Raw genomic sequence first — 55,061 nt, 5'->3', positions numbered from 1 at the left:
CCGTCGATGACGAGGATCTGGTCGGCGGCGCGCACCGTGGAGAAGCGGTGGGAGATCAGCACCGTCATCTTGTCCCGGGCATGGTCGCGGAAGTCGGCGTAGACCGCCGCCTCGGCGGCGGCGTCCATGGCCGCGGTGGGCTCGTCGAGCACCAGGATATCGGCGTCCTCGCGCATGTAGGCCCGGGCCAGGGCGATCTTCTGCCACTGCCCGCCGGACAGTTCCTGCCCGCCCTTGAACCAGCGGCCCAGCTGGGTGTGGTAGCCCGCCGGCATGGTGGCGATGAAGTCCTCCGCCAGGCCTCGCCGGGCCGCCTCCTGCCAGCGCGCCTCGTCGTCGAAGGCCGTCACGTCGCCGGCGCCCAGGTTCTCGCCCACCTTGAGCTGGTAGCGCACGAAGTCCTGGAAGATCACCCCGATGCGCCGGCGCAGGGTGGCCAGGTCCCAGTCGCGCAGGTCGCTGCCGTCGAGCAGGATCCGTCCCTCGTCGGGATCGTAGAGCCGGGTCAGCAGCTTGATCAGGGTGGTCTTGCCCGAGCCGTTGACGCCGACCAGGGCCAGGCTGTGGCCCGGCGTCAGGTGCAGGTCGATGTCGGCGAGCGCCGGCGCATCGGCGCCGGGGTAGGTGAAGCTCACCCCCTCGAAGCGGATGCCGTCGCCCGGCCGGGCGCCCCGGGTACGCCGGCCGGTCTCGCGGGCCACCGGCTGCTCCAGGTATTCGTAGAGGTTCGACAGGTAGAGGTTGTCCTCGTACATGCCGCTGATCGCGGTGAGGCTTGCCGAGAGGGCCGCCTGGCCCTGCTTGAAGACCATCAGGTACATGGTCATCTCCCCCAGCGTCAGCCGGCCGGCCACGGTGTCCACCACCACCCAGGCGTAGGCGCCGTAGAACGCCAGGGTGCCGAGCAGGCCGAGCAGGAAGCCCCAGGTCTCGCGGCGGATCGTCAGGCGACGATCCTCGGCGTAGAGGGTGTCGAAGATGCGTCGGTAGCGGTCGAGCAGCAGCGGCTCCAGGCCGAACAGCTTGACCTCCTTGATGCTGTCCTCCCGGGCGAGCACCGTCTCGAGGTACATCTGCATGCGGGTCTGGGGCGAGCGCCAGCGGAACAGCCGGAAGGCGTCGCCGGAGAAGCGGGCCTCGGAGACGAACACCGGCAGGGCGCCGATCACCAGCACCGCCAGGGCCCAGGGCGAGAACTGCACCAGCAGCACCCCGAAGCTGGCCAGCGAGATGCCGTTCTGGGCCAGGCCGAAGGTCTTGTTGACAAGGCCCAGGGGCCGGGTCGAGGCCTCCCGTCGGGCCCGCGTCAACTTGTCGTAGAACTCCGAGTCCTCGAACTGGGACAGCGACAGCGTGCCGGCCTTCTCGAGGATCATCACGTTGACCTTCTGGCCGAGCAGGGCGCGCAGCAGCGATTGCTGGGCCGAGAGGCCGCGCTGGGCCAGGGCGATCAGCGCCACCATCCCGGCTTCCATCGCCACGTAGCGCAGCACCGGCTCGAGCAGGTCGACGAGTGGGGCCGAGCCCTCGCGGTGCAGGGCCATGGCGGCGACCACCGCATCGACGATCAGCTGGCCGATCCAGGCGGCCACCGCGGGCAGCACGCCGGCTACCAGGGTGCACAGGGCCAGCCCCAGGGTCAGGCCCCGCGAGGTCTGCCAGACCAGGCCCAGCGCCCGGTGGCTGTAGCGAAAGACGCCGAGGAAGGCGGCCAGGCGTCCCTCCCCGGGCGGGGCGGTCTCGGCGTGGGCATCACGGCTGGTCAAGCGTGGGCTCCGGCTGGGGATCTCATCGCCAGTGTACCGGGCCGCAGGCCGCTGCACAGGCGCGAGGGGCCACGGAGGGGCGGAAGGGCAGGGGCGGCTATGCTGAACTCAGGAGGCGGGCCCGTGCGGTGGCGGGGCTCGCAGGCCGACTGGGAGGTGCCGAGATGAAGATGACCCCCTACCCGATGTTCGAGGGTCGTTGCGAGTCGGCTGGCTGACCGGCGGGGGCTCGGACGACGACGCCCCGCACGGGCGGGGCGTCGTCATGAGGGCCGGAGCGGGCTCAGCTCTCGTCGTCGGACTCGCTGATCTCGGCTTCCGTGCTGGCCACCGTGGTGCCGGTTTCGCCGCTCTGCAGTGCCGCCAGCACCGGCTCGGCCTGGCGCTGGAAGGCCACCAGGGCATCGCCGCTGAGGCTCTGGCTCTCCGGCAGTTCGACCTTCATGGCGTCCACCTGGCGGTTGTTGACCAGCACCTCGTAATGCAGGTGGGGGCCGGTGCTGCGGCCGGTGTTGCCGGACAGGGCGATGCGCTCGCCGCGGGTCACCCGGTCGCCGCGACTGACCAGCGGCCGCGACAGGTGCAGGTAGCGGGTCTTGTAGCCGTTGTCATGCCGGACGACGATGTAACGGCCGGCCGCCGGATGATTGCCGACCTTCTCCACGCGGCCGTCGGCGGGCGCATTGACCGGCGTGCCACTCGGCATGGCGAAGTCGGTGCCCTTGTGGGGGCTGATGCGCCCGGTCACCGGGTGGTGGCGACGCGGGTTGAATGGCGAGCTCAGGCGGTAGTGGCCAGCGAAGGGCCGCCGGTCGAAGGCCGGGTCGAGACTGGCGCCATCCGGGGTGTAGAAGCGGTTGTCCTCGCGGTTGCGCACCAGGGTCAGATCCATGCGCGCGCCGTCGTAGTTGACCGCCAGCACCCGCGGGTCGAGGCTCTCGCCGTCGATGATGTCGGATTCCACCAGCACCTGAAAACGATCGCCGCGACGGGTGTCGCGGCGGAAGTCCAGTTTCTTTTCGAGTACCCGGGCGAGCTCGACCACCTCGGCGCTGGTCAGGCCCGTGGCCTGTGCCGAGCGGGCGAAGCTGCCGCTGACCGTCCCGGCATAGAGCCGCTGGGTGGCCTCGCCGGCGCGCTCGATGGTCGCCACGTCGACGCCTTGCTCGCCACGCTCGACCAGGTAGCCGTCCCGGGCGTTCTCCATCAGGCGCAGGGCGAGCAGCTCGCCCTCGGCGTCGAGCTGGTACTCGAAGTGGCTGCCGACCCGCCAGTGGGTCAGCAGGCGCGGCTCGGGCATCGCCTCCAGCAGGGTCATGACCTCGCTGTAGCCCATGCCCAGGTGCTCCTGGGCCATGATCGCGAAGGTATCGCCTTGCTGGACAGTGTAGGTTTGCCATTCGGGGACATAGGGCTCGTTGGCGGCGATCTCTTCCTCGAAGAGGATCGGGCCCTCGTCGAACAGCTCGAGCTCGTCCTCGGAGACCTCCTCGTAGGAGGTGGCGTCGGCCACCAGGCGCTCGTTGGATGCAAGCATGCCGCTGGCCACGGTGCCGAGCACGATGGCCATGTGGCGGGCGCCCTCGTCCAGGCCCGAGGAGGCGGTGTCCGTGGCCTCGCGCTGCGCGTCGTCGCCCGCGGCAAGCGCCGGCCTGGCCCGGGCCGTCTCGATGAAGTCGAGGTCGACGATCTCGGAGGCGGTCAACTGCGACAGGGGCACGGGTTCGCGGGTGGCATCCATGGCCCGGGAAGCCACCTGGATGGCCTTGGCGACCGGTTCGCGATCGAGAGACAGCGAGGGCACGCCCGGGGAGGCATTGGCGTCGAGGGGAACCAGGACGGTGTCTAGGGGGTGCCGGTCATGCCGGGCATCCTCGACCGAGGTGAGAATCTTGTGGGCGCCCAGCACAGTGACCATGGTGGCAACGGGTAACAACAGTAACTTGTGCGTGCGGGGCAGCGAATGGAGGATTCGCATCATGTGATTGGCCGTAATAAAAAAGGTGTATAGAACATAGAAAAAGGCAATAGAACGATAACCTATGATGGTTAGAGTGCCTAGTCTGTACACCCATACAGTAATCCGCCGAGCCCCTTGCCTCAGGCAGTGAGGGGCCGGCGGTTCGATAGCGAACACTGTTTACTAAGACCGACGATGACACGACTCGCGCCGGCTTGGCAACCCCCGGGGTACGACGTCAGGAGGCGGTGAAGGTGCCATCGCGATAGTCGTGCATGGCCTGTTCGAGCTCATGGCGATGGTTCATCACGAAGGGGCCGTAGTGGGCGATCGGCTCCCCATGGGGCTCACCGGCGAGCAGCAGGGCCTCGGCTCCGCTATCGCTGGCGAGGGACAGCCGCTCGCCGGGGCCGAGGCGCACCAGCTCGCCGCGCGAGACGGCCTCGTCGGCCACCGCCAGGCGGCCGTCGAAGACGAACACCAGCAGGGTGGTCGCGGCGTTCTCCAGCTCGAGGCCGCCGCCGGCCGCGAGGCGCAGGTGAGCCACCGCCCCCCGGCCCGCCAGGGCCTCGAGGGGGCCGCGTGTCGTCTCGCCGTCGGCGAGCCGCCAGTCGCCGCCCAGGGCGATGAGCTCGGCGCCGGGCCTGGCGAGATGCGCCATCTCGGCGGCGCGGACATCGCGATAGGTGGGCGTGGACAGCTTGTCCCGGGCCGCCAGGTTGAGCCACAACTGGAAGGCATGCAGGCCCCGCTCGTCGGTGAAGGGCGTCTCGCCGTGGATGATACCGCGTCCGGTGTGCATCCACTGGGCATCGCCGGCGCCGATGCTGCTGTGGTGTCCCAGGTGGTCCTCGTGGCGCAGGCCGCCTCGCAGGGCGTAGGTGAGGGTCTGGATGCCGCGATGCGGGTGCGGGGGAAACCCGCCGATGTCGTCGTCATCGGCGGCGGCTTCCAGCTCGTCGAGCATCAGGAAGGGATCCAGCCCGCCGCCGAAGTCGTGGAGGCGGCGGATCGCGACGCCGTCGCCGTCCTGGCTGGGTTGGCTGCTTAGCCGCCGCGCGATGCGGCGGGTCGTGGCGCTGGCCGGCATGGCTTGTCTCCTGTCAGGGGATCGATGACTGGCATTCTAGGCCGATTTTTTCGAAGATTAAGCGCATCATTTCGCGCAATCTGTTCGAGGAATTCGAAAATGTCCCGCGTCACCCTTGCCCAGTGGCAGATGCTCGCCGCGGTGGTGGACCATGGCGGCTTCGCCCGCGCCGCCGAGGCCATCCACAAGAGCCCCTCGACCCTCAACCATGCGGTGCACAAGCTCGAGGAGCAGCTCGGCGTGGCGGTGCTGGAGCCGGTGGGGCGCCAGGTGCGGCTGACCGAGGCCGGCGAGATGCTGCTGCGCCGGGCGCGCCAGCTGATCGAGAACGCCGACTCCCTGGAGGATGTGGCCACGCGGCTGGCCGAAGGGCTGGAGGCGGAGATCGTGCTGGCCATCGACCAGATCTTTCCCCCGGACGCCCTGGCCCGGGCCCTCGAGTCGTTCTCCGCGACCTATCCCCATGTGCGCGTACAGCTCCACGAGACGGTGCTCAACGGCGGCGTCGAGATGCTCCAGGACGGCCAGGCCGACCTGCTGGTCTCGGGCCTGGCCGCCCGCGGCTTCCTGGGTGAGCCACTGGTGACGGTCGGCTTCATCGCCGTCGCCCACCCCGACCATCCGCTGCATCGCCTGGGGCGGGTGCTGGACCTGCGTGACCTGGAGCAGTACCGCCAGTTGGTGGTGCGCGATTCCGCCCAGCGCCAGTCGCTGGATGCCGGCTGGCTGAAGGCCGAGCAGCGCTGGACAGTGAGCCATCTCGACACCTCCATCGACATGCTCGAGCGCAACCTCGGCTTCGCCTGGGTGCCCGAGACCCGCATCCTCGACGCCCTGCAGGCCGGGCGCCTGAAGCCGCTGCCGCTGGCGGCCGGCGGCGTGCGCGAGGTGCCGATCCAGCTGATCCATCGCGACCAGGACCGTGCCGGGCCGGCCACCCGAGCCATGGCCGGGCATCTGCAGGAAGCCGTCACGGCCTGCGCGCCTCCGAGTCGGTTCGAAAAGATCGAATGATTGTCGGCAAATTGTGCGCTTGAGCTTCGATTTTATTGGCTTACGCTGGAGGTAACCCTTACCAGTAGCGAGGAGGCCGAGATGGGGCTCTTGATCGACGGACAATGGCATGACCAGTGGTACGACACCAAGCAGCACGGCGGGGAGTTCGTTCGCGAATCCGCGAAGCTGCGCGATTGGGTCACCGCCGACGGGGCACCGGGACCGGATGGCCAGCCGGGTCGGCCCGCCGAGGCGGGGCGCTACCACCTCTACGTGTCCCTGGCCTGCCCCTGGGCCCACCGCACGCTGATCATGCGGCGCCTCAAGGGGCTCGCGGGGCTGATCGGCGTGTCGCACACCAGCCCGCTGATGCTCGACCAGGGGTGGACCTACCACCAGGACGAGGGCTCCAGCGGCGATCCGCTCAATGGCGTCGACTACCATCGCGAGCTCTATACCCTCACCGATCCCCATTACACTGGCCGCGTCACGGTGCCGGCCCTGTGGGACAGGCGGGACGGCCGGATCGTCAACAACGAGTCGGCGGATCTGGTGCGCATGCTCAACGGGGCCTTCGATGAGCTCACCGGCAACCGGCTCGACTTCTATCCGGCGGATCTGCGCGAGACCATCGATGCCGTCAATGCCGATGTCTACGACCACGTCAACAACGGGGTCTACAAGGCCGGCTTCGCCACCGAGCAGGACGTCTACGAGAAGCACGTCGCGGCGTTGTTCGCGGCCCTGGACCGGCTGGAGACCCGGCTGGCCGAGTGGCGCTACCTGGCCGGCGAGTGGCTCACCGAGGCGGATATCCGCCTGTTCACCACCCTGGTGCGCTTCGATGCCGTCTATCACGGCCACTTCAAGTGCAACCTGCGGCGCATCGAGGACTACCCGAACCTGTCGAACTACCTGCGCGAGCTCTACCAGTGGCCGGGCATCCGGGAGACGGTGGATTTCGAGCATATCAAGCGCCACTACTACTACAGCCACGACACCATCAATCCGACCCGCATCGTGCCCGCCGGCCCGCAGCTCGACCTCGACCGCCCCCATGACCGCGAACGCCTGCCGGGTCGGGGGATTCGCGAGAAGGGGTGATGAGGGGCGAGGCGTGAGGAGTAAGGGGTTAACCCCTTACTCCATACGCCATACGCCATACGCCATACGCCATACTCCTTACTCCTTACTTCTCTCCCTTACCTCTGCTTCGCCAGCCAGCGATCCAGGGCATTGGCGAACTCACGGCGGTCCACGTCGGAGTAGCCCTTGGGCCCGCCGGTGTGCTCGCCGCTGGCACGCAGGGTCTCCATGAAGTCCCGCATCTGCACCCGGGCGCGGATATTGCTCTCGTTCAGCGCCTCGCCGCGGCTGGTCATCACGCTGGCGCCGCGCTCGATGGCGGCCATGGCCAGCGGCAGGTCCGAGGTGACGACCAGGTCGCCTGGCTGGAGGCGCTCGACGATCTCGTCGTCGGCGGCGTCGAAACCGTGGCTCACCGCCAGCCCCTTGACCCACTTCGAGGGCGGCAGGGGGACCTGGTGGTTGGCCACGAAGGTGGTCGGGGTGGCGGTACGCTCGGCGGCGCGCACGATGATGTCGCGGGCGATGCGCGGGCAGGCATCGGCGTCGACCCAGAGGTTCGGCATGTGGGCTCCTCGAAGATGTGATTGGATTGAGAGGGGCTCGGGGCTGATCCGTCGACAGGTCTACGAGGGGGCGCTGTGAACCCCTCCGTGGGCGCTACCGACGCCCTGCGGCGCTCTCGCGTCCCGCTCCGCTTGCAGGTCCGGTGCTGGCCATCCCTGGCCAGCCCGTTCGGAGGAATCCTCCTCACCCATGGCGTAGGACCCCCTCTGCGACCTGTCCGCGGCGCCCCTCGTCACGCCCCATGGCGATAGCGGGGAAAATGGAAAAGGCTGGCCAGCTCGGCGCGACGATGGTAACATGCGCGCTCCTCGCATGTGCTGACCCCACCATCATGACGATGCGACGCGCTCACGCCAGGTGAGCGCGATGATCGCAAAACGCCGGGCCCCGTGCCCCGCGCGTTCGAACTGTGAAGATGGAGCGCCAACGAGAATTCGCCACCCGGGCGAGTTCGGCGCAGACGGTCGCCACGACGGTTCGCCTGCCGAGCAGGTGTCAACCGGATGCCAGGTGCGACCGGCGTCCCCGACTCCGATGTAGTTGCCTTGCCGCGTGCAGGGGCCTGACCGTGTTGACCGCGTCAGGGGCGCCAATGATGTTTTTCGCCGGCCATGCCGGCCTACCAAGGTGTGATTCATGACCTCGACTTCTGTCGCCTCGCCGAGCTTCGGCGATCTGGCCCTGCTGCCTGACGTTCTCTCCGCCATCGAGACCCTCGGCTACGAGACCCCGTCGCCGATCCAGGCACAGACCATTCCGGCCCTGCTGGAAGGCCGCGACATGCTGGGCCAGGCCCAGACCGGCACCGGCAAGACCGCTGCCTTCGCCCTGCCGCTGCTCTCGCGGCTCGACCTCACGCGCCGCGTGCCCCAGGTGCTGGTGCTGGCCCCGACCCGCGAGCTGGCCCAGCAGGTGGCCGTGTCGTTCTCCAAGTACGGCCAGAACCTCAAGGGGCTGGAAGTGGCGACCCTGTGCGGTGGCCAGGAATACCGCGAGCAGCTCAGCGCCCTGCGGCGTGGCGCCCAGGTCGTGGTCGGGACCCCCGGCCGGGTCATCGACCACCTGGACCGCGGCAGCCTGAAGCTCGACGGCCTGTCCGCGCTGGTGCTCGACGAGGCCGACGAGATGCTGCGCATGGGCTTCATCGACGACGTCAAGCGCGTGGTGGCCGACACCCCGACCGACGCCCAGCGGGTGTTCTTCTCCGCCACCCTGCCCACCGAGATCGAGCGGATCGTCAACCGCTACCTGGTGGAGCCGGTCAAGGTGGCCATCGAGTCGCGTACCACCACCGGCGAGAACATCGAGCAGCGCCGGGTGCGCATCGACGGGGGCGCCAAGCTGGAAGCCCTGGCGCGCATCCTCGAGGTGGAGCCGGTGGACGGCGCCATCGTCTTCGTACGGACCCGCGCGGCCTGCACCACCCTGATGGAGCAGCTCTCCGCCCGCGGCGTGAACGTGGCCAGCCTGTCCGGCGACCTGGACCAGAGCCTGCGCGAGCGCACCATCACCCGCCTCAAGCGCGGCAAGGTCGACGTGCTGATCGCCACCGACGTGGCCGCCCGTGGCCTGGACGTGCCGCGCATCACCCACGTCATCAACTATGATCTGCCGCAGGATTCCGAGGCCTATACCCACCGCATCGGTCGTACCGGCCGAGCCGGCCGCGACGGCGTGGCGATCACCTTCGCCGGCAACCGCGAGAGCCGCAAGGTCGGCTGGCTGGAGCAGGCCACCGGCCAGAAGATGAGCGAGATGCCGCTGCCCGACGAGGCCGCCATCCGCGCCCATCGCGACCAGGTCTTCCACCACCGGGTGGTCGCCTCCCTGACCAAGGGCGCCGACGAGCAGCGGGCCCTGGTGGAGCGCCTGGTCGAGGAAGGCCATGACCCCGTCGAGCTGGCCTGCGCCTTCGCCGCCCTGGCCCGGGCCGACGAGGCGCCCATCGGCCGCCTCCAGGCGCCGCGCAAGGAGCGCAACGAGCGCAACGAGCGCAGCCCGCGTGACGGCAAGGCGCCGCGTCGCGAGGGCGGTCCCCGCGACCGTGCCCCCAGCGAGGGCATGACCCGCTACCGCGTCTCCGTGGGCCACAAGGACGGCGTCAAGCCCGGCCAGCTGGTCGGCGCGCTGGCCAACGAGGGCGGCATCGAGGGTAACCGCATCGGCCGGATCGACATCCGCAATGCATTCTCCGTCGTCGAGTTGCCGAACAGCCTGCCGTCCAGCATCCTGGCCAAGATGGCGCGTGCCCGGGTGGCCGGTCGTCCTCTGGAGATCAGCGAGGACCGTGCCCCCGATCGCGCTCCCCGTCGTCGCCGCGACGACGACCCGGTGCCCCGCCGCGAGCGGGCCTGAGCCGCGTCGCCGGGGTCTTTCCCCGGCGATGCCCGTAACGACAGCAGGCCGGGGGCTTCCCCCGGCCTGCTGTCGTTGAGATCGCCGATACCCTTCATTGCCCATGGGGAGGGAGCACGCATGTGGAAGCGCTTGCCGTTCCGGTTGCGCGGTTACCTGATCACCATGACCGGGGTGCTCCTGCTGTCGCCGGATGCCCTGCTGGTCAAGGACACCCAGGTGGACGTCGCCACCTTCATGTTCTGGCGGGGCCTGTTGCTGGGCGGGGTGCTGCTCGCCATTGCCGCGCTGCGCTACGGGCGCGCCCTGCCCGCGGCCCTGCGCGCCTGCGGGCCCGCCATCTGGTGGTGTCCGCTGGCCTTTGCCGGCAGTGCCTGGGCCTTCGTCATCGGCAACCGGCTGACTTCCGCCGGCAACGTGCTGGTGATGATGAACCTGGCGCCGCTGGTCGCCGGGCTGATCGGCCTGCTGTGCTTCGGCCAGCGGCTACGTCGCCAGACCTGGGTGGTGATCGGCATCTGCGTGACCGGGGCGAGCCTGATGGCGGCGGGGGAGGTCGGGCAGGGGAGCCTGCTGGGCCTGGCGGTGGCGCTGTTCGTGCCGGCCGCCATCGCCATCAACACCACCGTGGCCAGCGTCCAGAAGGGCGACCGCCAGCGCGGGGTCGACACCACGGTGGTGCTGCCGCTGGGCTGCCTGGCGATGCTCTTGCCCGCCATCCCGCTGGGCGGGGTGCAGCTGCCGTCGGCCGACGACATGCAGCGCATCGCCCTGATGGGCCTGCTGCTGCCCGCCGCCTACTTCCTGATCCAGACCGGGCCACGCTACCTGCCCGGGGCCGAGGTCAGCCTGGTGATGCTGCTCGAGACCCTGGTCGGGACCCTGCTGGTCTGGGCCTGGCTCGGTGAGGTGCCGACGCTGCTGGCCTTCGTGGGCGGGGGGCTGATCGTCGCCGCCATGCTGCTCAGCGGCCTGCGCGACCTGTATCGCCAGCGGCGCAAGGCCGCCGCCGGGGCCCCGGACGCCCAGCGTCTCCAGCAGAAGCTCGCCGAGCAGGAGAGTGCCGCCGAGGCCGGTGAGGCGACAGGCCACGGGGAGCCGGGCAGCGAGCGCCACTGAGACGAAGTGCCGTCGATGCGGCGACGAGACGCCCCTGTCGATGACGGTGGGGGCGTCGTCGTCTGGCTCAGAGCTCGCCGGTGATCAGCCGCTCGGCGAAGCGCCGCAGCACCGAGGAGGCCGCGGGCGCGGGTGTCACGGCCTCGATCAGGCTGTCGGCATCCTGTCCCTGCTCGGCCAGGACCTCGTGCTGGTGGCTCAGGTAGGCGCGCATCACCGGGGCGGTGAATTCCGGATGGAACTGCACGCTCCACTGCCGGGGCCCATAGCGCAAAGCCTGGTAGGCGTCATGGGCATTGTGGGCCAATACCTCGGCCCGTGGCGGAGCCTCGAGCACCGATTGGGCATGGGTCAGCTGGGCGGTGAAGGTGGTGGGCAGTTCGCCCAGCAGGCGATCGCCGCGGCCGGCCTCGGTCAGGGTGATCGCCTGGGTGCCGGTTTCCCGGCCGGCCGGATGGAAGCCGACCGTGCCGCCGCAGGCCGCGGCCATCAACTGGTGGCCATAGCAGACGCCGAGCATGGCGATATCCCGGTCGATGGCCTCGCGCAACCAGGGCAGCAGCGCCTCGCTCCAGGGCTCGGCGTCGCTGACCATGGCATGGGAGCCGGTGATCACCAGGCCGTCGAGGGTGTCCAGCGCGGGCGGGGCGCCGTCGCGGCGGGCATCGAAGACCGACAGGGACAGGGCGGGATGGCGCCTGGCCAGCGGCCGCAGCACGGCCAGGAAGAGCTCCTCGAAGTTGCCGTGGACCCGCGCCACGTCCTCGAAGGTATCACCGGTCTTGACGATCAGCAGTCGCGGCATCTCAGCGGGCCTCCGCCAGCTGCCGCCCCAGGGCCTGCATGAAGGCCACCCCGGCCTCGAGCTGCTCGATCTCGAGGTATTCGTCCGGCTGGTGGGCCTGACTGATGCTGCCCGGGCCGCAGATCACCGTGGACAGGCCGGCGCGCTGGAACTGGCCGGCCTCGGTGGCATAGGCCACCGCCCCGGAGGGTACCTCGCCGACCAGCGCCCGGCACAGGGCGAGCACCTCGGCGTTGTCGTCATCGGCCAGCGCGGGCACGGTGTTGGTGAGGCGCTCGGTGCGGATCCCCGTTTCCGGCGCCCGGGCATGCATCTCGGCCTGCAACTCGTCGGCGTAGGCCTCGACCCGAGCCAGCAGGTCCTCGAAGCGATCCCCCGGCAGGTGGCGCACCTCCCAGTCGAAGCTGCACTCCCGGGCCATGATGTTGATGGCGGTGCCGCCGGCGATCTTGCCCACGTGCAGGCTCGAGTGGGCGACGTTGAAGGCCTCGTCGACCCGGCCCTCGGCACGCAGCTCGGCCATCACGTCCTCGATGCGGGTCACCAGGCGGGCGGCGACGTGGATCGCCGAGACGCCCTGGTTGACTTGGCTGGAGTGGGCGGCGCGGCCGGTCACGGTGGTGCGCAGGTTGGTGCTGCCCTTGTGGGCCACCACGGGCTGCATCAGGGTCGGCTCGCCGACGAACACCGCCGCCGGCCGGGGATGGTCGGCCAGCAGCCGCTCGATCAGCCGCGGCGCGCCCAGGCAGCCGACCTCCTCGTCGTAGGAGAAGGCCAGGTAGAGGGGGCGCTCGAGGTCCAGGGTCACCCAGCGCGGCACCTCGGCCAGGGCGCAGGCGATGAAGGCCTTCATGTCGCAGGTGCCGCGGCCGTAGAGGCGGCCATCGCCGCCGTCGCGCAGCACGAAGGGGTCGCTGGACCAGGGCTGGCCGTCCACCGGCACCACGTCGGTGTGGCCGGACAGCACCACGCCACCCTCCACGGCCGGCCCGATCCGGGCCAGCAGGTTGGCCTTGGTGCCGTCGTCGTTGTCGACGCGCCAGTGCTCGACGCCGTGGCGGTCGAGATAGTCCTCGACGAAGGCGATCAGGTCCAGGTTCGAGTCACGCGAGACGGTGGCAAAGCCCACCAGGGTCTCGAGGAGCTGAGCGGCGTCGGTCATGGTCGGGCTCCGAATGGGGAAACGACTGCCAGCCTACCATGCCTCTCCCGGATAGGGAGATGGCCCGCGGCGCCACTCAGGCTCTCAGCAGGCGCGCCAGGCGGGGCAGGGGTGCGACCTCGCCGCGCAGCCAGGGCCCCAGCAGCCGGGTCGAGAGGGGAATGAACAGGAACACCATCACCGGGGTGAGCATCAGGGTGCTGGCCAGCACCCGCGGCACCAGGGGCAGGTCCGCCAGGGCCTCGCCGAACAGCAGCTGGAAGCCGAGCGAGACGGGAAAGAAGGCGAGCCAGATGGCGATGGCCTGCTTCCAGCGCGGCGGTGCGGCGCCGCCGGCCGGCTGGAACCAGTGATCCAGGCCAGTGGCGCGGTGCTCCTGGGGCGCTTCGAACAGGCCCTGGCCGCGGGCCAGCCAGGCCCGGCGCGAGGCGGAGTGCTCCCAAGTGGCGAGGGTCTCGGCGTCGCGGAAGCGGAAGATGATCTGGTACTCGTCATCGTCGGGGGGCGGGGCCAGCACGCCGGAGCCCAGGTAGCCGCCGAAGTCCGCGGCCAGTGCGCGGCCCTCGTCGAGCCAGGCGAGGAAATCCCGGTAGCGGCCGCGGGCCACGCGACGCGCCACCATCAGGGTGACGGGGTCAGAGGACATGGTGGTTCTCCTGATCGGTCAGGCGGCCCGGGTAGGGCCGCCGACGCTACAGCCGAGGGGTGTCTCCGCTGTCGAGGCGGGAGAATAATCTAGAAGACAATCTTTATCCACTCTGTTGGTCTGAAAGGTTGGCTTTCCATGGAATGGTCGTCTGGAAGTGGGGCATGTCCTCAGCGGGTCGTTGTGCGACCCGCCCGCCGCCGGACCGTTGCGACCAAGGTCTAGTCGGCCGGCAGGCAGGGGAGCTTGAAAGAAATGTCAGACATTTATATAGTAAGGTCGGATATTTCGGAGATCACCCTTGACGACGCTATCCCAGCTTCCGCTGCCGCCCGACGCCGGCGGGGCCCAGGCCCTGGCCACCACGCTGGCGCATGCCATCCTGTCGGGCCAATGGGCGAGCGGTGAGACCTTCCCCCGCGAGCGGGACCTGTGCGAGCACTTCTCGGCCAGTCGCAATCGCGTGCGCAACGCCCTCGCCGAGCTGAGCGGCAGCGGCCTGATCGAGCGCACCGCGGGGCGCGGCACGATGGTGCGCGATATCGAGGACTGGCATCTCCTCGACCCGCAGATGAGCGAGTGGATGGCCGGCCTCGAGGCGCCGCATCCGCAGCTGGTCCGGGAGGTCTTCGCCTTTCGCCTGTCCGCCGAGCCGTTCGTCAGCGAGCTCGCCGCCCTGGCGGCCACGGGCCAGGACCTGGCGCGGATCGAATCGGCGCTGGTCGGGATGTGCGACACTGCCGCCGACCCGGCGCGTCGAGAGGAACATGCCGACCATGACGTCGCCTTTCACGATGCCATCTACCGCGCCAGCCACAACCTGGTCTGGCGCCAGATGGGACTGCTGCTGCGGCCCTCCATCATCGCCCTGATCCAGCACTCCCATCACCAGGCCGGCTCCCTGGACGACAGCCTGGAGCGTCATCGCCAGGTCTTCGACGCCATCCGCCTGCGGGATCCCGAGGCGGCTCGCGACGCCACGGAGCGTGTCCTGGCGCGCACCGCCGCCGACCTCGGCGTCGAGCCCGGCACGCGCCCGCTGACGCGTCCGGCCTCGCTGAACGACTGACCCGCGGCCGCGCCACGGCGCGCCACGGCGCGGCCATCGCCACTTGCCCCACCCGAGGACCCACCCCATGAAGATCACCCGACTCAAGACCTGGCAGGTGCCGCCCCGCTGGCTGTTCCTCAAGATCGAGACCGACGAGGGCTGCTATGGCTGGGGCGAGCCGGTCATCGAGGGCCGCGCCGCCACGGTGGAGGCGGCCGTGCACGAGCTTTCCGACTACCTGGTCGGACAGGACCCGCGCCATATCGAGCACCTCTGGAACGTGATGTATCGCGCCGGCTTCTATCGTGGCGGCCCGATCCTGATGTCGGCCATCGCCGGCATCGACCAGGCGCTCTGGGACCTCAAGGGCCGCGACCTGGGCGTGCCCGTGCACCAGCTGCTGGGCGGCCCGGTGCGCGACCGGATGCGCATGTATGCCTGGACCGGCGGCGACCGGCCCGGCGACGTGGGCGCCGGCGCCCGTGCCCTGGTCGACCAGGGCTTCACCGCCTTCAAGATGAACGGCACGCCGGAGATGCAGATCGTCGACTCCCACCGCAAGGTCGATGAGGCCGTGGCCCGGGTCGCCGAGGCCCGGGACGCCGTGGGACCGGACGTCGGCATCGGCATCGACTTCCATGGCCGCGTGCATCGCCCGATGGCCAAGGCCCTGCTGCGCGAGCTGGAGCCCTTCCACCCGATGTTCGTCGAGGAGCCGGTGGCCCCCGAGCACCTGCCGTGCCTCAAGCAGATCGCCGGCGGCCTGGGCTACCCGCTGGCCACCGGCGAGCGCCTGCACACCCGCTTCGAATTCCGCGACCTGCTGGCCGACGGCATGATCGACATCGTCCAGCCGGATCTCTCGCACTGCGGGGGCATCAGCGAGGGCCTCAAGATCGCCGCCCTGGCCTCCGCCCATGACGTGGCCCTGGCGCCGCATTGCCCGCTGGGGCCCTTGACCCTGGCCACCTCGCTGCACGTGGATGCGGTCTGCCACAACGCCTTCATCCAGGAGCAGAGCATGGGCATCCACTACAACAAGGACAATGACGTGCTCGACTACCTGGTCGACAAGTCGGCGCTGGCCATCGAGGATGGCTTCTGCGCCATTCCCCAGGGGCCGGGGCTGGGCGTCGAGATCGACGAGGCCTTCGTCGAGGAGCGCGCCAAGGTGGGCCACCGCTGGCGCAACCCGGTATGGACCCACGAGGACGGCTCGGTGGCCGAGTGGTAAGACGCGAGGTGTCAGGAGTGAAGAGTGAGGGGAGAGATATGAGTGTCAGCTTCAACGACCCGACCTTCGGCGACCCGAAGGGCCAGCCCCTGGTGGTCGATGGAGGACGAGCATGAGCGTCTCGGCCGACGCGAGCGTCTCCCCGGCCTGGATCGCCGTGGACTGGGGCTCCAGCAACCTGCGGGCCTGGGCGCTGGATGCCGACGACCGGGTCATCGCCGAGGGCAGCGCGCCGCGCGGCATGCTGGGCCTGGCCGCTGACGAGTTCGAGGGGGCGCTGCTGGCGGTGATCGGTGACTGGTTGCCGCCGGCGGCGGGGCACCGGCCGACCGAGGTGCTGGTGTGCGGCATGGCCGGGGCCCGCCAGGGCTGGGTCGAGGCCGCCTACCTGCCGCTGGATGCCGGGGCGACCGATACCCTCGGGCGTCTCGGCGGCCAGCTGACCCCGGTGACCACCCGCGATGCCCGCCTGCGCGTGCGGATCGTGCCGGGGCTCTGTCGGCACGCCGCGCCGGACGGCGGCGAGGCCTTCGACGTGATGCGCGGCGAGGAGACCCAGTTGTCCGGCCTGGTCGCCGGCCATCCCGACTTCAGCGGCGCCGTCTGCCTGCCGGGTACCCACGCCAAGTGGGTGCGCCTCGAGGCGGGCCGCATCACGGGCTTCACCACCTTCATGAGCGGCGAGCTCTACCAGCTGCTCAGCCGGGATTCGGTGCTGAAGCATTCGCTTCACGCCGATGACCTCGACGACGCGGCGCAGCGCGCGGCCTACCTGGACGGCATCGACACCGCCATGGCCTCGCCCGAGCGCCTGAGTGCCGAGCTGTTCGGCATCCGGGCCCGGGACCTGCTCGATGCCTCGCTGCCCCGCGATGCCCGGCGTGGCGAAAGGCTGGCGGCGCGCCTGTCCGGCCTGGTGCTGGGCCTCGAGCTGGCCGGTGCCACCGCAACGCTGGCCCCCGGCAGCCCCGTCGTGCTGATCGGTGCCGAGGCGCTGTGCCGGCGCTACCGGATCGCCCTCGAGCACCGGGGCTTCGTGGTCGACGAGCACGCCAATGCCGACATGATCCTGGCCGGCCTGGGGCGCATCCACCACGCCACGCCGCCCGCAACCCCCTGAGGCGCGGCCGCCCGGCCGCCCCGAGACTGCAAGGAGCTTGTATGAGCCTGCCACTGGTCGCCATCCTGCGCGGCGTCACGCCGGACGAGGTCATCGCCATCGCCGAAGCCGTCATCGACGCCGGCATCACCCGCATCGAGGTGCCGCTCAACTCGCCCGAGCCCCTGGAGAGCCTCCGCCGCCTGGCGGCGCACGCTGCCGAGCGCGGCGGCGAGGAGATCCTGGTGGGGGCCGGCACCGTGCTGACGGCCGAGCAGGTGCGCGAGGTACACGCCGCCGGCGGTCGCCTGATCGTCTCGCCGAACATGAACGAGGCGGTGATCGGCGAGAGCCGGCGTCTCGGGATGGTCTCCCTGCCCGGTATCGTCACCCCCACCGAGGCCTTCGCGGCCCTGGCGGCGGGGGCCTCCGGCCTCAAGCTGTTCCCCGCCTCCCAGGTCGGTATCGCCAACATGAAGGCGATGATGGCCGTGCTGCCCGCGGGCACCGAGCTCTATGCGGTGGGCGGCATCGGCAGCGACAACTTCGCCGACTGGCGCGCCGCCGGCGTGCACGGGGCGGGCCTGGGGACCGCCCTCTATACGCCGGGACTGACGGCCGCCGAGGTGAGCGAGCGGACCCGCGCGCTGGTCACGGCCTGGCAGCAGGCACTCTGACACGCCCCGAGAGGAGAACCCCGAGCATGAGCGAGTCCCCGTCCAACGAGACCTTGCCGCCCGGCCCGTGCCTCGGCCAGGCGCAACTGCTGATCGACAGTCGCTGCGCGCTGGGCGAGGGCCCCGGCTGGGACGCTGGGCGCAGCGAGCTACGCTGGCTGGATATCCTGGCCGGCGAGCTGCACCGTGCCCGCGGCGATGGCCGTGAGCATCGCGTCACCCGGCTGGATCGCCGGACCTCCTACGCGGCGCTGACCCGCGACGGCGACTACCTGCTGGTGGCGGAGAACCGGCTGTCGCGCTTCGACCCGCAGACCGGCGAGACCCGCGCCTTCCTGCCCTTCGAGACCGACAACCCCGTCACCCGCAGCAACGATGCCCGCGTCGACACCCATGGCAGCCTGTGGCTCTCCACCATGGGGCTCGGCGCCGAGGCGGGCGCCGGCAGCCTCTATCGCCTGCATCGCGGCGAGCTCACCTGCCTGCGCCGGGGGCTGACCATCCCCAACGCCCTGTGCTTCTCGCCCGACGGCCGCCACGCCTATTTCAGCGACACCGCGACCGGCTGGGTGATGCGCTGGACGCTGGACGACCAGGGCTTCCCCGCGCGCGTCCAGGATGGCGCCTTCGCGGAGCCCGAGCCCTGGGCCGACCTGCGCGATTCGGGGGGCGGCCCCGACGGAGCCGTGATGGATAGCGAGGACTGCCTGTGGCTCGCCCTGTGGGGCGCCGGGCGCGTGGCCCGGCTGAGCCCCGAGGGCGACGAGATCGCCCACGTGAGGGTGCCCGCGCGCCAGCCCTCCTGCCCGGTGTTCGGCGGCGCGAACCTCACCACCCTCTATGTCACCACGGCCCGGGAGGGCATGGCGGCCCCGGCGGAGGCGGATGGCGGCGTCTTCGCCATCGAGCTGGCCGAGCGCCTGCCCGGCTGCCATGGGGCCGTGGAGCCTGCGCTGCGTCTCGCCTGAGCCCCACGCGACGGACCGCGTGAGCTACACCGGCCCGACCTCCGCGCCCCAGGGCCGTCCCCTGGGGTGACTCCCGCCCCCGGGAGACGGCTGGCCGTAGCCTGACCCGCGAGGCGGTGCTCGCGGCTCCGAATGACGCCCTCTGAAGACGAGCCGATGGGCCTCTTCCGCTGCCTGCCGCGCGCTGGCGACCGGTCATGTCCACCCCATCGACATGTCATCACGACATGGTTAAAAATCGCCGTTTTTTCGACACGTCGGCGGGACATGTCGATGGTATCGACATGTCGGGACACCTGGTCGCGCCCCCCTCGGGCCGCCGGAACCTGAAACAGCGTGGCGGCTTATTTTAGGCTCGGGCCAAAACTAAAATAAGGCGCCGACATGGCCGGCGCGGGTCCGCTCTGGCAGCCGGCACCGATTGGCGCCCCGGGGCGCTGCGGCGTAGCATGACGGCTCTATGAATCCACGGGCAGTTGCCCACTTGCATAACAAGAGGGCATAAGCCTCAGGTTTCGGCAGACGGCAGGGACAGGGACGACGATGAGCACCCATAGCCAGGCATCTCTGGTCATCCACCAGCATGGTGAGCACTCCGTGGAGGTGCGGCTGGATGCCGATCAGGAGACGGTCTGGCTGAGCCAGCGGCAGATGGCAGAGGTCTTCGATACCTCACACCGATAACATTAGCCTGCACTTGAAAAACATCTATGCCGATGCGGAGCTGGATGAAACGGCAACTACCGAGGAATCCTCGGTAGTTCGTCAGGAAGGGCGAGGGCGGGTGAGGCGGCGCGTCAGGCATTACAACCTTGATGCCATCATCTCGGTCGGGTACCGGGTCAACTCCCGGCGCGCCGTGCAGTTCCGCCAGTGGGCCACACGAGTGCTGCCTGAGCACCTCATCTACAGCGCCTCGTAGACTTCCAGCGAGAGCATCGCCACTGACGGGGCCTTGGCGCGGGTGATGATCAACGGCGCATGATAATCACAGGCCCGTCGCATGGTTTGGGTTCGGTGAGTGCGAACGGAATGTATAGCTGAAGATCTGCAAGGCTTGGGTGATGGTGCCATCAGGCTGAGGGCCCCCGTTGCATCAACCGCATCGAGGCCAGCGTGCTGCTGGGGCTGGTGGTCCACAACGGCTGGTTGGGCAACGCCGTGCTGACGGCCTGACCGAACCCGTCACACACCAGGGTTGGCTTGTGCATCAGGAACTTTGGAAAGTGGGCGCTGTATCAAGGGCGCTGACAAGTTCCATGCAACCGAAAAACAGGAGCCAATCGAGATGCACAAGCCCCATTCGCTCTCCTGGGTGATGAGCCTGGTGCTATTGCTGATGGTGGCAACGCCAGCCTTTGCCGAGCCAAGACTGCCAGACTTCACGGAACTGGTCGACAAGGCGGCGCCGGCCGTGGTTAACATCTCCACCTCTCGCAAGGTCGAGAGGTCCATGACCTCCTCCCGGCAGTTCGGGGGACAGGAGGTGCCGGAAATTTTCCGCCACTTCTTCGGTGACCGCTTCCCGATGCCCCCGGGCGGTGGTCCCAATCGCGGTGACGAGCAGCGTCAGTCACTGGGCTCGGGCTTCATCTTCGATGAGGACGGCTACATCATGACCAACGCCCATGTGGTCAAGGATGCCGACGAGATCCTGGTACGCCTCAACGACCGCCGTGAACTCGAGGCAGAACTGGTCGGTGCCGACGAGAAGACCGACGTGGCGGTCCTCAAGGTCGAGGCGAACAACCTGCCCACTCTGGAGCTGGGCAAGTCCACCAACCTCAAGGTCGGGCAATGGGTCGCCGCCATCGGCTCTCCTTTCGGCTTCGATCACTCTGTGACGTCTGGGATCATCAGTGCCATCAACCGCACCCTGCCTCAGGACGTCTACGTCCCCTTCATCCAGACCGACGTGGCGATCAACCCGGGCAACTCGGGCGGACCGCTGTTCAACCTCGACGGCGAAGTCGTGGGTATCAATTCCCAGATCCTGACCCGTAGCGGCGGCTACATGGGCCTCTCCTTTGCCATCCCTATCGATGTGGCCATGGATGTCGCCAACCAGCTGCGTGAACAAGGCTACGTGAGTCGTGGCTGGCTGGGCGTCAGCATCCAGCCGGTGTCCGAGGACTTGGCGGAATCCTTCGGCATGGAGCAGGCCAAGGGCGCCTTGATCGCCGAGCTTGACTCCAGTGGCCCCGCGGCCGAGGGTGGCCTTGAGGCCGGTGACGTCATCCTCGAAGTGAACGGCCAGAAGGTAGACCACTCCACCACTTTGCCACGCTTGGTCGGTGACACGGCCCCTGGCGAAGAGGTTGAGCTCTCCGTATTGCGCAATGGCCAGCGAGAGACCATCACGGTAGAGGTTGGCGAGTGGCCGAATGCTGGCCCCGGTCAAGCCGACGGTGACCCGGTTCGACTCGGCATCGCGGTTCAGCCATTGAACGAGATGGAGAAGCGCCGGCTCGGTATCGAGCACGGGGTACGCGTCGTCAAGGTCGATCCGACCGGCCACGCCGCCGCTGCTGGTATCCTTCCCGGGGATGTCCTGGTCCGCCTGGGCAACCAACCCGTGGAGGGTCCCGAGCAGCTCAAAGAGATGCTGGCTAACCTGCCGGACGATCAACCGGTCCCAGTGCTCCTCAATCGCGACGGCCAGGCCTACTTCGTGGCCTTTCGGCTGGGCAACGACGGCTGATACTGGCTGAGGTGGAACCTGTAGGGTACCGGCCACGTTATCAACCGGTACCCTACTGATATTTTTTCAACTTTCTATTTTCTCGGCGATTTCCAAGGCGTCACTATGCCGGTATGGCACGTTTTAATGCGGTTCTTGCTGGGCATCGCCCTTTTCGTCGTTGTGATCGGCACAGCCGCGGCGTTGGTGCTCTCGGAAGTCCCTGCGTGGCGCATAGGCGGCGTGATTCTCTTGGCGGCCTTCCTGTTCATCTCCTACGCGGCGGATTGGTTCGAGGCTTGGAGTAATGAGAGGCATGTGGAACAGCGACCGGACCTGCTCAGGAATGAGGTAATCGGAGAGCGAGTCAAGGCTCGGGGCCGCTTCGAGCTTCGGGATGGCATGGCGACGGGGTTGGTAATGCTTAACGGGGTGCAATGGAAAGCGTATTGTTCCGATCATGTGCCGGAGGATGGTGAGCTTTTGACGGTGCAACGTCGGGATGGGCTCACGCTATATGTCAGGTCTCGAGGCGGTGACGCCTGAAATTCCATGTAATATCAACTCGCGCGGTGCCTCCGCATCTGGCCGGAAACGGCCTGCACCTGAGTAAGCGTTGTACCACTCCTGGAGAGTGACCTGATGGGTCCATCAGTCGTGGTACCGCCGCTGCGTGATCGACAGCGCCCCGTAGACTTCCCGCGAGAGCAGCGCCACTGGCGGGGCCTTGCCGCGGGTGATGATCAACGGCGCCTGATAATCACAGGTCCGTCGCATGGTCTTGGCCGGGTGAGCGCGAATGGCGGTATAGCTGGTGACCTGCATGGCTTGGGTGGCGGTGCCGTCAGGCTGAGGGCTCCCGTTGCTATGCTGCGTGCATTGGGGGAGGGGAGGGAGCCATGTCGTACGGGCCGCTGTTTGCTGCGCTGATCCTGTCGGCACCCTTGGCCCAGGCCGAGCAGGTGGGCGTGGTCTTCGCCATGGGCGGAGAGCGCTTCGTGTTGACCCCGGCCTGTGCCCAGCGGGTCGAGCATGCCACGGGCGATGCTGGGCTCGTGCAGCATCCGGGAGCAGCCGTGGCGGCTGCCGAGTTCCTGCGCGGCGTACCGCACGCCGAGGCGCCCTGATGGGAAGCGCCGTACGTTTTCGTCGCCTCGTCGTGGGGCTGGTCGCGACCCTGGCCGGGTTGGTGTTGCTGGTGTGGTTGGCGCTGTGGTGGCTGTCGCCGGCGCCGGTAGAGGGCCAGCTGGTCGAGTACCACGGCGATGCGCCGGTGGCCGGCGCCACCATCACCGTGCGTCGCCAGGGCTGGGGGCGCAGCGAGCATGATGGGCAGCTGATCTGGGACAAGGGCTATGTGGCCACCGCGATCACCGACGCCGAGGGACGCTTCCGCGTGCCCATGCCCGGCCCGGTATGGCTGGTGGGCAGCGGTGGCGGCCGGCTCACGGCGGAGGCCGAGGGCTTTCACGGCCTGGCGGTAGGCCATGTGCCGCCGGCGGCGGACCTGCGCCTGCAGACGGTGGCCGACCACGCCGAGCGGCTGCCCGGCGGCACCGCCTATCTGGGCTGGGATGAGGCGGGCGAGCCCTTCGGCTGGTCGTTCCTCGATCACGCCCCGGCTCGCGACCTGGCGCGGGTCGATCTCTATCCCCTCGCGCTGAGTCGCGAGCCCCTCGAGGCCATCCTGGCGGTGCCCGAGGGGGGAGGACTCCACTTCGTGCCGGCCGCTGCCCAGGGCATCTCCACGCCCTCTTGGGGTCATCTGCTGCGCTATCTGGATGCCTCGCCCGAGCCGCCCACGGCGTCACGCCTGGTGCTGGACGACACGCCGGGCACCCTCTTCCTGCGCACCCCGCAGGGGCGGCACGCCAAGCTGGCCTGGGAGCCCGGCGCGGTGACCGCCATGTCGGGTACGGTGCCGGGGCTCGATACCTCCAGCGAGCGGCTGCTCTCGCTGCGCTTCGTCTATCGCCCCGGCCCCGGGGACGAGCTGCCGTACCAGCCCCCGCTCAGGCCGCTCGAGCCCGTGCGCGCCGCGCTGCTGGCGGCGCATCCCGAGGAGGGAACGTCGGCCATGGGGCCGCGCACCTATCGGCTGGTGGTGAGCGATGCGCAGGGCGGGGAACTGGAGCGGCAGCGCATCGAACTCACGCCGGGTGTTCCCGTGGACCTGGCGAGCTGTGCCGAGGATGCTCCGCTGGCCTGGCGATTCGAGTCGCTGCGCCTGGAGTACGACGAGGATGGCCTGCCACGCCTGCAACTGACGCTGGACGGCGAGCGCTTCGGGCACCACTCGGCGCCGCGACTGGTCAGCACGCGCCACGCGACCGTGTTCGAGGTTCAGGCCTTCGATACTGACTACCGGCGCCATGACCTGCGGGTCAGGATTCGCGAATTGCCCGGCGATACCGGCCCCGCCGGTTGCGTGGCGCCGCCTTGAGCTCGGACACGGACATCAGGGACGGGTCCTTGAAAGTCACCGACGGCTTCGCCGGCGTGTTGCGATGTTTGGCGCCCCGCGGCGGCGCAGCGTAGCATTGGCTGCCTGATTGTCAGTCAGTCCGGCACTGGAAGGGTTTCAAGAATGGCAGCAACGCTGGATGAAGCGGCACTCCTGACCGATCGGCAGCTGGTCATGCTCGCCGGAGAGGCCGCCTTTGGCCGCGGCGTGGAGTATTACCGCGAGGGCATGGTGGTCGGCTGGAACCGGCAAGGCGCTACCATCACCGCCGATGTGGAGGGCAGCGAGCGCTATCGCGTGGTGCTGGAGCTCAGCAAGCGGGGCCTGGATGGCGGCTGCGATTGTCCGGCCTCAGAGGGCATCGACTTCTGCAAGCATTGCGTGGCGACCGCCCTGGCGTACCGCGCGGATCAGGCCGAGCAGACGCGGCTGACGGGAGGTGATGCGACGGATCGGATTCACGCCTACCTGCAGCAGATGGACAAGCCCTCGCTGGTCGAGGCGCTCCAGTCCCTGATCGAGAAGGACCCGGTGCTGCGCCAGCAGTGGTCGCTGCGGGCCGATGCGGTGCTCGGTGTGCTGGATCACAAGGCGCTGAAGAAGCGCATCACGGCGACATTCCCCATCAACCGCGACCTGTACCGCTACGGCCAGGTGAGTGCCTACTTCGCCAGGGCGGAGGCCGTCGTCGACCAGCTCGCCGAGCAGGCGCCGCAACTGCCCGCCGAGAAGTGCCTGACGCTGGTGGACTATGCGCTGTCGCGCATGGCCCGGGCGCTGGAGACCGTCGACGACTCCGGCGGCTTTCGCTTCCATTGCGAGGCGACCCTGCAGACGCTGCATATCCAGACCGTGACGCGGCTCGACTGGTCGCCCGACAAGCTGGCGGCGTACCTTTACGACAAGGCGTTCGGTGAGCACACGGACCTGTACCCCGAGATTCCCGATGCCTATGAGGAGGCGCTGGGCGAGGCGGGCATGGCGGCCTATCACGCCTGCCTGCAGCGGGCCTGGGACGCCTTGCCGGAGCTGCCGGAACAGGCGGGGTGGTCGGAGCTGTATCGCTATATTCGCCTGCGCGATCCCTTGTTCCGGCGTGCCGAGGCCGCCGGTGACCTGCCGGCCATGCTCGCGCTGTACCGGAAGACCGCCAGCAACGAGCGGGACTGCCTGGATGCCGCCGAGTTGTGCATCGCCCATGAGGCCTGGGATCTGGTGGAGCCGTGGCTGACGCGAGCGAGGAAGGCGGCGTCCGGCCAGCTTCCCCATCAGCAACATGAACGGCAGCGCCTCGAGGTGCGCCTGCACCTGCAGCGTGGCGAGGCGGAAGCGGCAGCGGCGCTGCTATGGGACATCTACCGGCACACGCGGCACCTGGAGGACTATCGCCAACTGGTGGCCTTGGCATCCGAGCATGACCTGGCCGTCGATTATCGCCAGCGGGCCCGCGACTGGCTGGCGGAGCGACTCGATCAGTCCTCCCAGCCATCCTTCGGCTGGGCTCCGCGGACGGCAGACAGCCTGCTGGAAATCCATCTGTTCGAGGGCCGCCTGGCCGAGGCCCAGGCGCTGTGCGCCGAGCGGCCGGTGGCCCCCGGGTTGCTGCACCAATTGGCACAGGCGCTGAAGGATCCCGACGAGAGCCTGCCGTTGTACCTGCGCTTGGTACGCCATATGGTTCGCCAGACCAACAACCAGGGCTATCGCGACGGCATCGCCTTGCTGGAGGAACTGCGGGACACGCTGGATACCTCGGCGCAGCGCCAGGCATTCGAGCAGGCGCTGACGCAGCTGCGCACCGAGTTCAAGCAAAAACGCAACTTCATCAAGTGGCTGAACGAGGCCTTCCCGGCCTGAGGGGTGGCAGGGCGGCGTTGAGACGATCGCCGATCGATCCGGTGCGCGTCGTGCTGGTGGCGTTTCTCGACCGGTCGGTCGATGCTTCTGGGTGGGGATGGCATCGAGCCCTTGCCCGAGGGGAGAGCCGGGCTCGAGGGAGGCTGAGATGTTCAAACCGATTACCCTGTCATGGCTGATGCTGGCCGCCTTGTGCGTGGGCGCCATGGCGCCGTCGGCAGACGGTAACGAGGGCGTCCGGCTCGAGATCACGGAATGGGACCTGCCCTTCGACGGCGGGCGGGCCCGGGATCCCTGGGTGGATGCCGAGGGCCAAGTCTGGTTCGTCGGCCAGCAGACCCACTATGTCGGGCGGTTCACGCCCGAGAGCGGCGAGTTCGAGCGCTTCCCCCTGGCGGACGGCACCGGGCCGCACACGGTGATCACCGATGAGCAGGGCGTCTGGTACGCCGGCAACCGGGCGGCGCACATCGGCTTGCTGGATCCGGCCAGCGGCGCGATCGAGACGTTCGCGCCGCCCGGCGATGGTCGCCGGGATGTGCACAGCATGGCCTTCGACGGGGACGGCAACATCTGGTTCACCGAACAGGGTGGCAACCGCATCGGCCACTTCGATCCCCGACGCCAGGCGTTCACCATGCATGAGATCTCCCGGGCGTGGGCGCGCCCCTATGGCATCGTGGTGCACGACGACCAGCCCTGGATCGCCCTGTTCGGCACCCACCGGCTGGCGACGGTGAAGGGCGGCGAGGTGCGGGAGATCGCCCTGCCGCGTGCGGAGGCCCGGCCCCGGCGGCTGGACGTCGCGTCCGACGGCCGGGTCTGGTACGGCGATTACGCGACCGGCCATATCGGCCGCTATGACCCGGACGGCGGGGAAGTGAAGGAGTGGCCGGCGCCCTCGGGTGCGCGGTCGCTGCCGTACGCGGTGGTCATGGACGGTGAGGACCGCTTCTGGATAGTGGAAACCGGTGTCCGGCCCAACCGCTTCGTCGCCTTCGATACCCGGGAGGAAACCTGGAGCGAGGCCTTCGAGATCCCCAGCGGGGGCGGCTCCGTGCGCCACATGGTGTACGACCCGGCGCGTGACGCCATCTGGTTCGGCACCGACGAGAACACCCTCGGCCGGGCCGAGCTGCAATGATATGCGCCGTCGCGTGACGCCGCCGTCGCGGGTGGCGGGCCCGGTGGTGGCCGCCGAGCGGGACCATGGCATCCGGCGAGACCCGGGCCGGGATCGTGGTGGAGGCCCTCACTCCCGCTCGTCCCGGGTCGAGCGCAGCAGCACCCGGTCCATGCCCTGGGTGCTGAGCACCCGCTTGAGCGCCGCGAACAGGTGGGTGGGCAACGTCACGGCGTAGCGGGGCCGCGGGCGGGGGCTCTCCAGGGCGTGGATCAGCTTTTCCACCACGGCGTCGGGCCCCAGCGTGAAGGGGGCCTTGCCCTCCGTGCTGGCCAGGCGGGCCTCCACCTTCCGGTAGGTGGCGGCATGGGCGCTGTGGGCGGTGTCGATATTCGCCCTGAAGGCGCGGTAGGCGTTCTCGCGGAAGCGGCTGGTGATGGGGCCGGGCTGGATCAGGCTGACGTGGATGCCGGTGCCCGCAAGCTCCTGGCGCAGGGTGTCGGTGAGGCCCTCGAGGGCGAACTTGGAGCAGACGTAGGCGCCGCGATAGGGCAGGGCGGCGAAGCCCAGCACCGAGCTGTTCTGCACGATGCGGCCGTGGCCCTGGGCGCGCATCATCGGCAGCACCCGGGTGGTGAGCTCGTGGGTGCCCAGCAGGTTGGTCTCCAACTGCTCCCGCAGCACCGCCCGCGACAGGTCCTCCACCGCGCCGGGCTGGCCGTAGGCGCCGTTGTTGAACAGCGCCGTCAGCCGTCCCGCGGTGCGTTCCCGCACTTCCTCCACCGCGGCCTCGATCGAGGCGCTGTCGGCGAGGTCCAGCGGCAGGGCCTCCAGGCCTTCCTCGCGCAGTCGGGCGACGTCCGCCTCGGCCCGCACCGTGGCGAAGACCCGCCAGCCGCGCGCCGCCAGGGCGTGGGCCGCGGCATGGCCGATGCCGCTCGAGCAGCCGGTGATCAGCAGGCTTCGCGTCGCCTCTCGGCTATCTGACATCCTCGTCTCCTGTTTCGCCATCTCCGGCACCCCAGGCCGGTACGGTGTTCGATGAGAGTACCGCCTGCGGTGACGGGCTTGTCTTATGCAGTCACGAGCCGTGCCCGGCTGGTGCCGTTGCCCAGCGGTTCGACCCGGATCTGCACCGGGATGCGCTCGTGCATCTCCTGGACGTGGGAGATCACCCCGACCCGGCGGCCCAGCGCCTGCAGGCCGTCCAGCGCCTCCATGGCCAGCGCCAGGGATTGCGGGTCGAGGCTGCCGAAGCCCTCGTCGATGAACAGCGACTCGATGGTGAGCTCGCCCGAGGCCATGGAGGCGAGCCCCAGCGCCAGGGCCAGCGAGACCAGGAAGGTCTCGCCGCCGGACAGCGAATGCACCGAGCGGCGCTCGTCGCCCATGTCGTGATCCACCACCAGCAGGCCCAGCTCGCTGCCGCCGCGCACCAGCCGGTAGCGGCGGCTGAGCCCGGCCAGGTGGGCATTGGCGTGCTCCAGCAGCTGTTCCAGGTTGTAGGCCTGGGCGATGCGCCGGAACGCCTTGCCGTCGGCGGAGCCGATCAGCTCGCTGATCCGCCCCCAGCGGCGATACTCGGCCCGGGCCGCCTCCCGTTCGGCCCGGCCCTCGCGCTGGCGCTCGCGCCGGCGGTTGTCGTCGCGCAGGGCATGGACGGCCTCGTCGCGTCGTTGCTGGGCGGCCTCCAGCCGCGGGGCGAGGGCCTCGCGCTCGCCGACCAGGGCCTCCCGGCGGCGGGCGATCTCGGCCGCCATGGCGTCGCCGAGCCATGCCTCGTCGTGGGCGTCGTCCTGCTCGCCTGGCTCGCCGCTAGCGTCCGTGGCCACCCCCTGGTCGCGACGGTGGGCGATCAGCGCCCGGCGGCGCTCCTCCAGGCTGGCGGCGGCCTGCTGGCGGGCCTGCTCGGCCTCCTCCAGCTGCCGCTCCTGGCGCTCGGCCTCGTCGTCCGGCTGGGCCAGCAGCCGGGCGAGCCGGGCGTCCGTCAGCTCGGGATGGGCCGCGCGCCACTCGGCCAGCTCGCTCTCCAGGGTGTCGCGCTCCCGGCGCAGCGCCTCGCGCCGCTCGCTCTCGTGGGTCGCCTGCTGGGCGAGCCGTTGCCGGTGCTGCTGGGCCTCATGGAAGCGGGCCAGGGCCCCGTCGCGGGCCTGGCGGGCGGCGTCCTGGCGGGCGTCGAGGTGCTGTTGCCAGGCATCCGGCGAGGCATGCTCGCCGAGCAGGGTCCGGAGTTCGGTGGCCACGGTGTCGCGCTCGCGGCGCAGGGGCGGGATCCGCTCGGCCAGCGTGGCCAGTTCCCGGTCGAGATCGGCGCGCTGGGTGTCGAGTCTGGCGAGTGCCAGGGCGTCCTGATGCAGGGCCTCTTCCAGGGGCGCCAGTTCGGCCTCGGCGCGGGCGATCTCGTCGAGGACCCGTTGGTGTTGTGTCCGCTGTGCCTCGACGGATTGACGCTGGTGGGCCAGCCAGGCCTCGCGCTCGGTGGCGTCGATGGCGGAAAGCTCGGCGTGCAGCGGATGCTCGCCGAGGGCCTCGTTCGCCTCGGCCCGGTGCCGTTCGGCGGTGGCGAGGTCCGCGCGCTGCTGGGTCACCGACGCCTTCAGGGCGCGGTATTCCCCCTCGAGCTCGTCGCGCTCCCGCTGGGCCTGGTCGCGTTGCTGCAGGGCGTCCGCCAACTGGCGCTCCTCCTCCGCCTGCTGGGCAGCGAGCTGGACGGCCTCGGGGGTGGCCGGCGGCCGATGGCGCCAGGGGTGTTCGAGGCCGCCGCACACCGGGCAGGGCTCGCCGTCCACGAGGCCCTCGCGCAGCCTGACGACGCTCTCGCTGCGCACGGCGCGGCTGCGTTCGACGACGGCCTGCACGCTCTGGTGGTGGCGCTCGCGGTCGTCGAGGCGTCGCCGGGCGACCCGGCCCTGTCCGACCAGCGCCTCGAGGCGTTGGTCGGCCTCTGCCAGGCGTGCCGTCAGCGCCTGGTGTGCCTGGTCGGCACGGCACGCCTCCTGCCAGCGGCTGTGCAGCTCGCCGAGCCGCAGCTGGCGGCCAGCGGCCCGGTCATGGGCCTGTCGGGCCGCCTGGCGGGCGCTCTCCAGGCCGCCGTGATCGCCGATCAGCCGCTTCAGGGTGGCGTGCCACCGGTCGCGCTGTTCGCGTCGCTGGCGGTGTTCGGTGTCCGTCCGCCGGCGCTGTGCGGCGAGCTCGTCGGCGCGTCGGCGGCGTTGATCCTGCGTGGCCTCGAGTTCCGCCAGCTGCCTGTCGTGGGTGGCGAGCGTCTGGGCCCGCTCGCGGGCCTCGCGCAGGGGCGGCTCGGCCTGGCGGCGCGCCTCGACGGCCTCGTTGAGTGTCCGCTCGGTGGCCCCATGGGCCTGCTGGGCCTGCTCGCGCGCGCCGTCGGCGTCGGTGAGCGCGCGCTGCGTCTCGGCGTGGCTCGCCGCCAGGGCATCGAGCTCGCCGGGTAGGTCGGCCTGGCGCGTGAGCCGATGGCGCTGCGGCAGGATCACCCGGCGCCATGCCAGGTCTTCCCGGGCGGGGGCCAGCGCCTGCCAGCGGGCCTCGGAGTCCTGCCGGCGCTGGCGTCCCTCGGCGTGGGCTTTCCGCAGCTGTTCATCGGTCGTGTGCCACCGCTCGCGGGTCTCGAGGCGCTTGGCGTCGCGCTGCACGGCGTCGAGTTCGCCCTGGGTGGTCTCGGCCCGGCGCTCGAGCTCGCTGCGGGCCTCGGGCTCGGCGGGCAGGTCGTCGGCGAGCCGGGCCTCGACCTTCTCGACGGCCTTTCGGGCCTCGCTGGCGCGGCGGTAGGCGGCCATCGAGATGGCGGAGTATTCGGTGGTGCCGGTCAGCCGCTCCAGCAGGTCGCTGCGCTCGTTGTCGTCGGCCTTGAGGAAGGCGGCGAACTCGCTCTGGGCCAGCAGCACGGCGCGGGTGAACTGCTCGAAGGTCAGCCCCAGGCGCTCGGGCAGCAGGCGGTCGAACTCGCGCTTCTGGGTGGTCAGCAGGCGGTCGTCGTCCAGATCACGCAGCGACTGCTCGGTAGCCTGCAGGCGCCCGGCGGCCTTCTCGCGGGCGCGGCGCACCGCCCAGCGGGCGCGGTAGCGGCGGCCGTCGCGGCCCAGGAAGTCGACCTCGGCGTAGCCGCTCGCCGTGCCGCGGCGCAGCAGGGTGCGCGGGTCGGCGGTGTTGAGCGTCTCGTCGCCCACGTCGGGCAGCGGCGCCTCGCGGCCGGGGGCCTGGCGCAGCCGCGGCGTGCCGCCGTAGAGCGCCAGGCACAGGGCGTCGAGCAGGGTGCTCTTGCCGGCGCCGGTGGGGCCGGTGATGGCGAACAGCCCGGCATCATTGAGCGGCGCGGCGGTGAAGTCGAGCGCCAGCGGGCCGGGCAGGGAGGCCAGGTTGGCCAGGCGCAGGGCGAGGATCTTCATGCGTGCGCCTCCCCGTCGTCATCCAGCACGTCCTGGCGCAGCCGGTCGAAGTCGGTGAGTACGTCCTCGCTCGGCGGTTCGCCCCAGCGTGCCTGCCAGGTGCGCTCGAACAGTCGTCGGGGGCCGAGGGTCTCCAGGTCGATGCGTTCGGGGGCGTCCTCGGCCGCGACCCGGGGCAGGCGACGCTCGAGGCGCAGCAGGCGCAGCGCCTTGCCCTCGAGGGCGGCGTCCACCCGGGCGCGCAGGTCGGGCAGGGGGGCATCGAGCTCGACCCGGACTTCCAGCCAGGGCCAACGCTCCCTGGTTAGCGCCGGGTCATCCTCCAGGGCCTCGAGCTCGGCCAGCACCGCGTCGAGCGGCGCCGGGCCGAGGCGATGCATGGCCACCGGGCGGGGCACGGGCAGCGCCTCGACGCCGGCCAGCGCCTCGCCCTCCAGAGTCACCTCGAGCACCTGGTGGGGATAGGCCACCTCGCTGAAGTCCAGGGGCAGGGGGCTGCCGCTGTAGCGGATGCGCGCCTCGCCGACCTGTTGGGCGCGGTGCAGGTGACCGAGCGCCACATAGGCGATGTCGTCGGGAAACAGCGCCGCGGGGATCGATTCCTCGCCGCCGATGACGATGGGGCGTTCGCTGGCCTCGGAGACGGCGCCGCCGCGCAGGTGGGCATGGCTCATGGCCACCAGGGCCTGGCCGGGGGCGCGGCGCGCCCGGGCGGCCGCGATCAGCTGCTCGTGGACGCGGCCGATGCCAGCCACATAGGCGTTGCCGGGCTCGTCGGCCTCGTCGCCTCCCCGACCGGTGACCTCGGCCGGCCGCAGGAAGGGCAGCGCCAGGCACCAGGCGCGAGTCTCGCCGGACGCGTCGGTCAGCGGCACCAGCAGGCGCTCGGCGTCGAGCTCGCCGGCCTCGGTCCAGGCGACCCGGCCCAGGGCGTGGGTGCGCAGGCGCCGCATCAGCGGGGCCGGCAGCTCGATGCGGTTGCCGCTGTCGTGGTTGCCGGCGATCAGTACCAGGTCCAGGCGGGGCAGGCGCTCGTGGGCCTCGACGATGAAGTCATAGAGCAGCGCCTGGGCCTGCAGGGAGGGATTGACCACGTCGAAGAGGTCGCCGGCCACCAGCAGGGCGTCGGCCCGGCGTTCGACCAGGGTATCCAGCAGCCAGGTCAGGAAGGCGCGGTGTTCTGCGTGGCGCTCCTGGCCGTGAAAGCTCTGGCCCAGGTGCCAGTCGGCGGTATGGATCAGTCTCAGCATCGGCTCCCCGGTGTTCCGTCACACGGTCGAAAGGCCCTAGTCTAACCCGGACGGACACCGCGCATCAGGGAGCCCGTGATGTCATCTACGCCATTGCACGACTGGGGCCTCGCCCCCGCCGAGGCCATCGCCCTGCAGAAGCGCCTGGCCGGCCGGGTCGAGCGCGCCGACCGCCTGGACCCGGTGAACCGCATCGCCGGGGTGGATATCGGCTTCGAGCAGGGTGGCGAGATCACCCGCGCCGCCGTGGTGGTGCTGGCCTGGCCGCCGGCGGCCGACGGGGCCTTCGAGGTGGTGGAGCAGGCGGTGCACCGCGAGCCGACGCGCATGCCGTATATCCCGGGGCTGCTGTCGTTTCGCGAGGTGCCCGCCGCCCTGGCCGCCTTCGACAAGCTCTCGACCCGGCCGCAGCTGGCGATGGTCGACGGCCAGGGCATCGCCCATCCGCGCCGGCTGGGCGTGGCCAGCCACCTGGGGCTATGGCTCGACCTGCCGACCATCGGCGTGGCCAAGACGCGGCTGGTCGGTCGCCACGTCGAGCCCGGGCCCGAGCGTGGCGACTGGGCGCCGCTGCAGGATGACGGGCCCGAGGGCGAGGAGGTCATCGGTGCGGTGCTGCGCTCGCGCGAGAGCGTCAAGCCGGTGTTCGTCTCGCCGGGGCATCGGCTGTGCCTGGAGACCGCGGTGGGCTGGGTGGTGGCCTGCCTGGGCAAGACCAAACTGCCGGAACCCACCCGGCTGGCCGATCGCCTGGCGTCCCGGCGGGACCAGAAGCGGCGCTGACCCGCGAGGTAATCGAAGCTGGGTCTGGCGAGGGGCGCCGGGGATGGGTCGAAGAGGGGGTCCTACGCCATGGATGGCGTCGGTAGCGCCCATGGAGGGGTTCACAGCGCCCCCTCGCAGACCTGTCGACGGATCAGCCCCGAGCGACAACGCTAACTGCGATAGCCCTGGCAGACTTGCCCGGCGGCTTGCCTTCCGGGGCGGGGAGGCGGACCATGAGCGATTCCCTTTTCTCGGATGCCCGCCATGACCGCCTCGCCCGTCACCCCCATCGACGCCACCCGAGCCTGGGTCGAGACCTTCGTGGTCGGCCTCGAGGTGTGCCCCTTCGCCGGCCGCGAGGTCGCCCGCGACAGCATCCGCTATGTGACGGTGGACGCCACCGATCCCGCCGCCGCGCTGATGCGGCTGATGGAGGAGTGCTGGCATCTCGATGAGTGCGCCGAGACCGAGACCACCTTGGTGGTGCTGACCCAGGGCCTCGCGGATTTCGACGACTATCTGGACGTGCTGGGGCTGGCCGAGGCGCTGCTGGTGGAGCAGGGCTACGAGGGGGTCTACCAGCTGGCGAGCTTCCACCCGGACTATCAGTTCGAGGGCGAGGCGGAGGAGTCTCCACGGAACTACACCAACCGCTCGCCCTGGCCGATGTGGCACCTGATCCGCGAGGCCGGCCTGGAGCGAGCCCTCGCTCACTATCCCGACCCCGAGGCGATCCCCGAGCGCAACGCGGCACTGATGGAGGCCGAGGGCCGCGACCGGCTGGCCGCCTCGCTGGCGGCGTTGCGTGGGGCGAGCCGGCCGAGTTAGCGCGCGCAGTCACACATCCGCCTTGCCTAGACGATATCCAGCGGCTCCTTGCGGCTCGGCGCCGGAAAGGCGGCATCGAGCCGGGCCAGGGCGTCCTCGTCCAGGGTCACGTCGAGGACGTCGGCGTTGTCGCGGACGTGGTCGGGCTGCACCGCCTTGGGGATGGCGATCAGATCGCGCGCCCCGTCGAGGGGCCTCACCGCCCAGGCCAGCAGCAACTGGGCCGGCGTGAGGTGGCGCTCGGCGGCCACCGCCTGCACCTCCGGATGGTCGAGCAGCCGACGGCGCAGCCGGCCACCCTGGGCCAGCGGGCAGTAGCCCATCAGCGGCATGCCGTGCCGGCGCTGCCAGGGGCGCAGGGCGTGCTCGATGCCCCGCGAGCCCAGGTGGTAGAGCACCTGGTTGACGGCGCAGTCATTACCGCCGGGCGTGGCCCGCAGGGCGTCCATGTCGTCCACGTCGAAGTTGGAGACGCCGAACCGGCGGATCTTGCCGGCCGTGCGCAGCCGCTCGAAGGCCTCCACGGTCTCGTCCAGGGGGATGCCCCCGGGCCAGTGCAGCAGGTAGAGGTCGAGGTGGTCGGTGCCGAGTCGCCGGAGGCTCGCCTCGCAGGCGGCGATCGCGGTGTCACGACCGGCATTCCAGGGATACACCTTGGAGACCAGGAAGGCCTCCTCGCGGCGCCCCGTCAGGGCCTCGCCGACCACTTCCTCGGCGCCGCCATCGCCGTACATCTCGGCGGTGTCGATCAGCCGCAGGCCGCGCTCCAGGCCCTGCTGGAGGGCGCGCACCTCGTCGGCCCGGGGAGCGAGGCCCTCGCCCATGAACCAGGTGCCCTGGCCGATGGCGGGCAGCTCGACGGCGGGCTCATGGGCGGTGGCGGCCAGGGTGACACGGGGCGGGATCGTCATGACGCCTCCTCTCGATGTTATGGAAGGGTTTTCCATATATATTGGGATCAGGCCGGCCGGGATGCAATGCGCCCTTGTGTCCCGGGCAGGTCGTCCGCATGGTCTATCGTGTAGGAGCAAGGCTTCGACCCACCCAACGATCGAGGAGTCGACATGAGCATCAAGAAGAACGGAAGCGCCGTCTGGCAGGGCGGCCTCAAGGATGGCCAGGGCACGGTCTCCACCCAGAGCGGCATGCTCAGTGACGTGCCTTACAGCTTCGCCAAGCGCTTCGAGGGCGAGGCCGGCTCCAATCCCGAGGAGTTGATCGGCGCCGCCCATGCCAGCTGCTACTCCATGGCGCTGTCCATGATCCTCGGCGAGGCGGGCTACACCCCCGAGCGCATCGCCACCCAGGCCACGGTCTCCCTGGAGGAGGTCGAGGGCGGCTTCGGCATCACGGCGATTCACCTGGACACCCGGGCCAGCGTCCCCGGCGCCGACGAGGCGGCCTTCCAGGACGCCGCCAACAAGGCCAAGGAGGGGTGCCCGGTCTCCAAGCTGTTCAACGCCGAGATCAGCCTGGACGCCAAGCTGGAGGGCTAAAAAGTGTCTGCGCTCGGCTATACGGCGTTAAAAATCGGCTCAAAGGACTCATTTACTCTCCGTAAACTCCGTCTTTTGACTCGCGGCCTCCGTGTCGCTCGCTCTGCGAGCAGCGGAACTGCCCAAATCGGCATTCTTTGCCGATTTGTCGCAGATTTTTGCCTTGTGACCCACACGGATGTGGGAAATGCGTGGGCCCGTAGGGAACGGGCCTAGCTCTAGCCTGCGCTCGACGACTTTTTAGATATTGCTTGATATATGCCGCTGTATGACTCGCGAGGCCACCTTCGGGTGGCCTTCGCGCGTTCAGGGGCGGCGCCGGGCGGCCTCCACCAGGGCGCGGATCAGGCGCTGCTGGGGGCGGTTGAAGATCAGCCACTCGGGATGCCACTGCACTCCGATCAGGAAGTCGTGGTGACGGGACTCGATGCCCTGCACCAGGCCGTCGCGGTCCCGGGCGACGATCTCGATGCCCTGGCCGGTCTCCTTCACCGCCTGGTGGTGCAGGCTGTTGATGCGACACCAGGTGACCCGCAGGATGCGGTTCAACTGGCTGTCGCCGACGATGTCCACGGTCTTGCGCGGCAACACGGTGCGCCGCCGCTTGAGCCCCTCGTGGGTGGTATAGATATCCGGGTCCAGGGTGCCCCCCCGGTGGACGTTGATCAGCTGGGCCCCTCGGCAGATGCCGAGCACCGGCCGGCCTGCGGGGATGAAGCGTTCGAGCAACTCGAGCTCCAACTGGTCGCGCTCGGGGTCGACCCGCACGTCGAGCTGTATCTCGCCGCCGTAGTGGTGGGCCTCGATGTCATCGCCGCCACCGATGATCAGGCCATCGAGGGCCGCCGGCCGGGGGCGCGCGGGGGACAGCCGCAGGGGCCGGCCGCCGTGTCGCCACACGGCGAACCAGTCGAACCACCAGGCGATGCGACTCTTGCGATCCGAGGTGGTGATGCCGATCAGCGGACGCGGGTCGCGGCTCATGGACGACGGCTCCAGCGACACAGGGCGGTCCACCAGCGCCGGGGCAGCGAGGGGCGGTGCAGGGCGAGGTACTGGGCGCCACGCTCGGCCAGCGTGGCCGGCGAGGTCGCCAGCACCTCCACCTCGAGCCAGCGGTTCCACTCGGTGACGGCCCCCCAGCCGGGTTCCGACAGCTGGGCATTGGGCAGCCGGTAGTGGAAGGTGGGGCGCGGATTGACCAGGGCGTCGCTCAGCAGCTCGTGGGGGTGCTCAGGGTGCAGGTAGGCGAACAGCGGCAGCAGGTCCAGCTCGCGATTGCGGGTCGGGTTGTCCTCCAGGTAGTCGTCTATCAGGGTCTCCAGGTCGGGCGTGTAGCCGGGGTCCAGCACCTTGATGGCATAGGCCCGGGGGTAGGGGTTGGCATGGGGCAGCATCTCCCGAGTGATGTCCACCCGGATCTGTTCGCGCAGCCACTTCGCCGTGAGCAGATAGGCACGCAGGTAGGCCAGGATGTCCTCGACGGCCAGGCTCGGCACCTCGGGATTGAGATGCAGACCGAAGCCGTACAGCAGGCTGGCATCGGTGCCCTTGGCGCCATGGTGGCGCAGCGCCTCGAACAAGGCGTCGAGCTCGTCCAGCTCGTCCCAGGGCACCGGCGGGCAGACGATCTCGGTGGGCACCAGGCCGGAAACCACGTCGCCGATCAGTTCCCGGGTTCGCGTGTGGAAGTCCTGGCGCATGCGCTCCCACTCGCTGTCCTGGTAGGCATCGGGATCGATGAGCCGGCTGTCGGGATGGGCATACTGGGTGTCCAGCTCGATGCCGAAGTCGCCCCAGCGGGCCCCCGTCACCTTGAGCCGGTGGGCGCTGATCACTTCCAGCCGGCCGCCGAACAGCGACTGCACGAGGCTGGCCGTCTCGCGTGGGGGCATGCCGGCGAACTCGATCTCGATGCCGACCCGGCGGCGGCTGCCATCGGCCCTGTCGGGTACGGGTGGCGGTTGGGGCGTCATGTCGGCATCCTGTGGGCACGTTCGTCGGCAGCCTAACACACTGCCGTTGGCAGACAGGATGCGGCAAGATGCCGGCACGCCACTCAAGGGAGACCCGACGTTGCCACGCCTGCCCCGCCTACACGATGCCCTGCGAGGCCTGTTGATCCTGGTGCTTCTGCTGCTGCCCCTGGCGGCGGCGGCCCAGTCCCTGCCGCTGTCCGCCCTGGGGGGCGGTGATGCCCAGCCGAGCCACGACCCCGAGGCCATGCAGGCGTCCCTGGAGCGGATCATCGCCACCCTGGAGGACGAGGGGCGTCGCGGGGAACTGCTCGCCGACCTGAAAGCCCTGCGCCAGGCCAATGAGGACGTGGTGGGCCAGGAAGGCATCGCGTCCCCGCAGGGGCTGCTGGGGGCGCTCGCCGAGACCTTCAATGCCTTGGGCGAGCAGGCCGAGTCGGGGCGCTCGCCGCTCGACGAGTGGGGACGCCAGCTGCGCCAGGGCTGGTCGGAGTTCTCGGCGCTGGTGGTGAGGACCGGCAATGCCGAGCTGCTGCGCTTCGTGATCGAGATGGCCGTGCTGACGGTGATCTGGGGCGGGCTGCTGATCATCCTCATCGCCCTGGGCCGCATGCTGGCCCAGCAGCGGGCGTGGCCCCTGGACCTGCCCCGGGAGCCCAAGGGCGGCCTGTTGGCGATCCACTTCCTGCGCCGCATGCTGCCCTGGGCGCTGGCCTTCGCCCTGGTGCTGGGCATCGCCCAGCTGGTGCCGGAGAGCGCCGGGCGCACCGGGTCTCTGGTGATCGCCTATGTGGCCCTGTGCGGGCGCACCCTGTCGGTGGTGGTGGAATCGGTGATCTCGGTGTTCACCCAAGGGCACCGCTTCACCGCCGTGCAGATTCTCCAGCATCGCGGCCTGCGGCCGCTGTTCATCATCGGCGCGCTGATCGCCCTGGGCGATGCCCTCAACTCGTCGCGACTCAGTGACCTGATCGGCGGCGACCTGGCCAGCCTGCTCTCGGTGCTGGCCAACATCCTGGCGGCGCTGCTCAGCGGACGCTTCATCCTGCGCTTCAAGCGCCCCATCAAGCATCTGATCCGCAACCGTTCCTATCGCTATCGCCGCGAGCGCAGCGGGGCCACCGAGGTGGCCCGGGTGGTCGGCGGCCTGTGGCATGTGCCGGCGCTGCTGCTGGTGTGGGGCTCGCTGCTGGCGATCTTCGTCACCGGCGGCGACGTGGGCGCGGCCCTGGCCCGCTCGATCATCTCCGCCTCGCTGCTGGTGCTGACCCTGGTGGTGACCGGGCTGATCCGCCGCCATGCCGAGCGCCGCTCGAAGCGGCGGCGCCAGAGCGACTACCGTCGGCGCCTGGAGCGCTTCGGCTATGCCCTGTCCCATGTGCTGGCCTGGATCGCCTTCGCCGAGCTGTCGCTGCAGGTCTGGGGGGGCTCGCTGGTCGGCATCGGCCAGCAGGGCGTGGCCAGCGTACGCATCGGCCAGGCGCTGCTGGGTATCGGCTTCACCGGGCTGCTGGCCTGGCTGGCGTGGATCTTCGCCGACACGGCGATCCAGCGGGCCCTGGTCTCCTCGGCGCGATCCCGAGGCCGGCGGGTCAACCAGGCCCGGGCCCAGACCATCACGCCGATGATCCGCAACATCATCTTCGCCACCATCGTGATCATCGCCGCCATCGTCGGCCTGGCCAACCTGGGCGTGAACGTCACGCCGCTGCTGGCTGGTGCCGGGGTGATCGGCCTGGCCGTGGGCTTCGGTGCCCAGACCCTGGTCCAGGACCTGATCACCGGCATCTTCATCCTCATCGAGGACTCGCTGGCCGTGGACGACTTCGTCAAGATCAACGGCCACACGGGCACCGTCGAGGGACTGACCCTGCGCACCGTGCGGCTGCGCGACCTCGACGGCATCGTGCACATCATCACCTTCAGCCGCATCGAGTCGATCCATAACATGTCGCGGCAGTTCGGCATCGCCCTGATGCGTATCCGCATCCCCTTCGACATGCCCATCGACGCTGCCACCGACCTGATGCACGACACCGCCCTGGCGCTTCGCCAGGACCCGATGATGCGCCACCACATCTGGTCGCCGCTGGAGATGCAGGGCATCGACCACTTCGAGGATGGCTGCGCGATCCTGCGCATGCGCTTTCGCACCTCGCCGGAGATGCAGTGGGACGTGGCCCGTGCCTTCAACCTGCTGCTCAAGCAGCGCATGGAGGAGCAGGCCCTGGACCTCGGCGTGCCACGCCTGAGCGTCAGCATGGAAGGGATGGGTGGCGGCCGCCTCGACGGCAGCCGCGAGCGGGGCGACTCGCGCGATGCCGCGGGTCGCGAGCCGGGCGAGGCCGGCATCGCCGACCCGGCCGGCGACACCAACCCCCGGGGGGCCTCGCCGGATCCCGGCACCTGACGCCCGGCCCTGCCCGCCGAGCCCGGCAGCCGCCGCCCTCGGCCGCTGGCCATTCGGACCGCCCGTCACCCGATCCCGCCACTCGGCCATTGAGATGACTCCGCTGGCCGGTGCACGCGTCAGTGCGAGATGCGACCATGGTTGCAATGAGTAAACGTTTACGACTTGCTCGTAAACGTTTACTCTTCGCCATGTCGCCGGCATCGACGACGTCTTCACCGCCCGTAAGGGCAACGCCAGGAGGAGCCAACCCATGACGATCAAGGTCACGGTCTGGGGCGAGAACGTCCACGAGCAGACCAACGAGGTGGTAGCACGCATCTATCCCGCCGGCATGCATGCCTGCATCGCCGCCGGGCTCGACGAGGACCCGCAGATCGAGGCCCGGTCGGTCACCCTGCAGGACCCCGAGCACGGCCTTACCGAGGAGGTGCTCGACGACACCGACGTGCTGCTGTGGTGGGGTCACGCTGCCCACGGCGACGTCCGCGACGAGATCGTCGACCGTGTCCAGGCGCGGGTACTGCAGGGCATGGGCCTGCTGGTGCTGCATTCCGGTCACTACGCGAAGATCTTCAAGCGCCTGATGGGCACCACCTGCTCGCTGAAGTGGCGCGAGGCCGGCGAGCGCGAGCGGCTGTGGGTGGTCAACCCCGGCCATCCCATCGTCCAGGGCCTGGGTGACTATCTCGAGCTGCCGCATACCGAGATGTACGGCGAGCCCTTCGCGGTGCCCAACCCCGACGAGGTGATCTTCATCAGTGCCTTCGAGGGCGGCGAGGTGTTCCGCTCCGGCCTCACCTACAAGCGCGGCAACGGCAAGATCTTCTACTTCCGTCCCGGCCACGAGACCTATCCGATCTACTACGACGACCAGGTGCGCCAGGTGCTCAAGAACGGCGTGAAATGGGCCCGTCCCGAGGGCGCGCGGTGGATCGACAGCTGCCCCAACGTGCCGCCCGACCAGGCGCCGAACCCGGTGGAGGTGAAGGGCGAGGGGCTGCACAAGCCCGGCGAGGAGGGCTTCAAGTGATGCGATTGGCGATCATCGGCGCCGGCAGCATGGCCGGCGAGCATGCCAAGCACTTCCGGGCCCTCGACGGCGTCGAGGTGGTGGCGGTCTGCGACCTGGACGGCGACAAGGCACGCGCCTTCGCCGAGGCGCACGACATTCCCGAGGCGCATTCCGACCTGACGGCCATGCTGGCCCGCGACGACATCCAGGCGGTGAGCAACGTCACCCCGGACGGCGTGCACAAGGCGACCTCGCTGGCCGCCATCGCCGCCGGCAAGCACATCCTCTGCGAGAAGCCGCTGGCCACCAACGCCGCCGACGCCGAGGCGATGGCCGCGGCGGCCCGCGAGGCGGGGGTGATCAACATGGTCAACCTCAGCTATCGCGACGCTCCGGCGATCCAGCTGGCCCGGGAGCTGGTGGCCGAAGGCCGACTGGGGCGGGTGATGCACGTCGACGCCAGCTACCGCCAGAGCTGGCTGGTGAGCGACGCCTGGGGGCGCTGGGACCAGGACAGCCAGTGGCTGTGGCGGCTCTCCGAGGCGCACGGCAGCAAGGGCGTGCTGGGCGACGTGGGGGTGCACATCCTCGACTTCGCCAGCTTCCCGGTGGGCGACATCGCCGCGGTGACCTGCCGGCTCAAGTGCTTCGACAAGGCCCCGGACAACCGCATCGGCGAGTACAGGCTCGACGCCAACGACAGCGCCCTGATGCAGGTGGAGTTCGCCGGCGGCGCGCTGGGCACCATCCAGGCCACCCGCTGGGCCACCGGCCATCACAACTCGCTGGCGCTCTCGGTCCACGGCGATCGCGGCGCGCTGCGCGTCGATCTCGACGCGGCCCGGGACCGGGTGCAGGTGTGCCTCGGCGAGGACGTGCACCCCGCGCGCTGGACCGCGCTCACTGCTCCGCCGACGCCGAGCATCTACCGGCGCTTCATCGACGGCATCGCCAGCGGCGTCAACGACCAGCCCGACTTCGCGCGCGGCGCCGCCCTGCAGCGGGTGCTGGATGCCTGCTTCGACTCCGACGCCCGGGGTGGCGGCCTGCGCCTGGCCGGGCACGCCGCCCCGGCGCAGGGCCAGCCCGCCTGAGCCGTGCCCGTCCGTGGGGCCCGTCATCGCGGGGCCGGCGGACGGGCCGCGGTCGCAGCGCCCCGTCCATTCGGGCACAATCGGTGGCCGGCAGGGTATGGCGGTCGGCGCGAGGCCGGTCGCCCGGTGATGAGGCAGGCGATGAGCAGAGATCCGTCGAAGACGGCCAACATCCGGGAAATCGCGCGGCGGGCGGGCGTCTCCATCGCCTCGGTCAGCCGTGCGCTCAACGGCAAGTCGGGCATCAGCGAGGCGCTGCGCGAGCGCATCCTGACCATCAGCCGCGACGTCGAGTATCGCCCCAGCGCCGCCGCCCGCCAGCTGATCAGCGGCAAGGCCGCGGTGGTGGGCATCTCGCTGGGGCGCCGCGACTTCGAGCTACGGCCCTACTACATCCTGCTCTATCAGCACCTGACCGTGGCGCTGCACCGCCAGGGCATGGTGCCGATCTTCTTCGCCCATGACCGCACGGCGACCCTACCCGAGCAGGCCGGCGCCGCTCTCCTGCTCGGTGAGTTCGCCGACGACCCGCGCCCGGCGCTGATGAGGTCTCGGGGCGTGCCCTTCGTGCGCATCGGCCTGGCCGGGGAGGGCTTCTCGGTGGCGCCGGAGGATCGCCACGGCATCTACCTGGCCACCCGCCACCTGATCGAGGGAGGGCGGCGCCGCATCGCCTTCGTCGGCGACGAGCTGGAGAGCCCCCATAGCCAGCACCGCCTGGGCGGTTACCGCCAGGCGCTCGCCGAGGCCGGCCTCGAGGCCTCGCTGATCGACATCCCGCCCAACCTGGACCCGGCACTGACCGGCTACCGCTGGCTGCGCCGGCGCCTGGAGCAGGACCCGCACGCCCATGACGGCCTGGTCTGCGAGAACGACGAGCTCGCCCGAGGCTGCCTGACGGCCCTGGAGGATCACGGCTTGCGCGTCCCCGAGCAGGTGGCGGTCACCGGCTTCGACGACCTGCCGACCCTGGCCGAGGACCTGACCACGGTGCGCCAGGACATCGCCGCCATCGCCGCCATGAGCGTCGAGTTGCTGGGCGAGGCGCTGGCGGGCAAGCCGCCGCGTCACGTCTCCATGCCGGTGGAGCTGGTGGTCCGCGAGACCGGCTAGGGAGGCCTCTCCGCCTAGAGGAGGAAGCGACCCAGAGCGATGCCGGCGCCGAGCACCCCCAGGCCGGCGAGCGGCCAGCGGTCATTCCCCGACCCATGGCCAGATGGGCCTGCGTCGATCTCGCTGGCCCCGGCCGGGGCCAATGAAGATGTGCTAGGTTGGGATATCGGCGGCGAGCGCCGAATCTTGACGGCTGAGGGGGAGCCCGACCATGCGACCTTCATTGAGGACCCTGCTGGCGCCGGTGGTATGGGTGGCCAACAAGCTCGGCACCCGCCGGGAAGTCTCGCGCGACGAGGCGCAGCAGGCCGAGGTGGACCAGGCCTGCGAGACCCTGGCCCTCTACCAGGCCTGGAGCGAGCCCGACTGCATCCAGGTGAGGCGGGAGATCACCCGGCTGGGGCTCGAGATCGAGACCCGGGACGTGCGCCTCGACCCCGAGCACACCCGGGTGCTGAAGGAGGAGGGCGGCCAGCTGGAGGTGCCCTGCCTGTACATCCGCGAGCCGGCGGGGGAGGTGCAGTGGCTCTACGGCGCCCAGGCCATCATCGACTACCTCAGGAAGCGCTTCGGCTGACGGGCGAGCGTCTCGACCGGCACGCCTGCCGGCTCACGGATTCCAGCCGCCGCTCCCATAGGGACGCGTCAGCACTTCCAGGAGGTGGCCGTTGGGATCTTCGAAGTAAACGCCTCTGCCGCCGTCACGGTGGTTGATTTCGCCTTCCCTTCCTTGCGCCGGATCGGCCCAGTAGTCGAGCCTCCTCTCGCGGATTCGTTGGAAGATCGCGTCGAAATCCGCCTCGTCCACCAGAAAGGCGTAGTGCTGGGGCGTGACATCTCCGCTCTGCTCCATGTAGTCGAGCTTGGCGCCATTATCCGCGACGACCATATCGAACGGTCCCCACCGGCGCGGTTCCGGCAACCCCAGCACCTCCGCGAGGAAAGCCGCGGACGCATGGCTGTCATGGGCTGCCAGGATGGTGTGGTCGAAGTTGATGGCCATGGTCGTTTTCCCCTTGGCTGCGTGGCGGCATCGCTATGACGAGTCTCGGCTTACCGGAGGGTCGCACGTTCGAGCGCCGCGATATCGAACGTCTGCATCTGCAGTATTGTCTCCATCCCGCGGCCGGCCGCGGTGTCCATGGCGAAGGGCTCCCGTCCCGCCGTTGCGGCGACCACAGCCATCGTCGCTCAGCGCGTCTCGTACTCGTCGTGGCGCCGCCACCAGACGCCTTCCTCGTTGCGCCCCTTGGGGGCGCGGTCGAGCCACTGGTACATGCCCCAGAGACCGTCCAGACCGCGCGCATAGGTGGAGTAGGTGTGGTAGATGATGCCGTCCTCGAGCACGAAGGCGCTCATGCCCGGCCGCTCGCGCGTGTAGGTGGCCGGGTCGGTGCCGGTCGTGGCCGCCATCTTCGCCACCGGCTCCTCCTGCCAGGACGCGGTGTCGCGCCCTACCAGCGGCATGCCCGCCTCGCGGCGGTAGTTGTATTCGATTCCGCCCTCGCGCTGTTGTGCCTCGGTGAAGGCGACGTTGAAGTCGAAGTTGAAGTCGCCGCCGAGCGAGGACGCCCAGGGGAAGCGCCAGCCCATGCGTCGCCGGTACGCCTGCAGCTTGGCGAGCGGCGCCCGCGATACCGCCCAGAGCATCACGTCGTGGTGGGCCAGGTGCACGACGATGCCGTCGAAGCCGTCGGCGATCGCCGAGCAGGAGGGACAGCCCGCCGCGTAGTCGGGGCCGAACATGAAGTGGTAGACGAGCAGCTGCGAGCGTCCGCGAAAGAGGTCGGCCAGCGAGGCGCTGCCGTCGTCGGTCTCGAAGCGGTACGCCTTGTCGACTCGCACCCACGGCAGCGCCTGCCGCCTGCGCGCCAGCGCGTCGCTGTGCCGGGTGAGTGCCTTCTCCTCCTCGAGCAGCTCGAGCCGCGCCGCCAGCCACTCGTCACGTGTCCCGGTCCTGTGCGTGGTCATCGCGTCTCCCTCCTGGGGGGTGGGTGTTGGGTATAGACTAGGCATCAGGCTTCGCCCCGGGGAGTGACAAGTGTGGCGGGATTGCGATGGACGCGCTGACCACGGCCGCGGCGCGTGCGCTGGCGACGGGTGATCCGCTCGGTGCGCTGAACCGGGTCGCCCTGCGCGACGACGCGCCGGCACTGGCGCTGCGTGGCATCGCCATGGCGCAGCTCGGTGACCTCGTGCGGGCCAAGGCCCTGCTGCGCCGCGCCGCGCGAGCGTTCGGGACGAAAGCGCCCGCGGCCCGCGCCCGCTGCGTCGTCGCCGAGGCGGAGATCGCCCTCGTCTCGCGCGACCTGGGCTGGCCGGCGAAGGCGCTCGCCGCGGCGAGGGCGACCCTCGAGGCATACGGCGACCGGGTGAACGCCGCGCATGCGCGCTATCTCGAGGCCCGTCGCCTGCTGCTGATCGGTCGACTCGACGAGGCCGAGCGGGCGCTCGACGGGCTCGACCCCGCGTCCCTGCGACTCGCCTCGCGGGTCGCCCACGAGCTGGTGGTCGCCGGGATCGCGATGCGCCGCCTGCGCAGCCACACGGCGCGCGCGGCGCTCGCCCGGGCCGAACGGGCGGCGTGCGCTGCCGCCATCCCCGCGCTGCTGGCGGAGGTCGAAGGCGTCGCCCGCGCCCTGGAGACGCCCGTGGCGCGTCTGATCGCCCACGGCGAGGCTCAGGCCCTGAAGCTAGAGGAGGTGGAGGCGTTGCTGGCCTCGCCGGCACTCGTGGTGGACGCCTGCCGTCACGTCGTGCGCGACGCGCACACGGTCATCCCATTGGGCCGTCGCCCGGTGCTGTTCACCCTCGTCCGCCTGCTGGGCGAGGCCTGGCCCGGCGACGTGCCGCGGGGCGCCCTCGTCGCGCGGGCTTTCCGGGGGAAGCAGGCCGATGACTCCTATCGCGCCCGGTTGCGGGTCGAGATCGGCCGGCTGCGCCACACGCTCGGGCCACTGGCCGGCGTGACCGCGACGCCCCGCGGATACGCGCTGGCCCCGCTCGGCAGCCGCGAGGTCGTGGTGCTGGCGCCGCCCGTCGAGGAGGCGCATGCGACGCTGCTGGCCCTGCTCGCCGACGGCGAGGCGTGGTCGAGCTCGGCCCTGGCCCTGGCGCTCGGTACCAGCCAGCGCAGCGTGCAGCGGGCGCTCGACGCGCTGGCCGCCGCCGGCAGGGTGGAGGCCTTCGGTCGCGGGCGGGCGCGGCGCTGGATCACGCCCCCCGTGCCGGGATTCCCGACAACCTTGTTACTCCCCGCGCCCCTGCCGAGTGGCTAGGCTGGATGCGTGAAGCCACCTCATCGGGAGAACATCATGAAGCGATCAACGGCGGACATCCTGGCGGAATACGGCCCCTTCCCGGGGATCGAGGGTGTACATGGGGTCAGTCATGACGGGCGGCACCTCTGGTTCGCCAGCGACGGCCGGCTCACGGCCCTCGACCCGGAAAGCGGGGAGATCCTGCGCTCGCTCGACGTCGCCGCCGATGCCGGCACGGCCTTCGACGGCCGGCACCTGTTTCAGATGGCCGGGGAACACATCCAGAAGATCGATCCGGATACCGGCCGGGTGCTGGCCAGGATCCCGGCGCCCCCGGGCGGCGGCAACTCGGGGCTCGCCTGGGCCGAGGGGTCGCTGTGGGTGGGGCAGTATCGGGACCGCAGGATCCAGCAGGTCGACCCCGAGACGGGCGAACTCCTGCGCACCCTCGAATCCGAGCGCTTCGTCACCGGGGTCACCTGGGTCGACGGCGAGCTCTGGCACGGCACCTGGCAGGATGACCAGAGCGATCTGCGGCGGCTCGACCCGCAAACCGGCGAGCTCCTGGAGCGGATCGAGATGCCGTCGGGCGTGGGCGTCTCGGGGCTCGAGTCCGACGGTGGCGAGCGCTTCTTCTGCGGCGGCGGCAACAGCGGAACGGTGAGAGCCGTGCGTCGCCCCGGTCGAGGTGCCGCGATCGATTGAGGCAAACGTCGGGCCGGGCCAGGCACCCGGGTAATCGGGGACAGACCTTATTGGCCTCCCCACTGACAGGACCGCTAAAGGACAGCGAGCGAATGTCGCCTTACAGCGTCTCCTCCAGGAGCATGGCCAGGCGCTTGTGATGCCGCGCGTCGGCGGTCGCGTCGTAGGAGGGAGCGTCCTTCGCCGTGAAGCCGTGGGCCGCGCCCTTGTAGAGCTCCGTGGTGAAGTGCACGCCGGCGTCGGCCAGCGCCTCGTCCAGGCGGGCGATCTGCTCGGGGGGCAGCAGCTCGTCCTTGTCGGCGTGGCCGAGATAGACGCGCCCCTCGATGCTGCCGACCCCGTGCACGGGACTGTTCGGGTCGTCGGCGTCCGCCAGCCGAGCCGAGTGAAACCCGGCCGCGGCGGCCACGCGGCCGGGGTATTCGGCCGCCATGCGCAGCGCGAAGGCCCCGGTCATGCAATAGCCGACCACGCCCAGCTTGCCGTCCGCAAACTCGGCCTCGCTATCGAGGCAATTCAGGAGGGCGGCAAAGTCGCGGGCCTGCGCCTCGGGTGTCAGGTGGGCGGCATACTCGAGCAGTGTCGGTCGCACGTCCGGATCGCGGAAGGACTTGCCCTCCGGCACGACGGCACCGGTCGCATCGCGGTAGTAGACGTTGGGCATCAACACGGCGTAGCCGTTGTCCGCGATCCGCTGTGCCTTCTCGTGATAGCAGGGGCGCAGGCCGCCGATATCGGTGAACAGCACCACGGCCGGAAGCGGGCCGGCGGCGTTCCCGGGCGTGAAGACATGGGCGTCGATGGTGCCGTCGGCGGCGGGGATGTCGATAGCGCGAGACATGAAGGGGCTCCGGGGTGTCGAGGGCGGATGCAAGGTCGTCAGGGACGACTGTAACCGGGGGCCGGCGCTGTTGACGAGGTCGTTACTTCCCCGCCCCGATGGTCAGCCGCAAGGCCTGCAGGCCGTCGAGCTCGAGGCGCACCTCCTCCGAGAAGAGCGGATGGCCATGCAGGCGCAGGTCGACGGTGGCCGAGGCGCCCTGGTAGTTGACGTCGGCGGAGATCGTCGCCTCCGTGCCCAGGGGAGCCAGCAAGCCGTAGTCGACGCCCTCCACCTCCAGGGCAGTGAGGCCGACGTCGGCGAGCGCCTGCTCGACGTCGTCCTTGACGGTCAGGCCATAGCTGACATAGAGCCCGCCATAGGCCAGGCCGGCGATCACGATGAGGGACAAGAGGCGGCCCATGGCGGTCTCCTTGGTGAAGAATAGTGGCGGCGTTTATACCACAGAACGGCTGGCGCGCGGCATCCAGCCGCCCTCGCGGATCACGGTGTAGCCCGCCACGTCGAGGTTGTAGAGATACAGCCAGGCCGGGCCGAAGGCGGTGGGGTGGACGACGCGGTCGTAGGTGCCGCTCGTCGGGCGGCGGACCCGATAGTCCTCCAGCCGGTCGAGGCCGGCGAGCAGCGCCGCATCGACGCGGAAGACCTCGATCTCGACGCCTCGCGAGGGCTCGAGCCGGGCGCCAGGGTAGGGGCCGAGGTCGTAGAGGGTGGCGGTGGTCAGGCGGTCGGCGCCCACGAAGTCGGCACCGTCCAGCCAGTGGTGGTTGCGCAGGCCGCGCTTCAGGGTGCCATAGACGGCGACCAGGGGCGTGCGGTCGATGGCGATGGCGGGGCTAGGCATGGGGGCTGTCCTCTCCGCGAGTGGGCGGACGCCAGTTTAACAAAGCTCGCCGTTCGGGGCTGATCCGGCGACAGCTCTACGAGGAGGCACTGTGAACCCATCCCTGGGCGCTACCGACGCCCTGCGGCGCTCTCGCATCCTGCTCCGCTTGCAGGGCCGGTGCTGGCCATCCATGGCCAGCCCGTTCGGAGCAATCCTCCTCACCCATGGCGTAGGACCTCCTCTACAACCTGTCCCCGGCGCCCCTCACTCGTTCAGGGGGAGCGCCGAGGGCTCAGTCCATCGCCGAGTCGCGGCCCAGGTTCTCCGGGCCGAAGGAGTCCGGCAGCAGCTCGTCTATGGTGTAGCGCCGGAGCAGCCGGCCCTCGGCGTCGACCACGCGGATTCGTGTCTCTGCGCTCGCGAACTCGCGGATGCGCTGGCGGCAGTCGCCGCAGGGCGTGCACAGGTGCTGGCCGGGCCCGATCACGTAGACCTCGCGCAGCTCGCGCTCGCCGGCGCTGGCCATGGCGGCGATGGCCGAGGCCTCGGCGCAGAGCCCCTTGTAGTGGGCGACCTCGACGTTGGCGCCGGCGTAGCGGGTGCCGCTCTCGCTGACCACCAGGGCACCCACCGGGTGGTTCGAGTAGGGCGCATAGGCGCGGTCGCGTACTTGGATCAGCGCCTCGACGATGCTCGCCTCGATCTCGCCGCTCATGCGCCGGCCTCCCGGGCCGCATCGTCGCGCAGCACGCCGTCCAGGGCGATGGTCATCATCTCGTCGAAGGTGGTGGCGCGCGCCTCGCTGGACAGCGAGTCGCCCTTGACGATGTGGTCGGAGACCGTGCAGATGGTGGCGGCCCGGGCGCCGAACTCGGCGGCCACCCCAAAGAGGCCGGCGGCCTCCATCTCCACGCCGACGATGCCGTAGCGGCGCAGGGTCTCGATCAGTGCGGGGTCCGGGTTGTAGAACAGGTCCGCCGAGAAGAGGTTGCCCACCTTCACTGCGACGCCCTGGGCCGCGGCGGCATCCACCGCATGGCGGGTGAGAGCGAAGTCGGCGATGGCGGCGAAGTCGTGGCCGAGGAAGCGGGTGCGGTTGACGCCGGAATCGGTGCTCGCGCCCAGGCCGATCACCACGTCGCGCACCGCCACGTCGTCGCGGACCGCGCCGCAGGAGCCGACCCGGATCAGCCGCTTGACGTCGTAGTCGGTGATCAGCTCCTTGGCATAGATCGACACCGAGGGGATGCCCATGCCATGGCCCATCACCGAGATATCGCGGCCCTGGTAGGTGCCGGTGTAGCCGTACATATTGCGCACTTCGTTGATGCAGCGGGCATCCTCGAGGAAGGTCTCGGCGATGTACTTGGCGCGGATCGGGTCGCCGGGCATCAGCACGGTGTCGGCGAAGTCGCCGCGCTCGGCCTGGATATGGGGAGTCGCCATCGTGTCAGTTCTCCCTGTCGTCGTGGGGAAGGTTGTCGTCGGGCAGGAAGCTCTCGCCGTCGTCCATGGGCGGCAGGCCGAAGTGCTCGGCCAGGCTCTGGCCGATGTCGGCGAAGCTGGCGCGCGCGCCGAGCGAGCCGGCGGCGAGGCCCGCGCCCACGGCGAGCACCGGTACGTGCTCGCGGGTGTGATCGGTGCCGGTCCAGGTGGGATCGCAGCCGTGGTCGGCGGTGAGCACCAACAGGTCATCGTCCTCGAGCCGTTCCAGCAGCTCGGGGAGGCGGGCGTCGAAGGCCTCCAGGGCGGCGGCATAGCCGGCCACGTCGCGGCGGTGACCGTAGACCATGTCGAAGTCGACGAAGTTGGTCATGATCAGGGTGCGCTCCCCGGCCGCCTCGAACGCCGCCAGGGTGGCGTCGAACAGGGCGTCGTGGCCGCTGGCCTTGATGGTCTGCGAGATGCCGCAGTGGGCGTAGATGTCGGCGATCTTGCCGATCGCCACCACCTGGCCGCCATCGTCATGCAGGCGCTGCAGCACCGTGGGGGCGGGCGGCTCGACGCCGTAGTCGCGGCGCGCGGCGGTGCGGATGAAGCTCGCGGCGTCGTCGCCGGTGAAGGGGCGGGCGATCACCCGGCCGATGTTGTAGGGCTCGAGCAGGCGCCGGGCGATCTCGCAGACCTGGTAGAGCCGGGCCAGCCCGAAGGCCTCCTCGTGGGCGGCGATCTGGAACACCGAGTCCGCCGAGGTGTAGACGATGGGCTTGCCGGTGCGCCGGTGCTCCTCGCCGAGGCGGGCGATGATCTCGGTGCCGGAGGCATGGCAGTCGCCCAGCACCCCGGGCAGCTCGGCCTCGCGGATCAGCGCCTCGAGAAGCTCGGTCGGGAAGCTGTGCTCGCGCTCCATGAAGTAGCCCCACTCGAAGCGCACCGGCACCCCGGCGAGTTCCCAGTGCCCGGAGGGGGTGTCCTTGCCCGAGGAGATCTCGCGGGCATGGCCGTAGGCGCCGTCGACGGTCGTCGGCGGTGTGATCCCCTCGGCCCAGTCGCCGGTGCTTTCCCGGTGGGCGTGGAAGAGGCCCAGCCGGCCCAGGTTCGGGAGCTGCAGCGGGCCCTGGCGGGTGGTGCCGGCGGCGGGACCAGGGCCGTGTTCTGGGCCCTGAACGAGATCTGCCTCGCCCCGGGCGCAGGCCTCGGCGATGTGGCCCAGGGTATCCGCCCCGGTGTCGCCGAAGGCCGCGGCATCGGGGGTGGCGCCGATGCCGAAGGAATCGAGGACGAGCACGAGGGCGCGGGTCATGGGACCTCCCGACGGATGATGTCCTGTACCAGTGTAGGCGCGCCGGCCGACGTCTCGCCGAGCTCGAGGGCGGCGAGGAACTGACGCTCGGCGCGCACGGCGGCGTCCTCGCTGCGGGCATGCACGACGGCCAGCGGCTGGCCGGCCGCCACCCGCTCGCCCAGCGCGGCGATGCCGCTCAGGCCCACGGCCGGGTCGATGGTGTCCTGGGCCGCGCGGCGGCCGCCGCCCAGCTCCACCACCGCCATGCCCAGCGCGCGGGCATCCAGGCCCTGCAGATAGCCGGCGCGCTCGGCGCGGATTTCGCGCACCACCGGCGCGGCGGGCAGGTGGCGGTCGGCGGCCTCGAGCAGGTCACTGGGACCGCCGAGGCCGGCCACCATGCGCGCGAAGCGCTCGGCGGCCGCGCCCGAGGCCAGCCGCTCGTCGAGGCGGGCCAGGGCGGCGGTACGGTCGGCGGCCAGGCCGCCGGCCAGCAGCATCTCCGCGGCGAGCGCCCGGGTCACCTCCAGCAGGCGGCCGTCGCGGCACTCGCCGGTCAGCACCGCTAGGGCCTCGCGGACCTCCAGGGCATTGCCGGCGCAGGGGGCCAGCGGCTGGCTCATGTCGGTGAGCAGCGCCGTGGTCGGGGTGCCGGCCTGGCTGGCCACCTCGGCGATGGTTTCCGCCAGCTCCCTGGAAGCCTCCGCCGTGGGCATGAAGGCGCCGCTGCCGACCTTGACGTCCATGACCAGGGCATCGAGGCCGCAGGCGAGCTTCTTGCCGAGGATCGAGGAGACGATCAGCGGCAGCGACTCCACGGTGGCGGTGACGTCGCGCACCGCGTAGAGGCGCTTGTCCGCCGGGGCCAGGCTGCCGGTCTGGCCGATGATCGCCACGCCGACGTCCCTGACCAGGCGCCGGAAGGTGGCGGTGTCCGGGGTGACCGAGTAGCCGGGGATCGCCTCGAGCTTGTCCAGGGTGCCGCCGGTGTGGCCCAGGCCGCGGCCGGAGATCATCGGGACATGGCCGCCGCAGGCGGCGATCCAGGGGCCGAGCACCAGCGAGACGAGATCGCCCACGCCGCCGGTGGAATGCTTGTCGAGCACCGGGCCGGGCAGGTCGAGCCCCGACCAGTCCAGCACCGCGCCGGAGTCGCGGACGGCCTCGGTCAGCGCCACGGTCTCGGCGGCGTCCATGCCCTTGAGATAGATGGCCATGGCCAGGGCGCCGACCTGGGCATCGCCCAGGCCGCCGTCACCGATGCCGGCGACCAGCTCGCGGATCGTCGCGGCATCCAGGGACTGGCCGTCGCGCTTGGCGCGGATGGCCTCCTGGGGCAGCATCAGTAGCCCGCCTCGGGGGCGGCGACGCCTCCCGCCAGGCCGAGGGTGACGAGCAGGTCGTCGAGCAGGCCCGAGGCGCCGAAGCGGAAGTGGGCCGGGGTGATCCAGGCCGCCCCCATCAGGCGCTCGGCCAGGGCCAGGTAGGCGTCGGCGTCCTCGGCGGTGCGCACCCCGCCGGCGGCCTTGAAGCCCACGTCGCGGTCGCTTGCGCGGATCACCTCGAGCAGGACCTCGGCGGCCTCCAGGGTGGCGTTCACCGCCACCTTGCCGGTGGAGGTCTTGAGGAAGTCGGCGCCGCCGGCGACCGCGAGCTCCGCGGCCCGGCGGATCCGCGCCGGGTCCTCGAGTTCGCCGGTCTCGAGGATCACCTTGAGGGTCTTGTCGCCGCAGGCCGCCTTGCACATCTCGACCAGCTCCTGGCCCACGGCCTCGTCGCCCGCCAGCAGGGCGCGATAGGGGAAGACCACGTCGACCTCGTCGGCCCCGGAGGCCACGGCCTCGCGGGTCTCCCGGGCGGCGCCCATGACGTCGTCGTTGCCGTGGGGGAAGTTGGTGACCGTGGCGATCTGCACCGTGTCGTTGAGCCGGTGGGCGGTCAGGGCCCGACGGGCCGGGACGATGAAGTTGGGGTAGACGCAGACCGCCGCCGGCGTCCCCGCCGGGGTCTTGGCCCGCTGGCACAGCGCCTCGATGGTGGCATCGGTGTCGTCGTCGTTGAGGCTGGTGAGGTCCATCAGCGAGAGGGCCTGGCGGGCAGTGCGTTGCAGATCGGTCATGGGATCGTCCTGTAAAGGGGAATGGAGGTGCCGCGGCGCTGGCCGCGGCGGGTGCCGGTCTCCTCAGGCGCCCAGCGCGAGGAAGAAACCGGCCAGGGTGGCGGACATCAGGTTGGACAGGGTACCGGCCAACACGGCCTTGATGCCAAACCGGGCGATCTCGTGACGGCGGCTGGGGGCGATGCTGCCCAGGCCCCCGAGCAGGATGGCGATGGACGACAGGTTGGCGAAGCCGCACAGGGCGAACGACAGGATCGCCGTGGTGTGGGCCGACATCACCTCGCCGGTGGCGGCGACCACCCGCTCGCCGTCGATGTAGGGGGCCAGGTTGATATAGGCGACGAACTCGTTGACCACCAGCTTCTGGCCGATGAAGGAGCCGGCCAGCGTCGCCTCCTCCCAGGGCACGCCGAGCAGGAAGGCCAGCGGCGAGAACAGCCAGCCGAGTATCAGCTCCAGGCTCAGCGACTCCACGCCGAGCCAGCCGCCGACGCCGCCGAGCATGCCGTTGATCAGGGCGATCAGGCCGATGAAGGCCAGCAGCATGGCGCCGACGTTGGCGGCCAGGGCGAGCCCCGAGGAGGCCCCGGCGGCCGCGGCGTCCAGCACGTTGCTGGGATGGTGTTCCTCGGCATCGAGGCGTTCCTCCGCCTCGACCATGTCGTCGTTCGGCGTCTGGGTCTCGGGCATCAGCAGCTTGGCGAACAAGAGCCCGCCGGGGGCGGCCATGAAGGAGGCGGCCACCAGGTACTCCATGGGGATGCCCAGCGCCGCATAGCCGGCCAGCACCGAGCCGGCCACCGAGGCCAGGCCGCCGCACATCACCGCGAACAGCTGCGAGGGCGTCATGCGGGCGATGAAGGGCCGCACCACCAGCGGCGCCTCGGTCTGGCCGACGAAGATGTTGGCGGTGGCCGAGAGCGACTCGGTGCGCGAGGTGCCGAGCGCCTTCTGCAGGGCGCCGCCGAGGAGGCGAATCACCCACTGCATGAGGCCGAGGTAGTAGAGCACGGCGGTCAGCGACGAGAAGAAGATGATCACCGGCAGCACCTTGATGGCGAACACGAAGCCCACCGACTCGACGTTGGCCAGGCCGCCGAACAGGAAGTCGATGCCGTCGTTGGCATAGAGCACCACCTGGCTGACCGCGTCGGACACGGTCTCCAGCACCGTCTGGCCCACGGGCACGTAGAGCACGAAGGCGCCGAGGCCGGCCTGGATGGCGAAGGCGCCGCCCACGGTGCGCAGGCGGATCGCCCGGCGATTGGAGGAGAAGATCAGGGCGATGACGATCAACGTCGCCATCCCGACGAGGCTCATGAGCAGGGTCATGGTGAGATCCTTGTTGTTGGCGGCATGGGCACGGTCTCATGACCGGCGATGGCTCACGGGAAGTGGTACGTCACAGGAAGTTGACCTTCAGGGTGTAGATCATCGCATTCTGGTAGTCGTCGGCGGTACCCAGCTTGTTGTGCGAGTAGCGATACTGCACGCCGGTGGTGATGGCGTCGGTCGGGTGCCACCACA

At 70.1% G+C, this 55,061-nt stretch carries 54 protein-coding genes (2 of these 54 cut by a window edge); 27 read left to right on the top strand and 27 right to left on the bottom strand.

The window, feature by feature from the left end; translation table 11 throughout:
• The 3 genes from OCT48_RS13490 to OCT48_RS13480 form a co-directional block, all read right to left on the bottom strand.
• A protein-coding gene (locus OCT48_RS13490) for an ABC transporter ATP-binding protein (RefSeq protein ID WP_412031009.1) crosses the window boundary here: on the bottom strand, positions 1-1,766 show its 5' portion. Its footprint begins 97 nt before the window's first position; the window shows 1,766 of its 1,863 coding nt (coding positions 1-1,766); it begins with the start codon at positions 1,764-1,766; its stop codon lies off the left edge, out of view.
• 283 nt (positions 1,767-2,049) lie between these two features.
• Positions 2,050-3,747, bottom strand: coding sequence for a peptidoglycan DD-metalloendopeptidase family protein (locus OCT48_RS13485; RefSeq protein ID WP_263589650.1), 1,698 nt, complete (start codon positions 3,745-3,747; stop codon positions 2,050-2,052).
• Positions 3,748-3,964: 217 nt separating this feature from the next.
• Entirely contained in the window at positions 3,965-4,816 is an 852-nt protein-coding gene (locus tag OCT48_RS13480; protein ID WP_263589649.1) for a pirin family protein, read from the bottom strand.
• Positions 4,817-4,915: 99 nt separating this feature from the next.
• Here OCT48_RS13480 and OCT48_RS13475 point away from each other — a divergent pair, with 99 nt between their 5' ends.
• Positions 4,916-5,830: a LysR family transcriptional regulator gene (locus OCT48_RS13475; RefSeq protein WP_263589648.1), complete on the top strand. Its 915-nt coding sequence runs from the start codon at positions 4,916-4,918 to the stop codon at positions 5,828-5,830.
• Positions 5,831-5,911: 81 nt separating this feature from the next.
• Positions 5,912-6,916, top strand: a complete 1,005-nt coding sequence (locus OCT48_RS13470) for a glutathione S-transferase family protein (RefSeq protein ID WP_263589647.1) — start codon at positions 5,912-5,914, stop codon at positions 6,914-6,916.
• A 98-nt stretch (positions 6,917-7,014) separates the two neighbouring features.
• On the opposite strand, the gene OCT48_RS13465 is transcribed toward OCT48_RS13470, so the two are convergent.
• Complete coding sequence (locus OCT48_RS13465; RefSeq protein WP_263589646.1) at positions 7,015-7,464, bottom strand: YaiI/YqxD family protein; 450 nt, start codon at positions 7,462-7,464, stop codon at positions 7,015-7,017.
• A gap of 637 nt (positions 7,465-8,101) precedes the next feature.
• Here OCT48_RS13465 and OCT48_RS13460 point away from each other — a divergent pair.
• Complete coding sequence (locus tag OCT48_RS13460; RefSeq protein WP_263589645.1) at positions 8,102-9,820, top strand: DEAD/DEAH box helicase; 1,719 nt, start codon at positions 8,102-8,104, stop codon at positions 9,818-9,820.
• Between the two features lie 120 nt (positions 9,821-9,940).
• Positions 9,941-10,939 carry a DMT family transporter gene (locus tag OCT48_RS13455; protein WP_263589644.1) on the top strand — a complete coding sequence of 333 codons (999 nt, stop codon included), beginning with the start codon at positions 9,941-9,943 and terminating at the stop codon, positions 10,937-10,939.
• 67 nt (positions 10,940-11,006) lie between these two features.
• On the opposite strand, the gene OCT48_RS13450 is transcribed toward OCT48_RS13455, so the two are convergent.
• From OCT48_RS13450 to OCT48_RS13440, 3 genes are all read right to left on the bottom strand, one after another.
• Positions 11,007-11,744: a glutamine amidotransferase gene (locus OCT48_RS13450; protein ID WP_263589643.1), complete on the bottom strand. Its 738-nt coding sequence runs from the start codon at positions 11,742-11,744 to the stop codon at positions 11,007-11,009.
• A 1-nt stretch (position 11,745) separates the two neighbouring features.
• The gene (gene argE / locus OCT48_RS13445) at positions 11,746-12,906 is read right to left on the bottom strand and encodes an acetylornithine deacetylase (protein ID WP_263589642.1); all 1,161 of its coding nucleotides are present in this window, start codon (positions 12,904-12,906) and stop codon (positions 11,746-11,748) included.
• A 76-nt stretch (positions 12,907-12,982) separates the two neighbouring features.
• A complete protein-coding gene (locus OCT48_RS13440) occupies positions 12,983-13,552 on the bottom strand; it encodes an antibiotic biosynthesis monooxygenase (protein WP_263589641.1) in 570 nt (189 codons plus the stop codon).
• Between the two features lie 301 nt (positions 13,553-13,853).
• Between OCT48_RS13440 and OCT48_RS13435 the strand changes: the two genes are divergently transcribed.
• The 7 genes from OCT48_RS13435 to rhuM all read left to right on the top strand — a co-directional run bounded on the left by OCT48_RS13435 (position 13,854) and on the right by rhuM (position 19,503).
• Positions 13,854-14,621: a FadR/GntR family transcriptional regulator gene (locus OCT48_RS13435; protein ID WP_263589640.1), complete on the top strand. Its 768-nt coding sequence runs from the start codon at positions 13,854-13,856 to the stop codon at positions 14,619-14,621.
• A 67-nt stretch (positions 14,622-14,688) separates the two neighbouring features.
• The gene (gene dgoD / locus OCT48_RS13430) at positions 14,689-15,837 is read left to right on the top strand and encodes a galactonate dehydratase (RefSeq protein WP_263589639.1); all 1,149 of its coding nucleotides are present in this window, start codon (positions 14,689-14,691) and stop codon (positions 15,835-15,837) included.
• Between the two features lie 112 nt (positions 15,838-15,949).
• Entirely contained in the window at positions 15,950-16,957 is a 1,008-nt protein-coding gene (locus OCT48_RS13425; protein WP_263589638.1) for a 2-dehydro-3-deoxygalactonokinase, read from the top strand.
• Between the two features lie 41 nt (positions 16,958-16,998).
• A complete protein-coding gene (locus tag OCT48_RS13420) occupies positions 16,999-17,613 on the top strand; it encodes a 2-dehydro-3-deoxy-6-phosphogalactonate aldolase (RefSeq protein WP_263589637.1) in 615 nt (204 codons plus the stop codon).
• Between the two features lie 26 nt (positions 17,614-17,639).
• Positions 17,640-18,581: an SMP-30/gluconolactonase/LRE family protein gene (locus OCT48_RS13415; protein ID WP_263589636.1), complete on the top strand. Its 942-nt coding sequence runs from the start codon at positions 17,640-17,642 to the stop codon at positions 18,579-18,581.
• A 543-nt stretch (positions 18,582-19,124) separates the two neighbouring features.
• Positions 19,125-19,265 (top strand): hypothetical protein, encoded by a 141-nt coding sequence (locus tag OCT48_RS13410; protein WP_263589635.1) that lies wholly within the window; start codon positions 19,125-19,127, stop codon positions 19,263-19,265.
• 100 nt (positions 19,266-19,365) lie between these two features.
• Complete coding sequence (gene rhuM / locus OCT48_RS19615; protein WP_412031050.1) at positions 19,366-19,503, top strand: RhuM family protein; 138 nt, start codon at positions 19,366-19,368, stop codon at positions 19,501-19,503.
• On the opposite strand, the gene OCT48_RS13405 is transcribed toward rhuM, so the two are convergent.
• Positions 19,488-19,586, bottom strand: a complete 99-nt coding sequence (locus OCT48_RS13405; protein ID WP_263589634.1) for a type II toxin-antitoxin system Phd/YefM family antitoxin — start codon at positions 19,584-19,586, stop codon at positions 19,488-19,490. The two genes, rhuM and OCT48_RS13405, sit on opposite strands and share 16 nt — an antisense overlap.
• Before the next feature lie 283 nt (positions 19,587-19,869).
• Here OCT48_RS13405 and OCT48_RS13400 point away from each other — a divergent pair, with 283 nt between their 5' ends.
• Together OCT48_RS13400 and OCT48_RS13395 are read left to right on the top strand one after the other, a co-directional pair.
• Complete coding sequence (locus OCT48_RS13400; RefSeq protein WP_263589633.1) at positions 19,870-21,282, top strand: DegQ family serine endoprotease; 1,413 nt, start codon at positions 19,870-19,872, stop codon at positions 21,280-21,282.
• Between the two features lie 126 nt (positions 21,283-21,408).
• Positions 21,409-21,807, top strand: a complete 399-nt coding sequence (locus OCT48_RS13395; RefSeq protein WP_263589632.1) for an NfeD family protein — start codon at positions 21,409-21,411, stop codon at positions 21,805-21,807.
• A 105-nt stretch (positions 21,808-21,912) separates the two neighbouring features.
• Here the strand turns inward: OCT48_RS13395 and OCT48_RS13390 are convergent, their stop codons facing one another.
• Positions 21,913-22,038, bottom strand: coding sequence for a hypothetical protein (locus OCT48_RS13390; RefSeq protein ID WP_263589631.1), 126 nt, complete (start codon positions 22,036-22,038; stop codon positions 21,913-21,915).
• A 122-nt stretch (positions 22,039-22,160) separates the two neighbouring features.
• Here OCT48_RS13390 and OCT48_RS13385 point away from each other — a divergent pair, with 122 nt between their 5' ends.
• The 4 genes from OCT48_RS13385 (at position 22,161) to OCT48_RS13370 (ending at position 26,726) form a co-directional block, all read left to right on the top strand.
• On the top strand, positions 22,161-22,388 hold the full coding sequence (locus tag OCT48_RS13385; protein WP_263589630.1) for a hypothetical protein: 228 nt from the start codon (positions 22,161-22,163) through the stop codon (positions 22,386-22,388).
• The gene (locus tag OCT48_RS13380) at positions 22,388-23,704 is read left to right on the top strand and encodes a carboxypeptidase-like regulatory domain-containing protein (protein WP_263589629.1); all 1,317 of its coding nucleotides are present in this window, start codon (positions 22,388-22,390) and stop codon (positions 23,702-23,704) included. Before OCT48_RS13385 ends, OCT48_RS13380 begins: the two co-directional genes overlap by 1 nt.
• Positions 23,705-23,848: 144 nt before the next feature.
• Positions 23,849-25,582, top strand: coding sequence for an SWIM zinc finger family protein (locus tag OCT48_RS13375; RefSeq protein WP_263589628.1), 1,734 nt, complete (start codon positions 23,849-23,851; stop codon positions 25,580-25,582).
• 148 nt (positions 25,583-25,730) lie between these two features.
• Positions 25,731-26,726 carry a hypothetical protein gene (locus OCT48_RS13370; protein ID WP_263589627.1) on the top strand — a complete coding sequence of 332 codons (996 nt, stop codon included), beginning with the start codon at positions 25,731-25,733 and terminating at the stop codon, positions 26,724-26,726.
• Between the two features lie 108 nt (positions 26,727-26,834).
• Here OCT48_RS13370 and OCT48_RS13365 read toward each other — a convergent pair whose 3' ends face one another.
• The 3 genes from OCT48_RS13365 to OCT48_RS13355 all read right to left on the bottom strand — a co-directional run bounded on the left by OCT48_RS13365 (position 26,835) and on the right by OCT48_RS13355 (position 32,361).
• Entirely contained in the window at positions 26,835-27,695 is an 861-nt protein-coding gene (locus OCT48_RS13365) for an SDR family oxidoreductase (RefSeq protein ID WP_263589626.1), read from the bottom strand.
• An 83-nt stretch (positions 27,696-27,778) separates the two neighbouring features.
• Complete coding sequence (locus tag OCT48_RS13360) at positions 27,779-31,111, bottom strand: AAA family ATPase (RefSeq protein WP_263589625.1); 3,333 nt, start codon at positions 31,109-31,111, stop codon at positions 27,779-27,781.
• Entirely contained in the window at positions 31,108-32,361 is a 1,254-nt protein-coding gene (locus OCT48_RS13355; protein WP_263589624.1) for an exonuclease SbcCD subunit D, read from the bottom strand. The genes OCT48_RS13360 and OCT48_RS13355 overlap by 4 nt, the downstream gene beginning before the upstream one ends.
• A gap of 78 nt (positions 32,362-32,439) precedes the next feature.
• On the opposite strand from OCT48_RS13355, the gene nfi reads away from it, so the two are divergent.
• Together nfi and OCT48_RS13345 are read left to right on the top strand one after the other, a co-directional pair.
• Positions 32,440-33,144, top strand: a complete 705-nt coding sequence (nfi, locus tag OCT48_RS13350) for a deoxyribonuclease V (protein ID WP_263589623.1) — start codon at positions 32,440-32,442, stop codon at positions 33,142-33,144.
• Between the two features lie 246 nt (positions 33,145-33,390).
• Positions 33,391-33,954 (top strand): DUF1415 domain-containing protein, encoded by a 564-nt coding sequence (locus tag OCT48_RS13345; protein ID WP_263589622.1) that lies wholly within the window; start codon positions 33,391-33,393, stop codon positions 33,952-33,954.
• A 26-nt stretch (positions 33,955-33,980) separates the two neighbouring features.
• Here the strand turns inward: OCT48_RS13345 and OCT48_RS13340 are convergent, their stop codons facing one another.
• Positions 33,981-34,865, bottom strand: coding sequence for an aldo/keto reductase (locus tag OCT48_RS13340; RefSeq protein ID WP_263589621.1), 885 nt, complete (start codon positions 34,863-34,865; stop codon positions 33,981-33,983).
• 153 nt (positions 34,866-35,018) lie between these two features.
• Here OCT48_RS13340 and OCT48_RS13335 point away from each other — a divergent pair, with 153 nt between their 5' ends.
• Positions 35,019-35,450: an OsmC family protein gene (locus OCT48_RS13335; RefSeq protein WP_263589620.1), complete on the top strand. Its 432-nt coding sequence runs from the start codon at positions 35,019-35,021 to the stop codon at positions 35,448-35,450.
• 306 nt (positions 35,451-35,756) lie between these two features.
• Here OCT48_RS13335 and OCT48_RS13330 read toward each other — a convergent pair whose 3' ends face one another.
• Both OCT48_RS13330 and OCT48_RS13325 read right to left on the bottom strand, forming a co-directional pair.
• A complete protein-coding gene (locus OCT48_RS13330) occupies positions 35,757-36,434 on the bottom strand; it encodes a gamma-glutamyl-gamma-aminobutyrate hydrolase family protein (RefSeq protein ID WP_263589619.1) in 678 nt (225 codons plus the stop codon).
• Positions 36,431-37,426 carry an amidoligase family protein gene (locus OCT48_RS13325; RefSeq protein WP_263589618.1) on the bottom strand — a complete coding sequence of 332 codons (996 nt, stop codon included), beginning with the start codon at positions 37,424-37,426 and terminating at the stop codon, positions 36,431-36,433. Before OCT48_RS13325 ends, OCT48_RS13330 begins: the two co-directional genes overlap by 4 nt.
• 100 nt (positions 37,427-37,526) lie before the next feature.
• On the opposite strand from OCT48_RS13325, the gene OCT48_RS13320 reads away from it, so the two are divergent.
• The 5 genes from OCT48_RS13320 to OCT48_RS13300 all read left to right on the top strand — a co-directional run bounded on the left by OCT48_RS13320 (position 37,527) and on the right by OCT48_RS13300 (position 43,635).
• Complete coding sequence (locus tag OCT48_RS13320; RefSeq protein WP_263589617.1) at positions 37,527-39,836, top strand: mechanosensitive ion channel family protein; 2,310 nt, start codon at positions 37,527-37,529, stop codon at positions 39,834-39,836.
• Positions 39,837-40,089: 253 nt separating this feature from the next.
• A complete protein-coding gene (locus tag OCT48_RS13315) occupies positions 40,090-40,869 on the top strand; it encodes a ThuA domain-containing protein (RefSeq protein ID WP_263589616.1) in 780 nt (259 codons plus the stop codon).
• On the top strand, positions 40,869-41,945 hold the full coding sequence (locus OCT48_RS13310; protein ID WP_263589615.1) for a Gfo/Idh/MocA family protein: 1,077 nt from the start codon (positions 40,869-40,871) through the stop codon (positions 41,943-41,945). Before OCT48_RS13315 ends, OCT48_RS13310 begins: the two co-directional genes overlap by 1 nt.
• A gap of 141 nt (positions 41,946-42,086) precedes the next feature.
• On the top strand, positions 42,087-43,058 hold the full coding sequence (locus OCT48_RS13305; protein ID WP_263589614.1) for a LacI family DNA-binding transcriptional regulator: 972 nt from the start codon (positions 42,087-42,089) through the stop codon (positions 43,056-43,058).
• Between the two features lie 211 nt (positions 43,059-43,269).
• Positions 43,270-43,635 carry a glutaredoxin family protein gene (locus OCT48_RS13300; RefSeq protein WP_263589613.1) on the top strand — a complete coding sequence of 122 codons (366 nt, stop codon included), beginning with the start codon at positions 43,270-43,272 and terminating at the stop codon, positions 43,633-43,635.
• Between the two features lie 33 nt (positions 43,636-43,668).
• Here OCT48_RS13300 and OCT48_RS13295 read toward each other — a convergent pair whose 3' ends face one another.
• Together OCT48_RS13295 and OCT48_RS13290 are read right to left on the bottom strand one after the other, a co-directional pair.
• Entirely contained in the window at positions 43,669-44,061 is a 393-nt protein-coding gene (locus tag OCT48_RS13295; RefSeq protein WP_263589612.1) for a VOC family protein, read from the bottom strand.
• A gap of 188 nt (positions 44,062-44,249) precedes the next feature.
• The gene (locus OCT48_RS13290; protein WP_263589611.1) at positions 44,250-45,029 is read right to left on the bottom strand and encodes a DUF899 domain-containing protein; all 780 of its coding nucleotides are present in this window, start codon (positions 45,027-45,029) and stop codon (positions 44,250-44,252) included.
• Between the two features lie 86 nt (positions 45,030-45,115).
• Here OCT48_RS13290 and OCT48_RS13285 point away from each other — a divergent pair, with 86 nt between their 5' ends.
• Positions 45,116-46,336 carry a helix-turn-helix domain-containing protein gene (locus OCT48_RS13285; protein WP_263589610.1) on the top strand — a complete coding sequence of 407 codons (1,221 nt, stop codon included), beginning with the start codon at positions 45,116-45,118 and terminating at the stop codon, positions 46,334-46,336.
• 36 nt (positions 46,337-46,372) lie between these two features.
• On the top strand, positions 46,373-47,023 hold the full coding sequence (locus OCT48_RS13280) for a PQQ-binding-like beta-propeller repeat protein (protein ID WP_263589609.1): 651 nt from the start codon (positions 46,373-46,375) through the stop codon (positions 47,021-47,023).
• Between the two features lie 100 nt (positions 47,024-47,123).
• Here the strand turns inward: OCT48_RS13280 and OCT48_RS13275 are convergent, their stop codons facing one another.
• The 10 genes from OCT48_RS13275 to OCT48_RS13230 form a co-directional block, all read right to left on the bottom strand.
• A complete protein-coding gene (locus OCT48_RS13275; RefSeq protein WP_263589608.1) occupies positions 47,124-47,864 on the bottom strand; it encodes a dienelactone hydrolase family protein in 741 nt (246 codons plus the stop codon).
• 82 nt (positions 47,865-47,946) lie between these two features.
• Entirely contained in the window at positions 47,947-48,267 is a 321-nt protein-coding gene (locus OCT48_RS13270) for a hypothetical protein (protein WP_263589607.1), read from the bottom strand.
• A 33-nt stretch (positions 48,268-48,300) separates the two neighbouring features.
• On the bottom strand, positions 48,301-48,708 hold the full coding sequence (locus OCT48_RS13265) for a gamma-glutamylcyclotransferase (RefSeq protein ID WP_263589606.1): 408 nt from the start codon (positions 48,706-48,708) through the stop codon (positions 48,301-48,303).
• Positions 48,709-48,982: 274 nt separating this feature from the next.
• Positions 48,983-49,405: a cytidine deaminase gene (cdd, locus tag OCT48_RS13260; RefSeq protein WP_263589605.1), complete on the bottom strand. Its 423-nt coding sequence runs from the start codon at positions 49,403-49,405 to the stop codon at positions 48,983-48,985.
• A complete protein-coding gene (gene deoD / locus OCT48_RS13255; RefSeq protein WP_263589604.1) occupies positions 49,402-50,136 on the bottom strand; it encodes a purine-nucleoside phosphorylase in 735 nt (244 codons plus the stop codon). The genes cdd and deoD overlap by 4 nt, the downstream gene beginning before the upstream one ends.
• Positions 50,137-50,140: 4 nt before the next feature.
• Positions 50,141-51,433 (bottom strand): phosphopentomutase, encoded by a 1,293-nt coding sequence (locus OCT48_RS13250; protein WP_263589603.1) that lies wholly within the window; start codon positions 51,431-51,433, stop codon positions 50,141-50,143.
• Complete coding sequence (gene deoA / locus OCT48_RS13245) at positions 51,430-52,758, bottom strand: thymidine phosphorylase (RefSeq protein WP_263589602.1); 1,329 nt, start codon at positions 52,756-52,758, stop codon at positions 51,430-51,432. The genes OCT48_RS13250 and deoA overlap by 4 nt, the downstream gene beginning before the upstream one ends.
• Positions 52,758-53,534, bottom strand: coding sequence for a deoxyribose-phosphate aldolase (gene deoC / locus OCT48_RS13240; protein ID WP_263589601.1), 777 nt, complete (start codon positions 53,532-53,534; stop codon positions 52,758-52,760). The genes deoA and deoC overlap by 1 nt, the downstream gene beginning before the upstream one ends.
• 63 nt (positions 53,535-53,597) lie before the next feature.
• The gene (locus OCT48_RS13235) at positions 53,598-54,866 is read right to left on the bottom strand and encodes a NupC/NupG family nucleoside CNT transporter (RefSeq protein ID WP_263589600.1); all 1,269 of its coding nucleotides are present in this window, start codon (positions 54,864-54,866) and stop codon (positions 53,598-53,600) included.
• A 70-nt stretch (positions 54,867-54,936) separates the two neighbouring features.
• A protein-coding gene (locus OCT48_RS13230; protein ID WP_263589599.1) for an outer membrane protein OmpK crosses the window boundary here: on the bottom strand, positions 54,937-55,061 show its 3' portion. 691 nt of this gene lie beyond the right edge of the window; only the last 125 of its 816 coding nucleotides appear in the window; its start codon lies off the right edge, out of view — the gene reads right to left on this strand; it ends in the stop codon at positions 54,937-54,939.

Source organism: Halomonas sp. M4R1S46, from assembly GCF_025725685.1.
Classification (GTDB): domain Bacteria; phylum Pseudomonadota; class Gammaproteobacteria; order Pseudomonadales; family Halomonadaceae; genus Halomonas.
The sequence above is the reverse complement of the archived record's forward strand: the minus strand, read 5'-3'. Positions and strand labels throughout refer to the sequence as shown.

Coding starts and splice junctions, on each gene's coding strand:
- OCT48_RS13485 (WP_263589650.1), bottom strand. CDS start 3,747: ATGATGCGAATCCTCCATTCGCTGCCCCGCACGCACAAGTTACTGTTG.
- OCT48_RS13480 (WP_263589649.1), bottom strand. CDS start 4,816: ATGCCGGCCAGCGCCACGACCCGCCGCATCGCGCGGCGGCTAAGCAGC.
- OCT48_RS13475 (WP_263589648.1), top strand. CDS start 4,916: ATGTCCCGCGTCACCCTTGCCCAGTGGCAGATGCTCGCCGCGGTGGTG.
- OCT48_RS13470 (WP_263589647.1), top strand. CDS start 5,912: ATGGGGCTCTTGATCGACGGACAATGGCATGACCAGTGGTACGACACC.
- OCT48_RS13465 (WP_263589646.1), bottom strand. CDS start 7,464: ATGCCGAACCTCTGGGTCGACGCCGATGCCTGCCCGCGCATCGCCCGC.
- OCT48_RS13460 (WP_263589645.1), top strand. CDS start 8,102: ATGACCTCGACTTCTGTCGCCTCGCCGAGCTTCGGCGATCTGGCCCTG.
- OCT48_RS13455 (WP_263589644.1), top strand. CDS start 9,941: ATGTGGAAGCGCTTGCCGTTCCGGTTGCGCGGTTACCTGATCACCATG.
- OCT48_RS13450 (WP_263589643.1), bottom strand. CDS start 11,744: ATGCCGCGACTGCTGATCGTCAAGACCGGTGATACCTTCGAGGACGTG.
- argE (WP_263589642.1), bottom strand. CDS start 12,906: ATGACCGACGCCGCTCAGCTCCTCGAGACCCTGGTGGGCTTTGCCACC.
- OCT48_RS13440 (WP_263589641.1), bottom strand. CDS start 13,552: ATGTCCTCTGACCCCGTCACCCTGATGGTGGCGCGTCGCGTGGCCCGC.
- dgoD (WP_263589639.1), top strand. CDS start 14,689: ATGAAGATCACCCGACTCAAGACCTGGCAGGTGCCGCCCCGCTGGCTG.
- OCT48_RS13425 (WP_263589638.1), top strand. CDS start 15,950: ATGAGCGTCTCGGCCGACGCGAGCGTCTCCCCGGCCTGGATCGCCGTG.
- OCT48_RS13420 (WP_263589637.1), top strand. CDS start 16,999: ATGAGCCTGCCACTGGTCGCCATCCTGCGCGGCGTCACGCCGGACGAG.
- OCT48_RS13415 (WP_263589636.1), top strand. CDS start 17,640: ATGAGCGAGTCCCCGTCCAACGAGACCTTGCCGCCCGGCCCGTGCCTC.
- OCT48_RS13410 (WP_263589635.1), top strand. CDS start 19,125: ATGAGCACCCATAGCCAGGCATCTCTGGTCATCCACCAGCATGGTGAG.
- OCT48_RS13405 (WP_263589634.1), bottom strand. CDS start 19,586: ATGCGACGGGCCTGTGATTATCATGCGCCGTTGATCATCACCCGCGCC.
- OCT48_RS13400 (WP_263589633.1), top strand. CDS start 19,870: ATGCACAAGCCCCATTCGCTCTCCTGGGTGATGAGCCTGGTGCTATTG.
- OCT48_RS13395 (WP_263589632.1), top strand. CDS start 21,409: ATGCGGTTCTTGCTGGGCATCGCCCTTTTCGTCGTTGTGATCGGCACA.
- OCT48_RS13390 (WP_263589631.1), bottom strand. CDS start 22,038: ATGCGACGGACCTGTGATTATCAGGCGCCGTTGATCATCACCCGCGGC.
- OCT48_RS13385 (WP_263589630.1), top strand. CDS start 22,161: ATGTCGTACGGGCCGCTGTTTGCTGCGCTGATCCTGTCGGCACCCTTG.
- OCT48_RS13380 (WP_263589629.1), top strand. CDS start 22,388: ATGGGAAGCGCCGTACGTTTTCGTCGCCTCGTCGTGGGGCTGGTCGCG.
- OCT48_RS13375 (WP_263589628.1), top strand. CDS start 23,849: ATGGCAGCAACGCTGGATGAAGCGGCACTCCTGACCGATCGGCAGCTG.
- OCT48_RS13370 (WP_263589627.1), top strand. CDS start 25,731: ATGTTCAAACCGATTACCCTGTCATGGCTGATGCTGGCCGCCTTGTGC.
- OCT48_RS13365 (WP_263589626.1), bottom strand. CDS start 27,695: ATGTCAGATAGCCGAGAGGCGACGCGAAGCCTGCTGATCACCGGCTGC.
- OCT48_RS13360 (WP_263589625.1), bottom strand. CDS start 31,111: ATGAAGATCCTCGCCCTGCGCCTGGCCAACCTGGCCTCCCTGCCCGGC.
- OCT48_RS13355 (WP_263589624.1), bottom strand. CDS start 32,361: ATGCTGAGACTGATCCATACCGCCGACTGGCACCTGGGCCAGAGCTTT.
- nfi (WP_263589623.1), top strand. CDS start 32,440: ATGTCATCTACGCCATTGCACGACTGGGGCCTCGCCCCCGCCGAGGCC.
- OCT48_RS13345 (WP_263589622.1), top strand. CDS start 33,391: ATGACCGCCTCGCCCGTCACCCCCATCGACGCCACCCGAGCCTGGGTC.
- OCT48_RS13340 (WP_263589621.1), bottom strand. CDS start 34,865: ATGACGATCCCGCCCCGTGTCACCCTGGCCGCCACCGCCCATGAGCCC.
- OCT48_RS13335 (WP_263589620.1), top strand. CDS start 35,019: ATGAGCATCAAGAAGAACGGAAGCGCCGTCTGGCAGGGCGGCCTCAAG.
- OCT48_RS13330 (WP_263589619.1), bottom strand. CDS start 36,434: ATGAGCCGCGACCCGCGTCCGCTGATCGGCATCACCACCTCGGATCGC.
- OCT48_RS13325 (WP_263589618.1), bottom strand. CDS start 37,426: ATGACGCCCCAACCGCCACCCGTACCCGACAGGGCCGATGGCAGCCGC.
- OCT48_RS13315 (WP_263589616.1), top strand. CDS start 40,090: ATGACGATCAAGGTCACGGTCTGGGGCGAGAACGTCCACGAGCAGACC.
- OCT48_RS13310 (WP_263589615.1), top strand. CDS start 40,869: ATGCGATTGGCGATCATCGGCGCCGGCAGCATGGCCGGCGAGCATGCC.
- OCT48_RS13305 (WP_263589614.1), top strand. CDS start 42,087: ATGAGCAGAGATCCGTCGAAGACGGCCAACATCCGGGAAATCGCGCGG.
- OCT48_RS13300 (WP_263589613.1), top strand. CDS start 43,270: ATGCGACCTTCATTGAGGACCCTGCTGGCGCCGGTGGTATGGGTGGCC.
- OCT48_RS13295 (WP_263589612.1), bottom strand. CDS start 44,061: ATGGCCATCAACTTCGACCACACCATCCTGGCAGCCCATGACAGCCAT.
- OCT48_RS13290 (WP_263589611.1), bottom strand. CDS start 45,029: ATGACCACGCACAGGACCGGGACACGTGACGAGTGGCTGGCGGCGCGG.
- OCT48_RS13285 (WP_263589610.1), top strand. CDS start 45,116: ATGGACGCGCTGACCACGGCCGCGGCGCGTGCGCTGGCGACGGGTGAT.
- OCT48_RS13280 (WP_263589609.1), top strand. CDS start 46,373: ATGAAGCGATCAACGGCGGACATCCTGGCGGAATACGGCCCCTTCCCG.
- OCT48_RS13275 (WP_263589608.1), bottom strand. CDS start 47,864: ATGTCTCGCGCTATCGACATCCCCGCCGCCGACGGCACCATCGACGCC.
- OCT48_RS13270 (WP_263589607.1), bottom strand. CDS start 48,267: ATGGGCCGCCTCTTGTCCCTCATCGTGATCGCCGGCCTGGCCTATGGC.
- OCT48_RS13265 (WP_263589606.1), bottom strand. CDS start 48,708: ATGCCTAGCCCCGCCATCGCCATCGACCGCACGCCCCTGGTCGCCGTC.
- cdd (WP_263589605.1), bottom strand. CDS start 49,405: ATGAGCGGCGAGATCGAGGCGAGCATCGTCGAGGCGCTGATCCAAGTA.
- deoD (WP_263589604.1), bottom strand. CDS start 50,136: ATGGCGACTCCCCATATCCAGGCCGAGCGCGGCGACTTCGCCGACACC.
- OCT48_RS13250 (WP_263589603.1), bottom strand. CDS start 51,433: ATGACCCGCGCCCTCGTGCTCGTCCTCGATTCCTTCGGCATCGGCGCC.
- deoA (WP_263589602.1), bottom strand. CDS start 52,758: ATGCTGCCCCAGGAGGCCATCCGCGCCAAGCGCGACGGCCAGTCCCTG.
- deoC (WP_263589601.1), bottom strand. CDS start 53,534: ATGACCGATCTGCAACGCACTGCCCGCCAGGCCCTCTCGCTGATGGAC.
- OCT48_RS13235 (WP_263589600.1), bottom strand. CDS start 54,866: ATGACCCTGCTCATGAGCCTCGTCGGGATGGCGACGTTGATCGTCATC.